This is a genomic window from Streptomyces sp. NPDC050433, assembly GCF_044458565.1.
Lineage (GTDB): Bacteria > Actinomycetota > Actinomycetes > Streptomycetales > Streptomycetaceae > Streptomyces.
In genome coordinates this window covers 57,672-104,241 of the sequence record NZ_JBITIB010000032.1, presented here as the reverse complement: position 1 = coordinate 104,241, position 46,570 = coordinate 57,672, and the positions used below count along the sequence as shown (strand labels likewise).

Genomic DNA, 46,570 nt, shown 5'->3' with positions numbered 1-46,570 from the left:
CAGCCATCTGGCACAACCGCCGCACCAGAACACCGATCACCCGGTCACTGACCGCCTACGACCACTGACCAGCACATCGGACTTACTCATCTAGTGGCAGGTGGGAAGGGGGGCGGGAGGAGGGTGGGTCCGTTCATGGTAGTTTCGTTCAACCGGCTGAGGCGTTGTATGCTCCTCCGGTTGCCCGGCGAGAGTCGGGCCTCCTCCCCGGTGCGGCCGACATCAGTCAATGATCTCGTCGCGCCGGAATTCACCGTAAGTGCATCTGAAGTCTTTGGAGTGACCCGTGGCTGCCAACTGCGACGTCTGCGGCAAGGGGCCGGGCTTCGGCAACAACATTTCGCACTCGCACCGCCGTACGTCCCGTCGCTGGAACCCGAACATCCAGCGCGTGCGTGCCGTGGTCGGTCGGACGCCGAAGCGGCTCAACGTCTGCACCTCGTGCATCAAGGCCGGCAAGGTCTCGCGCTGACGTTCTCGTCGTAGCGCAGCCCCTGCGGTTGCCTTGAAAGCCGGTCCACCTCGGTGGGCCGGCTTTTTTTCGTGCCCAACTGCCGCACCGTGTCCGCGTAGTTGATCTCGCGGGACAGCGGTGACAGTGCCACCAGGTTCAGCGGAAGCGCCAGGCGTGGTCCACGGGGCCGATGCCGCCGCCCAGCGCGAACCCGGTGGCGATCGCGCCCGTCACGTACTCCTTCGCGGCGACGACGGCCTCCAGGACCCCCCGCCCCGTCCCCAGCCCCGCCGCGATCGCCGAGGCGAGCGTGCAGCCGGTCCCGTGCGTGTGCCGGTTGTCGTGGCGCGGTGCGCGCAGCCAGTGCTCCTCGCTGCCGTCCGTCAGCAGATCCACCGCGTCCCCGGGCAGATGCCCGCCCTTGATCAGGACCCAGCGCGGCCCGAAGGTGAGCACGGCGCCCGCGGCGCGGCGCATCCCGCTCTCGTCCCGCACCTCCACACCGGTCAGCTGGGCCACCTCGTCGAGGTTGGGGGTGGCGACGGTCGCCGTCGGCAGCAGCCGCTTCCGTACGGAGTCCAGCGCCGACGCCGCGAGCAGCGCGTCCCCGTGCTTGGAGACCCCCACCGGATCGACCACCACGGGGGCGGTGGTCTCCGCGAGGAGTTCGGCGACAGTCTCCACCAGCGCCGCCGACGAGAGCATGCCGGTCTTGACGGCCTGGACGCCGATGTCGTCGACGACGCTGCGGTACTGGGCGCGTACCGCCTCCACGGGCAACTCCCAAGCGCCCTGCACGCCGCGCGAGTTCTGCGCCGTGACGGCCGTGAGCACGCTCATGCCGTGGACGCCGAACGCCAGCATGGTCTTGAGGTCGGCCTGAATGCCCGCCCCGCCGCCGGAGTCGGACCCGGCGACGGTGAGGACGCGGGCCGGCGCGCGGGCGGGCCCGGAGGACGCGGCGGACTCGGGAGACTCGGCGGACGCAGCGGACTCGGCGGATATCGGCATGCCACCGAATCTAGTGGGCCGCCGAATCCACCGGCCCCTAGGGAGCGTCCCCGAAATGGTCCCAGCCGCCTTTGCTCGTCCACGGCGCCCCGTCGACCGTCACCTGCGGCAGCGCCGAGGGGTTCAGGACCTCGCCGATCACCTTCCACCTGGCGGGCAACTTGGCGTCGGAGGGGAACGTCGCGACGATCGCGTGGTCCTCTCCCCCGGTCAGCACCCACTGCAGCGGATCCACGCCCACCGCCTGCCCGATGTCGTTCATCTGCGACGGGATGTCGATGAGCCCCGACCGCAGATCGATACGGACCTTGCTCGCGTCTGCGATGTGCCCGAGGTCGGCGACAAGGCCGTCGCTCACGTCCGTCATCGCCGTGGCACCGAGGCCCGCCGCCGCGGGCCCAGCGTGGTACGGCGGTTCGGGCCGCCGGTGCGCCTCGACGAAGGCACGGGGTGACCGGAATCCGCGCGACAGCACCGCGTGCCCGGCCGCCGACCAGCCCAACCACCCGGTGTACGCGACGACATCACCCGGCTCCGCGCCCGACCTGGTCACCGGTTCGTGGTTGCGCAGATCGCCGAGCGCGGTGATCGCGAGAGTGATCGTCTCGCCCCGTACGACATCGCCGCCGACCACCGCTGCGCCCGCGACCTGGCACTCGTCGCGGATACCGTCCATCAGCTCGGTGGGCCAGGTGACCGGGAGTTCGGCGGGGACGACCAGGCCGAGCAGCAGCGCCGTCGGCACCGCCCCCATCGCCGCGATGTCGGCGAGATTCTGTGCGGCGGCCTTCCTGCCCACGTCGTACGCGGTCGACCAGTCGCGGCGGAAGTGCCGCCCTTCAAGGAGGACGTCCGTACTCGCCACGACCCTGCGGTCGGGTGCGGCCACCACCGCGGCGTCGTCGCCCGGCCCGAGCCGGACCGCCGGGGTGGTGGTGAGCCGGGAAGTGAGCTCCCTGATGAGTCCGAACTCCCCCAACTCGCCCACGGTGCCCTTCACCCAGTCCCACCTCTCGTCGTGCGGCCGGCAGATCCGGCCAACCTGCTTGTCCGGCCGAGGTTCCGGCCCCCTGCGTCGGCTGCGCGCCCGCGGTCGCGGACCCTCACCGTTTCCGTACCGTCGACGCGTACGTCAACTTCACCGCTCCTTGCGTCACGCCGCCGGTGCCGCCGTACGCGCGGGTCTCCCCGCGGCACTGGGTGACGCGATACCGTGGCGTCCCTTCCCCCCACAAGATCCTCGTGGCCGCCCTGGAGGTTCCGTGGTACAGGCGTACATCCTCATTCAGACCGAGGTGGGCAAGGCGACGGCCGTCGCCGAGACCATCGCGAAGATCCCTGGAGTGATACAGGCCGAGGACGTCACAGGCCCCTACGACGTGATCGTGCGTGCGCAGTCCGACACCGTGGACGACCTCGGCCGCTTGGTGGTCGCCAAAGTCCAGCAAGTGGACGGCATCACCCGCACCCTGACCTGCCCGGTCGTGCACCTGTAGCCCCCGTCTACGCTTGGCCGGTGACCCCTCCGATGCGCAGGCTATCCGGCCCCCGATTCGCCCGCCTGCCCGCCGTCCTCGTACTCGCCGTGGCAGTCGGCTGCTCCTCCACGGACGCCCCGGCATCGGTGCCGGTTCCCAGCCCTCCGGCGGAGGAGGCGGCACTGTGCCGCGCACTGGACAAGGAGCTGCCCAAGACCGTCGCGGGGCACGACCGGAGTGATCCGGAGCCGGGTTCCGCGCTGACCGCCGGATGGGGGGACGCCGCGATCGTACTGCGCTGCGGCGTCCCCCGGCCCGAGCGGATGAGCGATCCCCAGGCGCGGGGCGTGGACGTGGACGGCGTCAACTGGCTGCTGGAGGAAAGGGATTCGGGGCCCCGGTTCACGACGACGTACCGCAAGACGTACGTCGAGGTCACCCTGGACGAGCGGTTCATGCACGACATCGGCCCGCTGTCGGACCTCGGCCCACCGGTCGCCGACACGGTGCCGCCCAGCCTCTGAGCCCCCGAGAGCGCCGTACGGTCGGTCCGCGCCGCACAGACGACCCGGTGCCGTCCCTCAGCGCAGTCCGGTCGGACGGCGCAGTGCCGCCTCGATCAGCCGGTCGATCAGCTCCGCGTAGCCGACGCCGCTCTCCTGCCACATCCGCGGGTACATCGAGATCGGCGTGAAGCCCGGCATGGTGTTGATCTCGTTGATGACGAACCCGTCGTCCTCCGTAAGGAAGAAGTCCGCGCGGACGATGCCCTCGCAGGAGACGGCATCGAACGCCTCGACGGCGAGCCGCTGCACCTCGGCCGTCTGCTCCTCCGTAAGAGGCGCGGGCACCAGCCCGGCGGCGGCGTCGATGTACTTGGCCTCGAAGTCGTAGAACTCGTGCGACGTGACGGGCGGGATCTCGGCCGGCACACTCGCGCGCGGCCCGTCCTCGAACTCCAGCACCCCGCACTCGATCTCCCGGCCGCGCAGCAGCGACTCGACCAGGATCTTCGGGTCGTGGCGCTGCGCCTCCTCGATCGCGTCCTCCAGCCCCTCCAGGGCGTCGACCTTGGTGATGCCCATGGACGACCCGGCGCGTGCGGGCTTCACGAAGATCGGCCAGCCGTGCTCGGCGGCGAAGTCCACGATCTTCTTGCGGGCGCCCGAGGGGTCCCGCTGCCACTCGCGGGGGCGGATCACCTCGTACGGCCCGACGGGCAGCCCGTACGAGAGGAACACCCGCTTCATGTACTCCTTGTCCTGGCCGACGGCCGACGCCAGGACGCCCGCGCCGACGTACGGGACGCCGGAGAGCTCCAACAGCCCCTGGAGGGTGCCGTCCTCGCCGTACGGGCCGTGCAGCACCGGGAAGACCACGTCGACCTCGCCGAGCGCCTTGGGCACGGAGCCCTGCTCGCTGTAGACGACCTCGCGGTTGCCGGGGTCGACGGAGAGGACGACGTCGCCCTCCGTGGACTCGGCCAGCTCCTCGACGCTCGGCAGCCGGCGGTCGGCGATGCCCATGCGGTCGGGTTCGTCGGCGGTGAGCGCCCAGCGTCCGTCCGTGGTGATGCCGATGGGCAGCACGTCGTACTTCGTACGGTCGATGGAGCGCAGTACGGCGCCAGCCGTGACCACCGAGATGGCGTGCTCGGAACTCCGGCCGCCGAAGACGACCGCCACACGCGGCTTGCGGAGCTGCTGCTCAGGGCTCTGGGGGAGGTTCTCGCTGCTCATATCGCGACGAGGTTACCTGTTTGACCCTCGCCGAGTCAGCGGCGTTCGGGCTTGGCGCTGCGCGCCATCAGCTCCTTCACCGCGACGAGCGGGGGCTTCCCTTCGTGGACGATGCTCACGACGGTTTCGGTGATGGGCATGTCGACGTCGTGCCGCCGGGCCAGATCCAGCACCGACTGACAGGACTTGACGCCCTCCGCGGTCTGGGTGCTCGCCGCGATCGTCTGCTCCAGCGTCATGCCGCGCCCGAGGTTGGTCCCGAAGGTGTGGTTGCGCGAGAGCGGCGAGGAACACGTCGCGATCAGATCGCCCATTCCGGCGAGTCCGGAGAACGTGTGCGGGTCGGCGCCCATCGCCAGCCCCAGGCGCGTGGTTTCGGCGAGGCCGCGCGTCATCAGCGAGGCCTTGGTGTTGTCGCCGAGCCCCATGCCGTCGGCGATGCCGACGGCGAGCCCGATGACATTCTTGACGGCGCCGCCGAGTTCGCAGCCGACCACGTCGGTGTTGGTGTACGGGCGGAAGTACGGCGTGTGGCAGGCCGCCTGGAGCCGGTTGGCGACCGCCTCGTCGGTGCACGCCACGACGGCGGCGGCGGGCTGTCTGGCGGCGATCTCCCCGGCGAGGTTGGGGCCGGTGAGCACGGCGACCCGGTCGGCCGGGGCCTTGGCCACCTCTCCGATCACCTCGCTCATGCGCTTCGCGGTGCCCAGTTCGACGCCCTTCATCAGGGAGACGAGAACGGTGTCCGACGGCAGCAGCGAGGCCCACTCGGCGAGATTGCCGCGCAGGGTCTGCGACGGGATGGTGATGACGGTGAACTCGGCGTCCCTGGCGGCCTCCGCCGGGTCGGTCGTGGCCCGTACCGAGGAGGGCAGTTCGACGCCCGGCAGATAGTCCGGGTTGGTGCGGGTGTTGTTGACAGCGTCGACGACCTCGGGGCGGCGGGCCCAGAGAGTCACCTCGCATCCCGCGTCCGCGAGAATCATGGCGAACGCCGTTCCCCACGATCCCGTCCCGAAGACCGCGACGCGCGTCACTTCGACCCCTCTTCCGCGGCCTTGCGCCGCTTCTCTTCCAGAACCTTGCGGTAGTCGTACGGTGTCGTGGGCACCGGCTCGCCGCGTACCTCGGCGAGCAGTTCGGTGATGGCGGCCATGATGACCTCGGTGACCTCACGGAGGAGTTCGGGCGTCGGCTCCTGACCGTAGAAACGGGAGAGGTCGATCGCAGGGCCGGCCTGTACGCGCAGTGTCTTGCGCGGAAAGAGGCGGACCTTGTTCTCCTTCGCGTACGGCGGTATCACCAGATTGGCGCCCCACTGGGCAACGGGAATGACCGGCGCCTCCGTAAGGAGGGCGACGCGTGCCGCACCGGTCTTGCCGGTCATCGGCCACATGTCGGGGTCGCGGGTGAGCGTGCCTTCGGGATAGAAGGCGACGCATTCCCCGCGTTCGATGGCGTTCACGGCGGCCCGGAATGCGTCGAGGGCGTTGGAGCTCTCTCGATAGACGGGAATCTGTCCGGTGCCCCGGAGCATCATGCCGACGAAAGGCAGATCGAAGAGCGCCGCCTTGGCGAGGAGTCGCGGCACCCGGCCGCTGTTGTACTGGAAGTGTCCGTAGGAGAGAGGGTCCAGAGCCGAGTTGTGGTTCACGGCGGTGATGAATCCACCGTGGGCCGGAATGTGTTCCATTCCCCGCCAGTCCCGTTTGAACAGAATGATCAACGGCGGTTTCGCGATGACCGCTGCCAGGCGGTACCAGAAGCCGATTCTGGGGCGGGACACTCGGACACCTTTCTCTGTGGCCTGGCTTGGGCCGGCCCTGGCTGCTGGGGGTCAAGTGTCGCCCCAGGCCTCTGCTCTGTCGAGAACACCGTACGCCCCGCCCCGCGGACCGAACCTGCGGGCTCAGTCAGCCATTCCCGGGGCGCGGTGGGCCCTGTACCGCGTCGTACGGCGCGGTCGGGCCACAATAGAGGGCCGAACGCTCAAGGACGGAGAGCCCGCCACGAACACCGACCCGACCGCCGCCTGGTCCCTGGTCCTCCCGCTCAAGCCGCTGGTGGTGGCCAAGAGCAGGCTCGCCAGTTCGACGGGCGACCCGCTGCGGCGCCAGTTGGCGCTTGCGTTCGCCCAGGACACCGTCGCCGCGGCGCTGGCCTGCCCCGTCGTACGCGACGTGCTGGTCGTCACCGACGATCCGCTGGCCGCAGCCGAACTGACGGCGCTGGGCGCGCGCGCCGTCCCCGACAGCCCGGCGGCCGGACTCAACGCCGCGCTGGCGCACGGTGCGCAGGCGGTCAGGGCGGAGCGGCCACGGGCCGCCGTCGCGGCCCTGGGCGCCGATCTGCCGGCGCTGCGACCCGACGAGCTGGCGCGGGTGCTCACCACCGCCGCTGATTTCCCCCGCGCATTTCTCGCGGACGCCGCCGAAATCGGAACGACTTTGCTGGCCGCGCGACCCGGATCGGAATTGAATCCGGCATTCGGTGGTCCTTCGCGGCACCGGCATTTGTCCACGGGTGCCGCGGAAATTCTTCTGGCCGGTGTGGATTCCGTACGGCGGGATGTCGATACGGGAGAGGATCTGGTGGCCGCCGCGGCCCTGGGGCTCGGCCCGTACACCGCGCGGCGTCACACACCCGCCGGCCTCGTCCCCGGCGCCGTCACGGGCACCCGGGCGGCCGTCGTCCCCGCTCCCGTCCCCGACCCGGTCTGCGGGGCGCGACCGGGATGCTGACCGATACGCTGGCGGGCATGCAGGCGACCGCGTACACCTTCGAATCCGAGACCCGCAGCGGCAGTGTGCTGCTCGACGACGGGACTCCGGTGGACTTCGACGCCGCGGCTTTCGACGCCGGCGGTCTTCGGCTGCTGCGGCCCGGCCAGCGGGTCCGTATCGAACGCGCGGGCGGGGACAGCGGGAACATCACCCTGGTGACGCTCCAGACCTTCTGAGGGCCGTCTGGCGCCGCTGGGACCGTGCCGTACGCGCCGCCGACCGTCACAACGCCGCGGGCCGGGCTCCCCGAGGGGAGCCCGGCCCGGCGCGTGAGTGGCACTACGGCCTTGTGCCGCTTACTACTTCCTCGCGGTCGCCTTCTTGGCGGTACGCGTACGCGAAGCCACCTTTCGGGCGGGCGCCTTCTTGGCGGTCGCCTTCTTGGCCGGCGCGGTCTTCTTCGCCGTGGCCTTCTTGGCCGCGCTCGCCTTCTTCGCGGTGGCCTTCTTGGCCGCCGTGGCCTTCTTCGTGGCCGTCTTCTTGGCGGCCGAGGTCTTCTTGGCCGCCCTCTTGGCCGTGCCCACGGTCTTCCTCGCGGCGCTCTTCTTCGCCGTCGCCTTCTTGGCGGTGGCCTTCTTGGCCGCGGCCTTGGCGGTCGTACGGGTGGAAGAACCGCCCGACAGGCTGCCCTTGGGCGCCTTCTTGACGGCCACGTCGTTCTTAGGAAGCTTCTTCGAGCCGCTCACCAGGTCCTTGAAGCCCTGTCCGGCGCGGAAACGCGGCACCGACGTCTTCTTGACCCGGACCCGCTCACCGGTCTGCGGGTTACGGGCGTAACGGGCCGGGCGGTCGACCTTCTCGAACGAGCCGAAACCGGTGACGGATACCCGCTCACCCGCGACGACGGCGCGGACAACAGCGTCCAGTACCGCGTCGACCGCGTCGGCCGCCTGCTGGCGACCGCCGACCTTGTCCGCAATTGCTTCTACGAGCTGCGCCTTGTTCACGTCTTCCCCTTCGGAGACATTGCCAGAACGAAAGTGTTCAAGCTTTTCCGCACGTTAGGCAGATATATACCGCAAATCAAACACGAAACGGGCTAATCACCCTAGTGCCGCAACGAAGTCGACCCCGCGGAGTTCCGCGGCTTCAGTCGCCTTCCGGGAATCGACCCTCGTCGAGGTCCTTCATCAAGCGGTCCAGACGACGTGCCGCGTCTAAGAGATCGTGTTTGGCCGCGGCCGTGATGACCAGCAGCTTCCGGGTCAGCGCCATCCGTACGCCCTCCGGGACTTGCAGTGCGCGCACTCTTGTGTGCGCTTCCTTGAGTCGGTCCGCAACCACTCCGTAAAGCTCGAGTTGGCTGTCGGGTTCCATGCACCGATTGTGCCATCTGAGGCGAGTTGTCGCCCGGCGGGGTCTCAACAAGGCACTGCGCCCCCTACCCGGAGGCAGAGGGCGCACATGAGGAAAAGCGCTGATCAGACGGCAATTGTGCGGGGTTTGAAGGACGGCCGGGAGTGCTCGTACGCGACGATGTCCGCTTCGTTCTTCAGGGTGAGACCGATGTCGTCGAGGCCGTTGAGGAGGCGCCAGCGGGCGTTCTCGTCCAGCTCGAAATCGGCGGTCACCGTTGCTCCGTCGGGGCCCTCGGCCCGTACCTGACGCGCTTCGAGGTCCACCGTCACCGTCGCGGTCGGGTGCGCCTCGGTCAGTTCCCAGAGGTGGTCGACGACGCGCTGCTCCAGAACGACGGTCAACAGACCGTTCTTGAGGGAGTTGCCGCGGAAGATGTCGGCGAACCGGGAGGAGATGACAGCACGGAAACCGAAGTTCTGCAGCGCCCACACGGCGTGTTCGCGTGACGAGCCCGTGCCGAAGTCCGGTCCGGCGATCAGCACCGAGGCGCCCTGCCGCTCGGGCCGGTTGAGAACGAAGTCCGGGTCCTTGCGCCAGGCCTCGAACAGCCCGTCCTCGAAACCGTCGCGCGTGACCTTCTTCAGCCAGTGCGCCGGGATGATCTGGTCGGTGTCGACGTTGCTGCGGCGCAGCGCAACGGCCCGGCCGGTGTGTGTGGTGAAAGCATCCATGACCGCTCAGGCCTCCACGGGGGTGCGGGTGTCGGACAGGTCGGCGGGCGAGGCCAGCCGGCCCACCACGGCGGTGGCGGCGGCGACCTGGGGCGAGACGAGGTGGGTCCGGCCGCCCTTGCCCTGCCTGCCCTCGAAGTTGCGGTTCGAGGTCGACGCGGAGCGCTCGCCGGGCGCGAGTTGGTCGGGGTTCATGCCCAGACACATCGAACAGCCCGCGTGCCGCCATTCGGCGCCCGCGCCGGTGAAGACCTTGTCCAGGCCCTCGGCGACGGCCTGGAGCGCGACCCGTACGGAGCCGGGGACCACCAGCATCCGTACGCCGTCGGCGACTTTGCGGCCGTCCAGGATCGAGGCGGCCGAGCGCAGGTCCTCGATACGGCCGTTGGTGCACGAACCTACGAAGACGGTGTCCACCTTGATGTCGCGCAGCGCCTGCCCGGCGGTCAACCCCATGTACTCCAGGGCCTTTTCGGCGGCGAGCCGCTCCGAAGCGTCCTCGTACGAAGCGGGGTCGGGGACGTGCGTCGACAGCGGCGCGCCCTGGCCGGGGTTGGTGCCCCAGGTGACGAACGGGGCCAGCTCCGTGGCGTCGATGAAGACCTCGGCGTCGAAGACGGCGTCGTCGTCGGTGCGCAGCGTGCGCCAGTACTCGACCGCGGCGTCCCAGTCGGCCCCCTCGGGGGCGTGGTCGCGGCCCTGGAGGTAGTCGAAGGTGGTCCGGTCCGGGGCGATCATGCCCGCCCTGGCGCCGGCCTCGATCGACATGTTGCAGATGGTCATTCGGGCTTCCATCGAGAGCTTCTCGATGGCCGAGCCGCGGTATTCGAGGATGTAACCCTGGCCGCCGCCGGTGCCGATACGGGCGATGACGGCGAGGATCAGGTCCTTGGCCGTGACGTCGGCGGGCAGTTCGCCCTCGACGGTGATGGCCATGGTGCGGGGGCGGGCCAGCGGCAGTGTCTGGGTGGCCAGGACGTGCTCGACCTGGCTGGTGCCGATACCGAAGGCCAGCGCGCCGAAGGCGCCGTGGGTGGAGGTGTGGCTGTCGCCGCACACGACGGTGGTGCCGGGCTGGGTCAGCCCGAGCTGCGGGCCCACGACGTGGACGACACCCTGCTCGACGTCGCCCAGCGGGTGCAGCCGTACACCGAAGTCCGCGCAGTTCTTGCGCAGCGTCTCCAGCTGGACGCGCGAGACGGGGTCGGCGATCGGCTTGTCGATGTCGAGCGTCGGGGTGTTGTGGTCCTCGGTCGCGATGGTGAGATCGAGTCGTCGCACCTGCCGGCCGTTCTGGCGCAGACCGTCGAAGGCCTGCGGACTCGTCACCTCGTGCAGCAGGTGCAGATCGATGAAGAGAAGGTCGGGCTCGCCCTCGGCGCGCCGGACGACATGGTCGTCCCAGACCTTCTCCGCGAGTGTCCTACCCATCGCTTTCCCTTCGGCCGGCAGCGCCGCCGGCAGTCCTGGAGATATGTGGGGCCCACGCCGGTGTCCCGCGCGCCCACGTCCGCCGCGAACCCGGTTCGCGTACGGGCCCGTCCCTACAGGTTGGCAAGTTCCGCGGAAAATTGAACTTGCGTTTCACAGAGTGAGACGTGAGTATCGTTGCATGGACAACTCTAGCGGCGTCGGCGTTCTCGACAAGGCAGCTCTGGTATTGAGCGCCCTGGAGTCCGGTCCGGCCACCCTCGCGGGGCTGGTCGCTGCGACCGGGCTCGCACGGCCCACGGCCCACCGGCTGGCCGTGGCCCTGGAACACCACCGGATGGTGGCCAGGGACATGCAGGGCCGGTTCATCCTCGGTCCGCGGCTCGCCGAGCTGGCGGCGGCGGCCGGTGAGGACCGGCTGCTCGCGACGGCGGGGCCGGTGCTCACGCATCTGCGCGACGTGACCGGGGAGAGCGCGCAGCTCTACCGGCGCCAGGGCGACATGCGGATCTGTGTGGCCGCCGCCGAGCGCCTGTCCGGTCTGCGGGACACGGTGCCCGTCGGCTCCACGCTCACCATGAAGGCGGGCTCCTCGGCGCAGATCCTGATGGCCTGGGAGGAGCCGGAGCGGCTGCACCGCGGCCTCCAGGGGGCACGGTTCACGGCCACGGCGCTCTCCGGTGTACGGCGGCGGGGCTGGGCGCAGTCGATCGGCGAGCGCGAGCCGGGCGTCGCCTCGGTCTCCGCGCCCGTACGCGGGCCGTCCAACCGGGTCGTGGCGGCGGTCTCGGTGTCCGGCCCGATCGAGCGGCTGAGCCGGCATCCGGGCCGGATGCACGCCCAGGCGATCATCGACGCGGCCGGGCGGCTGTCGGAGGCGCTGCGCCGCACCGGCTGAGCGGCGCCGCAGGGTGTCGCGCGGCGCCGCGCACGTTCCCAACTCCGGGCCCCGTGTGGCGGAGTTGGCGAAGCCGGCAGAGTCTGCGGGGTCGGGCGGGGCCGGCGGGGTCACGCGCCGAGGCGGTCCGCCGCACGGTCGCCGCGACGCCCAACAGGCACCACCTCCGTGGCGGCGCCGAGGCCGAACGCCGGCATGTTGATGTAGATGCTCTCGTACGAGCCGGCCGGGACGACGTACGTCTCGTGCCAGAAGCCCACCTTGCCCTTGCCGGCGCGCAGCCGGCGGTTGAACTCCGCCCACGCGGGGCGGTGCTCACCGTCCTGCGCGGAGGCGTACGCGAGCAGCTTCTCCTTCGAGTCCCAGTACTCGACCACGTACAGCACGCGCGGAAAGCCCAGCAGCGACTGGACTCCGATGAGGCCACTGCCCTTGTCGCGCGACAGCTCCCTCAGCATCCTCGGCATGGCCGTGAACACCGGCCACCAGCTGCGCACGGCGCGGAAGTTGTTGATGCGCATCCCGACGATGAAGACGACGACGTCCCCCTCGGCAGCGGCGGTCATCCGGCCCTCGATCAGCTTCGCACCCATGACGATTTCCCCTGCTTCCGGCCGCGTGAAGGCGGCGGTACGGGCGGCGACCCTCTTTGGAGAGTGCCACTATCCATGATTGGATAGTGGCACTCTCCAAAGGATGGTGCAAGCGGTATGCGGATGGCGGAGCTGAGTGAGCGCAGTGGGATTCCCACCGCCACGATCAAGTACTACCTGCGGGAGGGGCTGATCAGGCCGGGCCACCGGGTCACCGCCACACAGTCCGCGTACGACGACGAGCATCTGCGCCGGCTGCGTCTCGTCCGCGCGCTGACCCAAGTGGGCCGGATGCCGGTCGCCACCGCGCGCGAGGTGCTCACGGCCATCGAGGACGACTCCATCGACCACCACATGCGCCTGGGCGCGGCGATCAGGGCGCTGCCCAGCGACGGGGCGCTGGACGCCGCCTTCGACGCCGACGAACTGGACGAGGAGACACTGTCCGCGCAGCGCCGGGCCGAGGAGCTGTTCGAGGAGTTGGGCTGGACGCACGCGAGCGGGATGGGTGCCTCGGAGGCGGCGTACCGGGTCCTGGTGGGCGCGATCGCCGGGCTGTCCAGGACCGGCTATCCGTGCGAGCTGGCGGACCTGCTCCCGTACGGGCGGCTCGCCGACCAACTCGGCGTCACCGACATCGACATGGTGGAGCGGTACGGGGACCCGTACGAGCAGGTGGAGGCGGCCGTCGCGCTCACCGTGCTGTACGAGCCGGTGCTGCTCAGCCTGCGCCGGCTGGCGGAGGCCGAGGAGTCCAACCGGCGCTACAGTTTGGGGAATTGAGCGCGTGTCACACCGGGAGAGGCGAGGCGTGGGGCGGGGCAAATGAAAAGGCCCTCCGCGATCGCGGAGGGCCTCGTCGTCACGTACCCCCGACCGGATTCGAACCGGCGCTACCGCCTTGAGAGGGCGGCGTGCTAGGCCGCTACACAACGGGGGCTAGCTGGTGGAGCGTTGGAGCTGGGCTACCAGGACTCGAACCTAGAACAACGGAACCAGAAACCGTCGTGTTGCCAATTACACCATAGCCCAAGGGTGATTCGGACTTACGTTCTGCGTACCCCCGACCGGATTCGAACCGGCGCTACCGCCTTGAGAGGGCGGCGTGCTAGGCCGCTACACAACGGGGGCCCTAGCGATCCTGCATCGACATGTCCGGGTGCGACCCGAAGAAATCGGAGAGAAGGATCTGTACCCCCGACCGGATTCGAACCGGCGCTACCGCCTTGAGAGGGCGGCGTGCTAGGCCGCTACACAACGGGGGCGTTGCAGAAGACTCTGCGCTGGGCTACCAGGACTCGAACCTAGACTAACGGAACCAGAAACCGTCGTGCTGCCAATTACACCATAGCCCACCAAAACTCAACCCCCGGAGTGGGGGTTTCTGTTTGGGTTTGCGCTTTCCGGCCAGACCTTCCGGTCTCTGGGGCGGCGCAGGAAGAACATTACCCGATGGGAGACGGCGCTCCAAAACGAGTATCACCGCGCAGCAGGGCGGGCAGGCGGTCCAGATCGTTGATCGTCACGAGCTCGGGGCGGCCACCGAGTCGCCCCCGGTCGAGCCAGACTCCGGCCAGTCCGGCGGCGGTGGCGCCGCCGGCGTCGATGTCCGGTTCGTTCCCTACGTAGGCGACTTCGGAGGGGTCCAGTTCCAGGGCGTCGCAGGCCGCGTGGAAGGCGGCGGCGTCGGGTTTGGAGACACCGAGCTCGGCGGCGCACAGGACCGACTCGAAGTAGTCGCGCACACCGAGGATCCGGAGCTTGCGGTCCTGGTTGTGGATGCTCGAATTGGACAGGACGGCCTGCCGGTAGTCGGGGGCCAGCGAGTCCAGAGCGGCGCGGGCGTCGGGAAAGAGCTTCCAGGCGGATTCGTAGTGCGCGACGTAGCGGCCGAACCAGGCGTCGGCGGCGGGGTCGGTCAGCGCCTCCGTACCGAGGAACTGCCTGACGCGGTCGCGCCGCTGCCCCTCGAAGGTGGTCTCGCCGTCGGCGAACCGAGCCCAGTGGACATCGGTGATCTCGCGCCAGTGCGCCAGCGCCCGCTCGGCGGTGGCGAAGCGGTCGGCGAGCCCCTCGGCCGCGAGATGCAGCCTCATACCGGCGCGGTCGGCGGTGGCGTAGTCGAAGAGGGTGTCGTCGATGTCCCAGACGACGGCTCGGATCGGCATACGACGACGGTACCTGGACCGCGCCGTCGCACCCGTCCCTCGCGCGTACGGCGGCGCTCACCGGGACCCAACTCGCCGGGTTGTCAGTCCTGGAGAAGCGACTCGCCGTCAACCCGTACGGACCGCCTGCGACGAGCAACCGGGACGACAACTGGTCGGCGGCGTTCGCCGGTGGCTTCGTGATCAGCGTCGTCGGCCTCGTGGCGCTCTGACCTCCCGCGTACGGCGAGGGGGGGCGGCCAGGTCGGCCGCCCCCCCTCGTCATACGTCCGCCCGAGCTACGCCGCGAGCTTCGCCAGCGCCGCGTCGACGCGCTTCAGCGTGCGCTCCTTGCCCAGGATCTCCAGCGACTCGAACAGCGGCAGGCCCACCGTGCGGCCCGTGACCGCGACGCGGACCGGGGCCTGGGCCTTGCCCAGTTTGAGGCCGTGCTCCTCGCCGGCCGCCAGGACCGCGTTCTTCAGGGACTCGGCGCTCGACCAGTCCGCGTCCGCCAGCTTCGCGCGGGCCGTGATCAGCAGGGCCACGGGGTCGCCCTTCATCGCCTTCGTCCAGGACGCCTCGTCCTCGACCGGCTCGGCGCGGAACAGGAAGTCGACGTTGGCCGTGATGTCCGAGAGCACCGTCACGCGGGTCTGCGCGTACGGGGCGATCGCCTCGAAGGCCGCCTGATCGAAGTCCTCCGGCGCCCAGTTGGCGTACGGGGCCCGCAGCCAGGGCGCGCAGGCCTCCATGAAGGTCTTCACGTCCAGCTGCCGGATGTGGTCGGCGTTGATCGCCTCGGCCTTCTTCAGGTCGAACCGCGCCGGGTTGGCGTTGACGTCGGTGATCTCGAATGCGCCGACCATCTCGGCGCGGGAGAACACGTCCTGGTCGGCGGAGAAGGACCAGCCCAGCAGGGACAGGTAGTTGAGCAGCCCGTCGGGCAGGAAGCCGCGCTCACGGTAGAGGTTGAGCGAGGCCTGCGGGTCGCGCTTGGAGAGCTTCTTGTTGCCCTCGCCCATCACATACGGCAGGTGCCCGAACTGCGGTACGAAGTGGGCGATACCGAGCCCCATCAGCGCCTGGTAGAGGGCGATCTGACGGGGCGTGGAGGAGAGCAGGTCCTCGCCGCGCAGGACGTGGGTGATCTCCATCAGCGCGTCGTCGACCGGGTTGACGAGGGTGTAGAGCGGCGCACCGTTTGCGCGGACGATGCCGTAGTCGGGCACGTTCTCCGGCGTGAAGGTCAGCTCGCCGCGGACCAGGTCGGTGAAGGTGATCGGCTCGTCGGGAATCCGGAAGCGGACGATGGAGGTGCGGCCCTCGGCCTCGTACACCGCCTTCTGCTCGGCGGTGAGGTCGCGGCAGTGGCCGTCGTACCCGGAGGGCCTGCCCGCGGCGCGCGCGGCGTCGCGGCGGACCTCCAGCTCCTCGGTGGTGCAGTAACAGTGGTACGCGTGGCCGGCGGCGAGCAGCTTGTCGGCGACGTCCCGGTAGATGTCCATCCGCTGCGACTGGCGGTACGGCGCGTGCGGGCCGCCCACCTCGGGCCCCTCGTCCCAGTCGAGGCCGAGCCAGCGCAGCGAGTCGAGCAGCTGCTCGTACGACTCCTCGGAGTCGCGCGCGGCGTCGGTGTCCTCGATGCGCAGGACCAGGGTGCCGCCGTGGTGGCGGGCGAACGCCCAGTTGAAGAGGGCGGTGCGGACCAGGCCCACATGAGGGTTGCCGGTCGGCGAGGGACAGAAACGTACGCGGACGGTCGCGTTAGCCACGCTTGATCACCTTGTTGGTGAGAGTGCCGATGCCTTCGATGGTGACGGCGACCTCGTCGCCGACGCTGAGGGGGCCGACCCCCGCGGGGGTGCCGGTGAGGATGACGTCGCCGGGCAGCAGCGTCATGGCCTCGGTGATGTGCACGACGAGGTCCTCGACGGAGCGGACCATGTCGCTGGTGCTGCCCAGCTGGCGCTGCTCGCCGTTGACGGTGCACTGGACGGCGAGGCCGTCGCTCACGGCCGCCAGATCGATGGAGGTCTCCACCCAGGGGCCGAGCGGGCAGGAGGTGTCGAAACCCTTGGCGCGGGCCCACTGGTTCTCGCTCTTCTGGGCGTCCCGCGCGGTGACGTCGTTCGCGCAGGTGAATCCCAGGATCACGTCCTTGACGCGCTCGCGCGGGACCTCGCGGCACATGCGGCCGATGACCACGGCCAGTTCGGCCTCGTAGTGCACGTCGGAGGAGAACGAGGGGTACTCGACGGCGTCACCGGAGCCGATCACCGAGGTGGTGGGCTTGAAGAAGACGACCGGCTTCTCAGGCACCTCGTTGCCCAACTCCGCGGCGTGCGCCGCGTAGTTGCGGCCGACGCCGATGACCTTGTTGGGAAGTACGGGCGGGAGCAGCCGGACCTTGCTCATGGGGACCTTGGTCCCGGAGAGCTCGAAGTCGGAGTACGGAATGCCCTTGATGATGTCGAGGACGAGGCCGGCGGCCGTACCGCCGGTGCCGTCCTCCTCGACCGCGCCGAAGGCGACATTGCCGTCGATGGAGAATCTGGCGATACGCACGAGTTGCTGTCGCCCCTCACTTTGCTGCTGGCTGACTGACGGGACCTGAAGGCTGAAGACTGACGTCCCAGGCTAGCGCGGTGGGGAGCGGCGGCGGACGCGGTGCGCGACCGCCGCGGGGCGTGCCGAGGGGGTGTCCGGCCTGATCGGCAAGACACCCCCTAAGGTCTGATCCGGACGACAGAACCTACTGCGCGACGGGGGCGTCGATCAGCGTCGTACGGCGCGGGTTGGCCGTGCGGGCCGGCAGGTCGACGGAGTGTTCCGGCTGGGCGGGCGGCAGCAGTTCACCGGCGTCGTCCAGGTCCGCCAGAGTGGTGCGGCGGGGGTTGGCGGTGTTGCGGAACATCATCGTCATCTTCATCGGTTCTTCTCAGACCTTGTCGGGTATGGGTGCTCAGGAGCGCCGCTTGTCGGATATGCCATCCCTGTAAAGCGTCAGGCTAAACACGTGATTCCCTGCGAAAGCCTGGAAGCCCCGACGATCTCCATGTGAGTTTGCTCACGAGCTGCCGGGCAATTCACCCATCACGGACAGTGGTCGAGACCGGTGGAAGTGGACATAGCGCCATCGAACCCTGCATTCCGCTCCTGATCATCAGGACTGGGGCACCCCGCACGCACACGGGACTCGTTCCGGGAAGTCCGTTTCCTCCCTGAACACCGTCTACCGATCGTCACGTATCACTCACAGTGCGTCACGCGTGTCTCGGCACGGCACGCGGCCCTTGTTGGAGGTCCTGCTCTGTGCTGAAATTCCACGCACCGCCGCGGGTTCTTCAGGCCGGCGCGTAAGGGCGCGACGCGGCGCCGAGTGGCATGCGGGGAAGGGGAGCATCGCCGGTCACTCAACGACCACCTTGGAGCGCACTCTGCGCTCCACGACGCCGACACCGTTCCGCCGTTCTGCGGGGGGACGCCTGGTCCAGAGGTTGCGACGCTAGTGCAGGGACGTTTCAAGAGGGATAGCAGCGCTGCGGCGGAGCAGGAGCCCCGCGGCGGGACCGACCGCGGCTCCTCGCCCCAGCACACCCAGAACCCGGGCCCGGGACCGGCCGGCGAGGGTGGCGACCGGGGTGCCAAGCCCGGCACGGCGGCCGGTGGTGACGCCCCGAACCCCGCGGCCAAGTCGGCACCGGCCGAAGCCGGTTCGCGAATAGCACTGCGCAACTGGCGCATCAGCACCCGACTGGTGGCGCTGCTCACCCTGCCGGTGGTCGCGGCCACCACGCTGGGCGGACTGCGTATCAACGAGTCCATGAACGACATGCAGCAGCTGGAGCACATGCAGTTGCTGACGAAGATGACCAAGGAGGCGACCAGCCTCGCCGCCGCGCTCCAGGCGGAGCGCGACGAGTCGGCCGGTCCCCTCACCAACGGCGCGAACCCCAAGGACTTCAAGGTCCAGGACCGCCGCACCAAGACGGACCGCGCCAAGAAGGCCTTCCTCGGGGCCACCGTCGACATCGGGAACACCGACGGCGACCAGGCGCTGGAGTCGATCCGCGCCAACGTCAGCCAGATCGCGACCCAGGTCAACAAGATCCAGGAAATCCGCAAGGACGCGTACGACACGGATGCCACGCACTCCTTGACGGTCGACGCGTACAGCGGTCTCATCGACTCGCTGCTGAGCCTCTCGCAGGACATGGCGCAGGCGACCAGCAACCCGGACATGATCAAGCGGACCCGCGCCCTGGCGGCCTTCTCCTCCGCCAAGGAGTACGCGTCGATCCAGCGCGCGATCATCGCCTCCGCGCTCCCCGCCAGCCCCAAGGAGAAGGGCGATCTCAACGAGAACGACCGGCTCTACGGTCTGGCGGCGGCCACCAAGGGCGACAACGCCCTCGCCTCCTTCGACGCGCTGTACGAGTCGATGGGCGGCAACGCCGAGGAGCTGACGGCGCCGCTCAGCGGCAAGGGCAACCCCGAGATCAACGCGGCCGACGAGTACGCGCAGCGGGTGCTGGGCATCTCCGGCGGTCTGGAGGGGCGGCCGAACCGCTCGTACCTCGACTGGACCGACCAGGCGTCCGCCAAGATCAACGCGATGAACATCATCGAGCAGACGCTGCTCGGTGAGATGGAGAACAAGGCGCGCCAGCTGAAGGAGAAGTCTCAGCAGGACGCGCTCATCAACGGTGCGCTGATCTTCGTCGTCCTCGGTGTCTCGCTGGTCGGCGCCTTCGTCGTCGCCCGGTCCATGATCCGCTCGCTGCGGCGCCTCCAGGAGACGGCCACCAAGGTCGCCCAGGACCGGCTGCCCGAGCTGGTCAAGCAGCTCTCCGAGGCCGACCCGCAGGACGTGGACACCTCCGTGGAGTCCGTCGGTGTGCACTCCAAGGACGAGATCGGCAAGGTCGCCGCGGCCTTCGACGACGTGCACCGCGAGGCCGTCCGGCTGGCCGCCGAGCAGGCGCTGCTGCGGGGCAACGTCAACGCGATGTTCACCAACCTCTCGCGCCGCAGCCAGGGCCTGATCCAGCGTCAGCTGTCGCTGATCTCCGAGCTGGAGTCCCGAGAGGCCGACCCGGACCAGCTGTCCTCGCTGTTCAAGCTGGACCACCTCGCGACCCGTATGCGCCGTAACGGTGAGAACCTGCTCGTCCTCGCCGGTGAGGAGCCGGGACGCCGCTGGACGCGCCCCGTCCCGCTGGTCGACGTGCTCCGTGCCGCGGCGTCCGAGGTGGAGCAGTACGAGCGGATCGAACTGGCCTCGGTGCCCACCACCGAGGTCGCCGGCCGCGTCGTCAACGACCTCGTGCACCTGCTCGCCGAGCTGCTGGAGAACGCGACATCGTTCTCCTCGCCGCAGACCAAGGTCCGTGTCACCGGTCACGCGCTGCCCGACGGGCGGGTGCTCGTCGAGATCCACGACACCGGCATCGGTCTCTCGCCCGAGGACCTGGCGGCGATCAACGAACGGCTCGCCTCGCCGCCCACCGTGGACGTCTCGGTGTCGCGCCGCATGGGTTTGTTCGTGGTCGGCCGGCTCTCCCTGCGGCACGGCATCAGGATCCAGCTGCGCCCCTCCGACTCCGGCGGCACGACCGCGCTGGTCATGCTGCCCGTCGATGTCGCCAACGGCGGCAAGAAGATGCCGCCGCGCCCCGGCGCCGGCGCGCAGAACGGTGCGGGCGGACAGTCGCCCGGCGGTCCCGGCGCCCTCGGTGGCGGCCAGCAGTCCGGTATCGCCGCCGGTCTCGCGGGCGGCGCGGCAGGGGCCGGACGGCTCGCCACGCCGCCGTCACGGGGCCAGGTCGGTGCCGGTACGGGGCCCCGCGCCGCGCTGCCGGCCAGGAACGGTCAGAGCGGCCTGCCGACACGGCCACAGTCAGGGACGCCGCAGGACCCGCAGCGCCAGGGCGCGGGCCAGGGTACGGGGCAGAGTTCGGAGCAGCCGAGCCTGTTCGGCACCAGCCCTCGCGAGCAGGCGTCCTCGGGCCGTACGGGCGCCCAGACGGGTCCCGGCGGCCAGCCGTCGGGTCCGGTGCCGCAGGCCGGTGGGCGGCTCGCCCGCCCCGGTCAGAGCCTGAACAGCGGCCCCGGTGGACGGGGCGCCGGCAACCGCGACAGCGGCGCGTTCCAGCAGCAAGGGGCGACGGGGCCCGCCGGTGGACCTCCGCCGGTCGACCGCGGCCGTCAGCTGCCGCCGCCCGGCGGACCGCGCGCCGAGCTGCCCGGCGGCAACCCGCAGCCGCCGCAGCGCCCGCAGCCCGTCGGCCCCGTGAGCTGGGGCAGCGAGCAGCGGCCCGCGCAGCAGCAGTTCCCGCCGGACGCCCCGCGCGGTCACGAGGAGCCCGAGAGCACCGGTCAGTTCGCCATACCGTCGGCGGGGCAGGGCCAGGGGCCCGGCTCCACCGCCGAGTTTGCGCGTCCCGACTTCGACGGGCCGAGGCCCGATCTGAACAGCGGCGCCGGGGCCACCGGCGGTAGCGGATTCGGTGACACCGGCTCCCACCCCGTCCCCAACTCGGGCGACGTCAATGGCGGTTGGCAGGGCGGCGGCCAGGACCTGGGGTCCACCAGCCAGTTCGCCCGCCCGGACTTCAACGCGCCCCGTCCCCCGATGCCGGCCCCCGCGCCCGGCTCCCCGAACCCGGACCTCTTCGCCCAGAACGGCCCGAACGGACCCGTCGGACCGAACGGCCCCACCAACGGTGCCGACTTCGGCGCACCGCGTCCGTCCGTCGGCTCGCTTCCTCAGCAGCCACAGCCGGAGGCACTGCCCCCGGCCGGGCCGGGCGACGGCCGTACGCCGCTGTTCGACACGCTGGAGACGAACTGGTTCCACGGGCAGCAGAACGGCGGCTCGGGCCGCCCGGCGCAGCCCGAGGTCCCCCAAGTGCCGGAGCAGCAGCAGCCGTTCCAGCCGCAGTCCCCGGAGGGCCTGCGGGACCGGCCGGCAGCCTCTCCTCCGCCGATGCCGCAACGGCAGCCGGCGAACGGCCACGCCGACGGCAACGGCGCCGTCACGTCCTCCTGGCGCACGTCACCCAATGACGAGCTGGTACGCCAGGCCGAGCGGGTCAAGAAGCCCGCCGCGGGCGGAATCACCACCTCAGGTCTGCCCCGCCGGGTCCCACGTGCCAACCTGGTGCCGGGAACCGCGCAGGAGCAGAGCAACCAGACCGGTCCGCAGGTCTCGCGTGCGCCAGATGACGTACGCGGCCGGCTGACCAACCTTCGCCGGGGTATTCAGCAGGGTCGTCAGGCCGGCGGCCGTACCGCCGACAGTTCGACGACCGGCAGTTTCAACCTCGGCCCCTCTCACCAGCAGGAGCGTTAGTTGAGTCCGATGAGCCAGGCGGCGCAGAATCTGAACTGGTTGATCACCAACTTTGTGGACAACACCCCTGGGGTGTCCCACACAGTGGTCGTATCCGCCGACGGACTGCTGCTGGCCATGTCCGAGGGTTTCCCGCGGGACCGTGCCGATCAACTCGCGGCCGTCGCGTCGGGTCTGACCTCCTTGACAGCGGGGGCGTCCCGGATCTTCGAGGGCGGGCCTGTGACCCAGACCGTCGTGGAGATGGACCGCGGTTTCCTCTTCCTCATGTCCGTCTCGGACGGTTCCTCACTGGCGGTGCTCGCACACCCCGACTGCGACATCGGCCTGGTGGGCTACGAGATGGCCCTCCTGGTCGACCGGGCAGGCACGGTGCTGACGCCGGACCTGCGCGCCGAACTCCAGGGGAGTCTGCTGCACTGAGGCTTCCAGGTACCGCCCACAGCGCCACACACCGTCAGGCCGCGAACCGGCCCCACCCCGGCCCAGTCAGACGGCACGAAGAAATCTTGCTGTCACGCCCGGAGGATTCATGACCCCGCCACCCGCCTCTCACGATCCGTACGGCGCCTCAGTCGACGCGTCCTACGGACTTGAGGGCGACCAGCCGTTGGTACGTCCGTACGCCATGACCGGCGGCCGGACCCGCCCGCGGTACCAGCTCGCCATCGAGGCACTGGTCAGCACGACGGCCGATCCGGCGCATCTCGCCGGGCTGCTCCCCGAGCACCAGAGGATCTGCCATCTCTGCCGCGAGGTGAAGTCCGTCGCCGAGGTGTCGGCACTGCTGTCCATGCCGCTCGGTGTGGCGCGCATCCTCGTGGCCGACCTGGCCGAGGCCGGCATGGTGGCCATCCACCAGCCGGGTAACGGAGAGGCCGGCGGCACGCCGGATGTGACACTGCTCGAAAGGGTGCTCAGTGGACTTCGCAAGCTCTAGCGGCGGAGCGGCACGATCGACCACCTCCGCGAAGATCGTGGTGGCGGGCGGATTCGGCGTGGGCAAGACCACGTTCGTCGGCGCCGTCTCGGAGATCAACCCGCTGCGTACCGAAGCCGTCATGACCAGCGCCTCCGCCGGCATCGACGACCTCACCCACACCGGAGACAAGACCACCACCACCGTGGCCATGGACTTCGGCCGCATCACCCTCGACCAGGACCTGATCCTGTACCTGTTCGGCACCCCCGGACAGGACCGCTTCTGGTTCATGTGGGACGACCTCGTACGCGGCGCCATCGGCGCCGTCGTCCTCGTCGACACCCGCCGCCTCGCCGACTGCTTCCCCGCCGTCGACTACTTCGAGAACTCCGGGCTCCCCTTCGTCATCGCCCTCAACGGCTTCGACGGACACCAGCCCTACACCCCCGACGAAGTACGCGAAGCACTCCAGATCGGCCCGGACGCCCCGATCATCACGACCGACGCCCGGCACCGCGCCGACGCCAAGAGCGGACTCATCACCCTCGTCGAACACGCACTGATGGCTCGACTCAAGTAGACGTGTCCGTACGGCAGTTGCCGTATCCGGGAGCAGGCGTGGGCTGTGTCTTTTGACATAGCCCACGCCGGTGTTCATAACGTTTGAGAAGAGAATTCACGCCGCTCGGACACCCGACGCGTTCGGCTGGTATCGCTGCGCTCACATCAACCTCGCCTTTTGGTGGCGTTCGCTCTTTATATCCGTTTCATCTGCGGTATGGACCACTCGGTATGGCTGATTCCGACTGTTTGGAACGGGGCCGCCTCACGTGCTGGAATTCGATGAACTCCCGAGTAGCACGGCCCTGTACGAAAAACGGCACAACGTAGGTGCCGACGCCGAGAGGTTGTTGGTCGAGTGAGGCGTAGCAAGACGAGCTCCGCGGAGCAGGCGGCGCGGGGCAACTTCACCCCGCCGCGGCGTACGGCGGCGCCGCCTGCGGACGCGCCAGGGAAGCCTCCGGCACCCGGCAGCACCAGCCGGCTGTCGCCACGCAACTGGCGGGTGCCCACTCGGCTCAACGCGATCCTCCTGATACCCGTGCTCGTCGGCCTCGTCATGGGCGGCTTCCAGGTCAAGGGCTCCATCGACACGTGGCAGGAGGCGCAGGACGCGGAGCGGACCGCGCTTATCGTCCGGGCCGCTTCCGGGTACGGCCAGGCCCTGCTCAACGAGCGCGACCTCACCGCCCAGCCCCTGCTGACGAACAAGCGTGACGACAAGGTTGTCGTGGACGCCCGGGCGGCCACGGACGCGGCGAAGGCCACGTTCGACCGCGCCGTCGAGTCGATGCCGCAGGACCAGGGCCTGGAGCGGCGGCTGCGCCTGTTCCGCGCCGAGGAGCCGAAGCTGGAGACGATCCGCAAGACTGCGTACACGGCGGGCGTCGAGACGCCCGACAAAACCGGCCGCAACGGCGGCCCGGTGGCGACCGAAGAGGGGTACGTGCTGGTCCAGCACTCCCTCATGGAGTTCTCCAACGAGCTGGGCCTGGGCACCGGCAACATCACCAGCTACGGCCGCACCGTCTACGCCATCCAGCTCTCCAAGGCCGCCTCCTCGCTCCAGCGCTCCATCGGTACGCATCTGCTGGTGCGGCCGAGCGAGAAGCCGGCCGTCAGGTCGGGCCAGTCGATCGCGTTCTCCTCGTACGCCTACCTGGAGGACATCGCGGTCGCCGAGTACGTCTCCGGCGGTACGGACGCGGACACGACCAAGCTCCAGAAGATCATGGCCGAGAAGGCCGCCGAGGGCGCCAAGAAGCTCGCGACGGCGCGGCAGCAGGCCGCGGCGGCGGGCGAGAAGTTCATCGCCCCGCCGGCCCAGGACGGCTCGGTGGTGGACGGCATGGTCGCCGCGATCGCCACCGGTGACAGCCCCTCCCAGCTGGAGGAGCGCGGCGTCACCCCCACGGCGTGGATGGCCGCGACGACCGCCAAGTTCGACGGCTACACGGTCATCGAGAAGGACCTGGTCGACAACGCCGTCAGCGACGCCGCGCAGATCTCCGACAGCGCCAGGAACGACGCGGTCATCAACGGCGCGATCGTGCTGATCGCCCTGCTGGCCGCCTTCGTGCTGGCCGGGATGATGGCGCGGCAGATGAGCCGGTCCATGCGCCAGCTCCGTACGGCCGCGTTCGGCATCGCCGAGCAGCGGCTGCCGATGCTGGTCGACCAGCTGTCCCGTACCGAGCCCGGCCGGGTCGACACCCGCGTCCAGCCCATCCCGATCGACTCCAGGGACGAGATCGGCGAGGTCGCGCGCGCCTTCGACCAGGTGCACCGCGAGGCGGTCAGGCTCGCCGCCGAGCAGGCCATGCTCCGGGGCAACGTCAACGCGATCTTCACCAACCTGTCACGGCGCAACCAGTCGCTGATCGAGGGCCAGCTGACCCTGATCACCGAGCTGGAGAACCACGAGGCCGAGCCCGAGCAGCTGGAGAACCTCTTCAAGCTGGACCACCTCGCCACCCGTATGCGCCGCAACGGCGAGAACCTGCTGGTCCTCGCCGGTGAGGAGCCGGGCCGCCGCTGGAACCAGCCGGTGCCGCTGGTCGACGTGCTGCGCGCCGCGTCCTCCGAGGTGGAGAGTTACGAGCGCATCGAGCTGACCGGCGTGCCGGAGACCGACATCCACGGCCAGGCCGTGACCGACCTCGTGCACCTGCTCGCCGAGCTGCTGGAGAACGCCACCACGTTCTCGTCACCGCAGACCAAGGTGCGGGTGACCGCGACGCGGCTGCCCGACGGCCGCGTCATGATCGAGATCCACGACAAGGGCATCGGCCTCACCGCCGAGGACTTCGCCGACATCAACCACAAGCTGGCCAACCCGCCCACCGTGGACGCCGCGGTGTCCCAGCGCATGGGCCTGTTCGTGGTCGGCCGGCTGGCCGACCGGCACGGCGTACGGGTGCAGCTGCGGCCCTCGGGGGAGCAGGCGGGCACCACGTCGCTGGTCATGCTCCCGGATGCGATCACCCACGGTGGGGGCGGTGAACAGCAGCCGCCGGACGACTTCACGGTCTCGCAGATCATTCCGGAGCAGCAGGCCGCGACGTTCGAGCCGGAGTCGCGGGCGCTCTCGACGCCCATGCTGACGGCGGCCGAACTCGGCTTCGACGACTCCCGATACGACGAAGGGGCTGGGGCCGGTGCCGGTGCCGGGGCGGGGGACGCGCGCAGTCTCGACCCGGTGAACCGTTCCCTCATGCGCGACGAGCGCCGTGCGGCGCTGGGCGGTGGCGACGGCGCCGCCGCGGCCCTGCCCGGCGGCGGGCAGCCGCTCTACGGCGACCAGGTCGACGGGCAGTACCGCGAGGAGGCCGGCGGGCAGTACGCGCCCCAGGAGGCGTCGTACGACCAGAACGGCTACCCCACCCCCGAGGGCGGCGTCGACGGCGGGCAGACGTACGGGGGCGCGGGGTACGACGCGTACGCGACCCCCGACGGCTACCCGCAGCAGCGGGACCCGCTGGGCGGCGCGTACCCGGAAGGGGCGTACGAGGCTCCTCGGCCGGACGGGGCGGGCTACGACAGCCTCTTCACTCCCCAGGTCAACCAGGGTGGCTGGAGTGACCGAAGCGGCTACCAGGGTGGGTTCGCGCCGGATCGGCAGCCCGAATCGGAATCCTCCGACGGCGCTGCCGCGGGCACTCCGGAACGCGTAGAATTCGAACGTCCGGGACCCTCCCCGAGCGCCAGTCACACACTGACCGGAGCGGGGCTGCCGCGCCGTGGCGGCACTCCGCAGCCTCCGAAGCCCCAGTCGTGGCAGACCACCGGTGGGGACGACGGACAGCAGAACGGATACGACAGCGGTCAGACCGATCTCTTCGGCCGGACCTCCCCGTCGGCCGCCCCGCCGGTGCGGCCGGTGCGGGCTTCCGATCAGCAGACACCGACCGCCGAGACACAGCAGACGAACGAGACCGACGAGACGTACGCACCGACAGCCGCGCAGCCGCAGAACGGGCACAGTGACGCGAACGGCCCCGACGAATGGCGTTCGACGAACGACGACCGCTGGCAGCGGGCCGAGAAGCTCCGCGAGCCGAAGGCCGGCGGGATCACCCCGTCGGGGCTCCCCCGGCGCGTTCCCAAGGCCAACCTGATCGAGGGAACCGCGGAGTCGACGCCACAGAACGGCCCTCAGGTCTCGCGGGCGCCGGAGGATGTACGTGGCAGGCTGAGCAACTTGCGGCGCGGCGTCCAGCGGGGCCGCAACGCGGGGGCGGGCAATACGGGGAACGCAGGAAACGCAGGAAACGCGGGAACTACGGGGACGGACACGAACGGACCGGGCCGAGGCCCGGGCAGTACCTACAACCAGGAGCGTTAGTGTGAGCCCGATGAGCCAGGCGGCGCAGAATCTCAACTGGTTGATCACCAATTTCGTGGACCACACCCCCGGGGTGTCCCACACCGTGGTGGTCTCCGCCGACGGACTCCTGCTGGCCATGTCCGAGGGTTTCCCGCGGGACCGCGCCGACCAACTGGCGGCCGTCGCCTCCGGTCTGACCTCGCTGACCGCCGGGGCCTCCAGGATCTTCGAGGGCGGTGCCGTCACCCAGACCGTCGTGGAGATGGACCGCGGGTTCCTCTTCCTGATGTCCATCTCCGACGGCTCCTCGCTGGCCGTCCTCGCGCACCCCGAGGCCGACATCGGCCTGGTGGGCTATGAAATGGCTCTGCTCGTCGACCGGGCGGGGACGGTGCTGACGCCGGACCTGCGCGCCGAACTCCAGGGAAGTCTTCTCAACTAACAGACAGACAGTGCGTTTCGCGCCACCGCACCATAGGGTTCGGTGGCGCGGCTCCACAGAAAAGTTACCGGCGACCGGAGTCGGAGGAGGAAACGGTGGCGACACCCCCAGGCGGACATCCCTACGAGGGTGGCCGACAGGTTCCGGGCGAGCGTGCCCGGAACCACTTCAACTCCCCCTCCACGCCGGGCGGCAACGGCGGTCAGGGCGGGCAGTGGGACGGCGGCGGGCAGCCGTATCATCCTCAGGGCCAGACCTACCAGCAGCCGCAACAGCCGTACGGACAACAGCAGTCGTACGGTCAGGGGCAGCAACAGCCGTACGGACAGCAGCCCTCGTACGGCGGGCAGCCGCCCCGGGTCCAGCCGGTCCAGCCGAGGCGTCACCAGGAGCCGGAGCACGCCGCGCACAACCCGTTGGTACGTCCGTACGCCATGACCGGCGGCCGGACGCGCCCGCGGTACCAGCTCGCCATCGAGGCACTGGTCAGCACGACGGCCGATCCGTCCCGGCTGCAAGGGCAGTTGCCCGAGCACCAGCGGATCTGCCGACTCTGTTTCGAGATCAAATCGGTTGCCGAGATTTCGGCACTGCTCTCCATCCCCCTGGGCGTCGCCCGGATCCTCGTAGCCGACCTGGCGGAGGCCGGACTTGTCGCCATTCACCAACCCGGCGGCGACGAGACCGCCGGGGGCCAACCAGATGTGACACTGCTCGAAAGGGTGCTCAGTGGACTTCGCAAGCTCTAGCGGCGGTGCAGCCCGCTCAACCACCAGCGCGAAGATCGTGGTGGCGGGCGGATTCGGCGTGGGCAAGACCACGTTCGTCGGCGCCGTCTCGGAGATCAACCCGCTGCGTACCGAAGCCGTCATGACCAGCGCCTCCGCCGGCATCGACGACCTCACCCACACCGGAGACAAGACCACCACCACCGTGGCCATGGACTTCGGCCGCATCACCCTCGACCAGGACCTGATCCTGTACCTGTTCGGCACCCCCGGACAGGACCGCTTCTGGTTCATGTGGGACGACCTCGTACGCGGCGCCATCGGCGCCGTCGTCCTCGTCGACACCCGCCGCCTCGCCGACTGCTTCCCCGCCGTCGACTACTTCGAGAACTCCGGGCTCCCCTTCGTCATCGCCCTCAACGGCTTCGACGGACACCAGCCCTACACCCCCGACGAAGTACGCGAAGCACTCCAGATCGGCCCGGACACCCCCATCATCACCACCGACGCCCGGCACCGCGCCGACGCCAAGAGCGGACTCATCACCCTCGTCGAACACGCACTCATGGCACGACTTCGTTGAGCGTCAACGGGCCGCGCGCCCGGACGTGAAAGGCGGCGGCCCCGCACTCCTCGGAGTGCGGGGCCGCCGCCTTCGCGCGCCGTCACGGGCCCCGTTGTCAGCGCGAGAGCCCCGCACGGTGGTCCGTGCGGGGCTCTCGGGACACTCTCGCGGGGCTCTCGCGTCGCTGTACGGCCGCTGGAGCGCCTGAGTTCAGCCTTGCCAGCTGTGCGGGGCCCGGAAGCCCGGCGTGCGCTCCAGGCGGCGCCAGCCGGCCGTGGAGCGGCCACGGTGGGCCGAGGCGGCGTCCGCGGAGGGGCGGGCCGCGGCGCGCGCCATGAGGACGGCGGTGATGGCGGCCAGCTCCTCGGGGCCTGCCTGGCCCTTCTCGACGCGGAGCAGGGAGTCGTCCGCGCGGAGCGGGGAGTTGTCGGCGGAATCGTTCATCGGGCTCGTGTCTCCGTCTTCTCGGCAGGTGGGCGGCGGCGTCGTGCGCGGGCTCACTGCGGGGGGTTGCCGTGTTTGCGGGACGGCAGGTCGGCGTGCTTCGTACGGAGCATCGCGAGGGCCGAGACGAGGACCTCGCGGGTCTCGGCCGGGTCGATGACGTCGTCGACCAGACCGCGCTCCGCGGCGTAGTACGGGTGCATCAGCTCGGCCTTGTACTCCTTCACCATGCGTACGCGCATGGCCTCGGGGTCCTCGGCGTCGGCGATCTGCTTGCGGAAGATGACGTTGGCGGCGCCTTCCGCGCCCATCACCGCGATCTCGTTGGTCGGCCAGGCATAGGTGAGGTCGGCGCCGATGGACTGGGAATCCATGACGATGTAAGCACCCCCGTACGCCTTGCGCAGGATGAGCGAGATCCGCGGCACGGTGGCGTTGCAGTACGCGTAGAGCAGCTTCGCCCCGTGGCGGATGATGCCACCGTGCTCCTGGTCGACGCCGGGCAGGAAGCCGGGTACGTCCAGCAGGGTCACGATCGGAATGTTGAAGGCGTCGCACATCTGCACGAAGCGTGCGGCCTTCTCGGAGGCCTCGATGTCCAGGACGCCCGCGAGGGACTGCGGCTGGTTGGCGACGATGCCGACGACCTGGCCGTCGAGCCGGGACAGCGCGCAGATGATGTTGGTGGCCCAGCGCTCGTGGATCTCCAGGAAGTCGCCGTCGTCGACGAGTTCCTCGATGACCTTGCGCATGTCGTAGGGGCGGTTGCCGTCGGCCGGGACCAGGTCGAGCAGCACGTCGGAGCGGCGATCGGCCGGGTCGTCGGACTCGGCGGCGGGCGGGTTCTCGCGGTTGTTGGAGGGGAGCATCGCCAGCAGGTAGCGGACCTCGGCGATGCACGTCTCCTCGTCGTCGTACGCGAAGTGCGCGACGCCGCTCGTCTCGGCGTGCACGTCCGCGCCGCCGAGTCCGTTCTGGGTGATCTCCTCGCCCGTGACCGCCTTGACGACGTCGGGTCCGGTGATGAACATCTGCGACGTCTCGCGGACCATGAACACGAAGTCGGTGAGGGCCGGGCTGTAGGCGGCGCCGCCGGCGCACGGGCCCAGCATCACGCTGATCTGCGGGATGACACCGGAGGCGCGGGTGTTGCGCTGGAAGATGCCGCCGTAACCGGCGAGGGCGGAGACGCCCTCCTGGATACGGGCGCCCGCGCCGTCGTTCAGCGAGACGAGCGGGGCACCGGCCGAGATGGCCATGTCCATGATCTTGTGGATCTTGGTGGCGTGGGCCTCGCCCAGGGCGCCGCCGAAGATCCGGAAGTCGTGCGCGTACACGAACACCGTGCGGCCCTCGACCGTCCCCCAGCCGGTGATCACCCCGTCCGTGTACGGCTTCTTGGCCTCCAGGCCGAAGCCGGTGGCCCGGTGCCTGCGCAGCTGCTCGACCTCTCTGAACGAGCCCTCGTCGAGCAGCAGCGCGATGCGCTCGCGAGCCGTCAGCTTGCCCTTGGCGTGCTGTGCCTCGGTCGCGCGGTCGCTCGGGCCGCTCAGCGCCTGCCCCCGCAGCGAGTGCAGCTCGGCCACGCGCCCACGGGCGTCGACGGGCTCACTCGGCGTCTGGTCCACAACGGTCATGTACCGACCCTACGAACAACCGAGCGTAAATGCCGCCGTCGACTCCACACAGTCTCCTGCCCGGATTCCTGGTGGGGCTGGACAGAACCGGGGTGGACGCGGGGCGAGTCGACAGTTCGGGGCCCTTGGCGCTTGTGAGATTCCTCCAGATGTCAGTCAGAAGTCGATCGGAGGTCGGCCGGAAGTCGACGGGAGGTCGATGGGAAGTCTGGGGAACCGACGGGGGGCCGGTCGGCCGTTCGGCCGATGGCCGGGGGTGGCGGCGGGTGAGCGGCCGGCGTCAGGTTGTGAAGACTCCCAAACGATTGAGAGCGCTCTCAGTCACAACTCTTGACGCGTCCTGGACACGTGGCGAGAGTGGGGCGCAGACGTAGGCGCGCCCCCACGTACCGCGCCGCGTTCCCCCCACATCTCAGGAGAACATCCGTGATATCGCGCAGAATGTTTCTGACCGGTACGGCCGCCGCGGCCACGGCGCTCACCTACCCCGCCTGGGGAAGCGCTCTCAGCCCCCGCGCCTCGGCCGCCGCCGACACCTGTGAACTCGCCCTGGTGAACAAGTCGTTGCCCGGCTCGGTCAACGCGTACGTCACCGGCCACGAGCAGGGCACCGACCGCTGGGTGCTGCTCCGTGCCGACGGCAGCGTGTACAAGCCGGAGTCGCCCGCCGAGCCCAACACCCCGCTGCCGGTCGACTGTGCCATTCCGCTGGGCGCGGCGGGCGGCGCGGCCGTGAAGCTGACGCTGCCTCAGATGTACGGCGCGCGCGTCTACTTCGTACGCGACGACACGCTGGACTTCTTCCTGAATCCGGGTCCGTCGCTGGTCGAGCCGGCGTTCGCGAGCGAGGACGACCCCAACTACGGGCGTACCTGGTCGTTCGCGGAGTTCACCTTCAACCCACAGCAGTTGTACTCGAACATCAGCTACGTCGACCTGGTGACCGCGCTGCCCATCGGGATCACCCTGGAGGGCGACGCCACGCACGAGGTCGCCCCGCTCCCCGAGGGCGCCCTGCAGAAGATCGCGGACGGTCTTACCGCGCAGGCGGCGGCCGACGGGCAGCCGTGGGACAAGCTGATCACGCGCGGCGCCGACGGCCAGGTCCTGCGGGTGATCGCGCCGCAGAACGCGATGGCGCCGTACTTCGACCGGCCCGGGGAGATGCCCTTCAGGGACGTGTTCAACGGCTACATCGACAAGGTCTGGCAGAAGTACGCCGCCGAGGACCTCAAGATCGATCTCCAGGGCGGGCGCGGCGTGCTGGCCGGCCGGGTCAGCGGCGACACGCTCACCTTCGCCGGCGGCCACACCTTCACCAAGCCGACGTCGAAGGACATCTTCACCTGCAACCACGGCCCCTTCACCAACAACCCGGCCGACTCGGACGACAAGAAGGCCCTCCTCGCCCGGCTGGCGGCGGCGTTCAACCGCTCGACGCTGCTCACCCATCCCGACCAGCCGAACGGTGCCACGGCGGCGGACTACTACAAGGACCCGTCCACCAACCACTGGGCGCGGGTCCTGCACGCGAACACCCCGATCGGGTACGCGTTCCCGTACGACGACGTACGGCCGGACGGTGAGCCGGACGTCTCGGGCGCGGCGCACGACGGCAACCCGGTGCGCTTCACCGTGTCGGTCGGTTCCTGAGCCGCGACGCCGGACCGGCGGTGCCCCGTCATCTCCCTCCTCCGGAGGGGGGTGGCGGGGCACTGTCGTGCGCTCCCGGACGCGTTCGCGCACGAGCAGGGTCACCCGATCGGCGGACGATCGACGAAGATGTTGAACTTTGAACGAGATAGGACTACCGTGAAGGTGCTTGAAAGCTAAACAACCATGTACCGGGAGAAATCATGGCACTCTTCAACCGCAAGTCCGCGACCGACTCCGCCACCGCGACGGCGGTCAGCCCCGAGCTTGCCGAGCTGACCGGTGACTACACCATCGACCCGTCGCACAGCAGCATCGGTTTCACCGTGCGCCACGCGATGGTCACCAATGTCCGCGGCTCCTTCAGCAAGCACGAGGGCACGCTGAGCCTGGACGGATCGAAGCCGGAGAACTCCTCCGCGTCGATCGACGTGGAGATCGAGAGCATCGACACCGGCGCCCCCGACCGCGACGGGCACCTGCGCAGCGCGGACTTCTTCGACGCCGAGAAGTTCCCCAAGATGACCTTCCGCTCCACCGGCGCCGAGCAGGTGGGCGGCGACGACTACCGCATCACCGGTGACCTGACCATCAAGGACGTCACCAAGCCGCTCACCATCGACCTGGAGTTCAACGGCAAGGCGACCGACCCGTACGGCAACGAGCGCGTCGGCTTCGAGGGCAGTGCCACGATCTCGCGCTCGGACTGGGGCCTGTCCTGGAACGCCGCGCTGGAGACCGGCGGCGTGGTCGTCAGCGACAAGGTGAAGCTGGTCTTCGACATCTCGGCGATCAAGAACCAGCCGCAGGCCGCCTGACCGGGCCGCACGTCAGGAGCGCGCGGCGGACGGCGCAGACGTACATGACACCAGGCGTACGTGACACCAGGCGTCACCTGTCAGAAGCCGCCCCCGTCGAAACCGCCGCCGCCTCCGAAGTCCCCTCCCCCACCGAAGCCGCCTCCGTCGAATCCACCGCCGGAGCCGACGTCACCGCCCGAGCCGCCGTCGTAGCCGGTGTAGTCGCCGCCTCCGTAGTCCGCCGCGTAGGCGGGGGTGGTCAGGACGGTGCCGAGCATGGTGCCCACCAGCAGGGCGGGGAGCACGCCGCCGCCGAAGTAGCCGCCGGCCCAGGGGCCGTACGCGGGCCCCGCGTCGTAGTACGGGCGCGGGCCGTACTCGGTCTGCACCATCCGCGTCATGGGGTCGTCGCCGTCCTCAAGGCGCGCCGCGTCGGCCGCGCAGACGGGGATCGACCGGACCGCTCCGGCCGGTGGCGGTGACCAGTCCACGTCCTTCGTGGAAGGACCGTGCCGGGGGTCGAAGAAGCACGGTGAACGGCGCTCCGGGACCGGCGCGCCCTGTCGGCGCGCGGCCAGCGCGGTGAGCGAGAAACGGCCGTCCGCCAGAGCCTCGGTCACCCCGCGCACATCGTCCGGGCGCCGGGCCCCGTCCATGAGGGACTTCGCCTTCTCATACGCGTCCAGCGCGCTCTCGTAGTCCGCGCGCATCGCGTCGTCGGCGCCTTTCTCGCCCGGATGGAAGTCGAGCCGGTCGAGTTCCTCGCCGAAGGCGGTGATGTCCTCGTCCACGACGACCCGGAGCTTGTCGAGGGCCTGCCTGTCGCGCGCCTCCTTACGGAGGCGGTCGCGGCGCAGCACCGCGTACACACCGGCGCCGCCCAGCACCACGATGCCGCCGAGCGTGATCAGCCCGGTCGCCGCGCTTCCGCTGTCGGTGCCGTCGCCGGAGGACGTGTTCCAGCCCGCGGGCGCCTGGCCGCGGGACTCGGCGAGTGCCTGGTCCACGAAGTTGCCGAGTTCCGTCGACGCGGCGACGGGGCCGGTGCCCTTCACACCGTCGGTGATCGCACGGACTGCGTCCGGCGGCAGGACGCGGGCGTCGGCGGCTGCGTCGAACTTGTCACCGAGGCGGACGGCGTACACGCCGGACACCCCGGTCGTGGTCCTGAGCCTGTTCAGCAGGGTGTTGTCCGGATCGAAATCGGCGGTCTGCGGCAGGACGGCGACAAAGACGGGCTTGTCCGCGTCCTTGATCTTCTTCGTCAGCGCGGCGGCGTCCGACCGGGAGAGCTGGTCGGAGGCGCGGGGGTCGACATAGACCGGGCCCTTCTTGAAGGCCTCGGCCACGGCATCGGGGCCGGTGGCTGCCTGCGCGCCCGGCGCCGCGACGACGGCGGCGCCCGTGAAGGCGAGCAGCAACCCGGACAGAGTGGTGATCAGCCTCGTCCTCATATCACGACGGTACCGGAGGGCGACATGATCCGGAGTGGTCGAAATATGACAGCCCGAGAACACCAGGCGCGGCACACGGGCCGCGCGAACCGCGGGGACGGCGACGGCGGTGCAGGGCGGAACGAGTTACGCACCCAGGGTGAGGGGCCCCAGGGTGCGTCACTCATGCGGAGTACTGGGGGAGAGCCGGGGTCCGGTGGGGCCTATCGCGCCTCGCGGGTGAGTCCGATCGTGTCGCGGTACCACTTGGCGCTGTCCTTGAGGGTCCTGGCCTGGGTGTCGTAGTCGACGCGGACAATGCCGAAGCGCTTGTCGTAGCCGTACGCCCACTCGAAGTTGTCCATCAGCGACCAGGCGAAGTAGCCGCGTACGTCGGCGCCCCGCGCACGCGCCTCGGCGACGGCCGCGAGGTGGTCCGCGAGGTACGCGGTCCGGTCCGCGTCCGGGACGGAGCCGTCGGCGGCGACGGTGTCGTCGAAGGCCGCCCCGTTCTCGGTGATGACGGTGGGGACGGCGTAGTCCTCCTGGAGGCCCACGAGGAGGTCGGTGAGCTCGGTCGGCGTGATCTCCCAGTCCATCGCGGTACGGGGCAGGTCACGGGGCACGCCGCGGGTCACGGGCAGCCCGTTCTCGTCCACCGGGGCACCGTTCTCGGTGACGCCGGAGAAGAGCGCGCCCCGGTAGAAATTGACGCCGAGGACGTCCAGCGGATTGGCGATGATCTCCAGGTCGCCGTCCTGGACGGGCAGTTCGGCGCCGCGCAGCGCCAGGTCGGCGACGACGTCCTCGGGGTAGCGGCCGTGCACCAGCGGGTCGAGGTAGAGGCGACGGCCCTGGCCGTCGGCGCGGCGGCAGGCCTCGCTGTCCGCCTCGCTGTCGGTCTCGGGCGTGGCCGTACCGAGGTTGAGGGTGATGCCGAGTTCGAGCGGGTTGGCGCCGGCGGCGTCGCGGATGCGCCGCGAGGCGAGGCCGTGGCCGAGCAGGAGGTGGTGCACGGCGCGGATCGAGTCGCCGAAATCCTTACGGCCGGGGGCGTGGACGCCCGCGTCGTAGCCGAGGACGGCGGAGCACCAGGGCTCGTTCAGCGTGGTCCAGTGCTCGACGCGGTCGCCGAGCGCGTCGTAGGCGATCGCCGCGTAGTCGGCGAAGCGGTACGCCGTGTCACGCGCCGGCCACCCGCCCGCGTCCTCCAACTCCTGCGGCAGGTCCCAGTGGTAGAGCGTGATCCACGGAGTGATGTTCCTGCCGTGCAGCTCGTCGACGAGGCGCTTGTAGAAGTCCAGGCCCTTCGCGTTGCCCGGCCCGCGCCCGCCGGGCTGGATGCGCGGCCAGGCGAGCGAGAAGCGGTACGTGTCGACGCCGAGCCCCGCGATCAGCTCCACGTCCTGCGGCATCCGGTGGTAGTGGTCGCACGCCACGTCGCCGTGCTCACCGCCCTCCACGGCGCCGGGAACCCGGCAGAAGGTGTCCCAGATCGAGAGGGTCCTGCCGTCTTCGGCCGCCGCTCCCTCGATCTGGTAGGCGGAGGTGGCGACGCCCCAACGGAAGTCGGCGGGCAGGCCCTTGATCGCCGTGACGGGACGGCTGAGGTCCTGGACGGGGGTGGGGGTGGCGTTCATAGGTCTCCTGGTTCCTGGGTGAGCGCACGGCACGGGCGGGGCGCGGGCGCGGAGCACGAGGCGGGTGGGGGGGCGAGACGGGCGGGCGGCGGGCGGTGAGGCAGTGGGAGGGGCGCGGGGACGATCAGCCGGAGCGCGCCGCCGACATGTCCCCGGCCGCTTCCGCGTCCCCTGCTTCGGGGCCGGACTCCGGGGCGGGGGGCGAGCGGTGCAGCCAGCACGCCACGGTGCGTTCGGGTGCGTCGTCCGGCGCGGCCAGCACCGGTACGTGCTCGGCGCACGGGTCGAACGCCTTGCCGCAGCGTGGATGGAAGGCACAGCCCGTCGGCATCGCCGTCAGGTGCGGCGGCGAGCCGGGGATGCCGGACAGCTCTCTGCGGGGTCCGTGCAGCGCGGGGAAGGAGTGGAGCAGCCCGTCGCTGTACGGGTGACGGGGGTCGCGGTAGATCTCGGCGGCGCCGGCCTCCTCGACGATCCGGCCGCCGTACATGATCGCGATCCGGTCCGAGAACTCGATCAGCAGCGAGATGTCGTGGGTGATGAAGACGACCGAGAAGCCCAGCTCCTCGCGGAGCGCGACGAGCTTGCGCAGGATCTGACGTTGCATCACCACATCGAGCGCGGTGGTCGGTTCGTCCATGATGACGATCTCGGGCTCCAGCGCGAGCGCCATCGCGATCATCACGCGCTGGCGCATCCCGCCCGAGAGCTGGTGCGGGAACGCGCCGAGCCGGTCGCGGGAGATACCGACCAGGGTCAGCAGCTCCTCCGCCCGCGCCGTGCGCTCGGCCGGTCTCATGTCCGGACGGTGCGCCTTGAGGACGTCGGTGAGCTGACTGTGCACCGTGTGCACGGGGTTGAGGGAGTTCATCGCGCCCTGGAAGACGATCGACAGCTCCTGCCAGCGGAAAGCGCGCAACTCCTGCGGCGTGAGCGCCAGCAGGTCCACCGGGGCGGCGCCGTCCTGCGGCGGCTGGTAGTGCACGTCGCCCCCGGTGATCACGCCGGGCGGGGAGAGCAGCCGGGTCACGGCGTAGGCGAGCGTGGACTTGCCTGAGCCCGACTCGCCGGCGAGGCCCAGGACTTCGCCGCGGTGCAGGGTCAGGTCGATGTCGCGCAGCGCGTGGACGGCGCCGGGGCCGGTGCCGTAATCGACATTGAGGCCGCTGATGGTGAGGACGGGGCGTCCGGTCGTCATGGGCGGGGCTCCTTGTCGGGCGTGCGGTCGTGCGGGGTCACCTTGGCGGGGCCGCTGCCGTTCGCACCGCCGGCCACGACTTCGGACGACGCGGCCCCGTTCGTACCGGTGGCCCCGTCCGTACGGTCCGTACGCGCCACCGGCGTGAAGCCGACCCGCATACGGATCTTCCGCGAGGAGCCGGTCTCGGTGCGCAGCCGCGGGTTCACGAACTCGTCGATGCCGAAGTTGATCAGCGCGAGCGCGGTGCCGAGGAGGGCGATGCAGAGCCCGGCGGGGACGAACCACCACCACGCGCCTTGCGCGAGAGCCTGGTTGGACTGGGCCCAGAACAGGACGGTGCCCCAGTTCCAGTTGGAGATGTCGGCCACGCCGATGAACGCGAGGGTGATCTCCAGCAGGATGGCGAAGATGACGGTGCCGACGAAGCCGGACGCGATCACGGCGGTGAGGTTCGGCATGATCTCGAAGCCGATGATCCGCCACGTCGGTTCGCCGGTCGCTCGCGCCGCCTCGACGTAGTCGCGCTTGCGCAGCGAGAGGGTCTGGGCGCGCAGCACCCGCGCGCCCCAGGCCCACGACGTGAAGGCGATGACGACGGCGATCAGCAGGTCGCCCGTGTCGGAGACGAAGCTGGCGATGATGATGATCAGCGGCAGCGCCGGGATGACAAGGAAGATGTTGGACAGCGCCGAGAGGATCTCGTCCATGACGCCGCCGAGGAACCCGGAGGTGACACCGATCAGCACGGACAGCACCGTCGCGAAGAAGCCTGCGACGAAGCCCACCAGGAGCACGCCCCGTGTGCCGACGAGGATCTGCGACAGCACGTCCTGACCGGTCTGCGTGGTGCCGAACCAGTGGTCGCCCGACGGCGGTTGGAGCAGTTTGTCGCTCATCATGTCGGGGTCGTACGGGGCGATCCACGGGCCGATGATCGCGAGCAGGGTGAAGAACCCCAGGATCGAGAGCCCGACGAGGGTCTTGCCGCCGCGCAGGAAGCGCAGCCTGGCTCGTTTGGAGGGGGTGGACGCCGGAGCCGCGTCGAGTACGGCGACCTCTGTCGCGGGGATGGACATGGCTCAGGCCTCCTTCCGGGTGCGCGGGTCGAGGAACAGATAGACCATGTCCGCGAGCAGATTGGCCGCGAGCACGGACAGCGTGATGATCAGGAAGACGCCCTGCATCAGCGGATAGTCCTTGGCGCCGACGGCCTGGAAGAGCTGATAGCCGATGCCCGGATAGGAGAAGACCATCTCCACCAGTAGCGTGCCGCCGACGATGAAGCCGAGCGAGAGCGCGAAGCCGGAGATGTTGGGGAGGATCGCGTTGCGCGCGGCGTACGAGAACATCACGCGGCGCTCGGAGAGCCCCTTGGCCTGCGCCACCATGACGTAGTCCTCGGACGAGACGGTCACCATCATGTTGCGCATGCCGAGGATCCAGCCGGCGATGGCGCTGAGGATGATCGTGATGCCGGGCAGGAAGCCGTGGTAGAGCGCGCTGGAGATGAACGGCACGTCGAAGGCGGGCACGAGCGAGCTGTCGTAGCCGCCGGCGGCCGGGAAGATCGGCCACTTCACGGCGAACAGGGCGATGGCGATGAGCCCGAGCCAGAAGTACGGGATCGAGGAGATGAACGTCGTGACGGGAAGCAGGCTGTCCATCCAGGAGCCGCGCCGCCAGCCGCTGTAGACCCCGATGCCGGTGCCGAGCAGGAAGCTGATCAGGGTGGTGAGGCCGACGAGCACCAGCGTCCAGGGCAGCGACTGCGAGATGACCTCGCTGACGGGCGTCGGGAAGAAGGTGAAGGAGAGCCCGAGGTCGCCCTGGAACAACTGGCCCCAGTAGTCGGTGTACTGCTGCCAGAGCGAGCGCTCCTTGTCGAGGCCGAAGAGGGCCTTGAGGGAGGCGATCGCGCTGGTGTCGAGCTGGCCCTGGAAGCGGGCGATCAGGGCCTGCACCGGGTCGCCGGGCATCAGCCGCGGGATGAGGAAGTTGATGGTGATCGCCGCCCACGCCGTGATGACGTAGAAGAGGATCCGCTGGAGGACGAACTTCACTTCGCCGCCACCTCCGTCGTGCTCGCGGTGGGCTCGGGGGTGCCGGGAGCGCCGGGAGCGCCGGGGAAGGCCTCGGCGACGGGGCGGTCCTCGTACAGCCAGCACGCCGCCCACTGGCCGTCGTCGAGTGCGAAACGGGGCGGCAGTTCGGTGCGGCAGCGCTCCATCGCCTTGGGGCAGCGGGGGTGGAAGCGGCAGCCCTCCGGCGGGGAGATGAGTGAGGGGGGCTCGCCGCTTCCGGTCTCCTCCTGGTCCTCCTCGTCCGCGATCCGGTCGGGGTCGGGGGCCGAGGCGATCAGCAACTGGGTATAAGGGTGCGCGGGTTGCTGGGTGACGGTCTCGCTGTCGCCGCCCTCCACGATCCGGCCGGCGTACATCACCAGCGTCGTGTCCGCGAAGTACCGCGCGGACGCGATGTCGTGCGTGATGTAGAGGATCGCGAGGTGCAGGCGCTCCTTGAGGTCACGCAGCAGGTTGAGTACGCCGAGCCGGATGGAGACGTCCAGCATCGAGACGGGCTCGTCGGCCAGCAGCACCCGGGGGTCGGCGCCCAGCGCCCGCGCGATGGCGACGCGCTGGCGCTGGCCCCCGGACAGCTCGTGCGGGAATTTGTCCAAGTACTGAAGAGGTGGCAGCAGTTGGACGCGTTCCAGCAGTTCGCACGCCTGGGCCTCGGTGGCCTGCTTACCGTGGATCTTCAGCGAGCGGGTGAGGTGGTAGCGCACCGTGTGCACGGGATTGAGCGAGGCGAACGGGTCCTGGAAGATCAGCTGGACCTGCTTCACATACGCCCGGAAGGACCGGCCGCGACCAGCCTTGACCGGGGTGCCGCCGAGCCGTATCTCACCCGCGGTGAGCGGATACAGCTGTGACAGCAGCCGGGCCACCGTCGACTTGCCCGACCCCGACTCCCCGACCAGCGCCGTGACGCTGCCGCGCCGCAGGCGCAGCGAGACGTCGTCGACGGCGTGGACGGTGCGTTGCCGGCGGCCGACGAGGTCGCCGACGGTCCGTCTGACGGGGAAGTGCTTGGTGACGCCGCGCGCTTCGAGCACGATGTCGCCGGCGGCGCCGTCGCCGGCGCTGTCGCTGTGGCCCTGGCTGTCCTGTGTGGAGCCGTTCTCGGCGGGGTCACGGTCGTGGTTGGTCATCGGCCGGCCTCGTCACTTCGCGGGCTTGAGGTGCAGTACGACGTCCAGCGCGTTGGGCTGGGTCGGCTGCGGCGGGCCGTACGGGTCGGCCTCCGTCGGCCAGCCCACCCAGTTCTTCGTGGAGTACTCCGCACCGATGGGCGCCGCCGCCGTCGGGATCATCGGGACCTCGTCGACCATGATCTTCTGGAGCGTGTTCAGCGCCGTGGTGCGCGCCGAGTCCTCGGTCGCGTTCGCGTACTCCTTGAGCGCCTTCGTCGCCTCGGGGCTGTCGAACCGGCCGAAGTTGCCGAGCGGTGCGCTCTTGCCGATGGGCTGGAGCAGGGCGCCGTCCATGATGTTCGCGTACATGTCGTACGGCGTGGCACCGGAGTTGGTCCAGTGCAGCGTGGCGTCGAAGTTGCCGTTGGAGACGTCGGCGGTCCACGCCTCGGCGGTCTGCGTTTTTACCTTGGCCTCGATTCCCAGGGGCTTGATGTTGTCCTTGATGATGGACAGCCCCGTGATGTAGTCGTTCCAGCCGGAGGGGTCGGTGAAGGTCAGTTTCACGGCCTTGCCGTCCGGGTCCTTCAGGACGTCGCCGTCGAGGGTGTAACCCGCCTCGTCCAGCACCTTCTTGGCCCCGGCGACATCGGGCTTGATCGTGGCGCCCTTGTACTCGGGGGCGAGGAAGGACTCACCGGCGGGCAGCGGGATGCCGGTCGGGTTGGTGATCTCCGGGTAGAGCGTGGCCTGCGCCTGGATGTGAATTGCCTTGCGGTCGATCACCATCGCCATCGCCTTGCGGAGCGCGGGGTCACCGAGCGCGCCCTTCGTGGTGTTGAACCACAGGCCGTGGATGCCGAGCCCGGAGGGGAACCAGAGCTTGTTGTTCTTGGGGTCCTTGGCGACGTACAACTGCTTGTAGTTCGGCATGAACACGAACGACCACTCGGCCTTGCCGTTGGCGAGTGCGGTGGTCTGCGCGCTGTTGTCGTTGTACGAGGTGAAGCGGAGCTCCTTCACCTGCGTCTTGCCCTTCCAGTAGGAGGACGTGGTGTCGAGCGTGGTGGTCTGCGGCGTGAACGTCTTGAGCTTGTACGGCCCCGAGCCCAGCGGCTCCCGGTTGGGCCACGTCGCCGGGTCCTTGACCTTCTCCCAGATGTGCTTCGGCACGACGAACGTGCGCTCGATCTTGCTCTGGTTGACGAACTGCGAGTCCTTGAAGGTGAGGACGACCTTGTCGCCCTCCACGGCTATGCCGTCGTAGGCGATGCCGTAGCCGTTGAGCGCCGGGTACTTCTTGATCATCTCGAACGTGAAGGCCACGTCCTCGGCAGTGAGCTTCTTGCCGTCCGACCACTTGGCCCGGTCGTCGAGGGTGAAGGTGAGCTTCGTGAAGTTCGACTCCCACGTCCATTCGGTCGCCAGCCATGGCGTCCCCTTCTTCTCGGGGCGGACGTCGTTCGGCATGACCAGGGGCTCGTAGATCATGTATCGGTAGCCGAGCGAGGCACCGGCGGAGGTGCCGAGGAACGGGTTGCTGTTGTTGGTCTGCGGGCCGTTCGGCATACCGATGGTGAGGACGCCGGAGGCGCCGCCTGATGACCGGTTGGCATCCGAGTTGGCCGAGGAACATCCGGCGGCGAGCGCGGCCACGACGGTGGCGGCGGCCAGCGCCCGGAGCTTGCGGTGTGCGGACATGGCGACTCCAGGAAGGGAATGGCAGCTCTGAGGGACGGCGGGCCCGTGGGACTGGGACCTGGACCGGGTGTGGTGCGTGTGCGTTACCAGGTGCTGCGTGCGGGTGTACGGGTGTGCTGGTGTACCCGGATTACGGCTGTGCGGCCTTGCGGCGGTGCTGTTCTGACGGTGAACCAGGTGATGCGTACGGAAACCTGTGTTACGCGGACACGGAGCCGGCGGGCGCGACGGCGTGCTTCGGGGACGTGGCGACGGGGGGCGTCACTGAGTTCGCCGCCGACCGCGATGCCGACAGCGGTGCCGACTGACGTACGACCAACTCCGTTGGAAGGACGACCGGTTCGTCCGAGGCGGTCGTCCCTCCCAAGCGCCCGAGCAGCATCCGCGCCGCCGTCTCCCCCATCCGCCTCGTGGGCTGGCGGACGGTCGTCAGGGGCGGTTCGGTGTGCTGGGCCATCGGGATGTCGTCGAACCCGACCACGGCGATGTCGTCCGGCACCGACCGTCCCGCCGCGCGCAACGCCCGCAGCGCCCCCGCTGCGCTGATGTCGTTGTGCGCGAAGACGGAGTCGAACGGGGTACCGGCGGCGAGGAGTTGCTCGACGGCGAGGCGCCCGGACAGCTCCGTGAAGTCCCCCAGCACGACCAGGTCGGTCGGGAGGATCTCCCGGAAGCCGCCGAGCCGGTCACGTACGCAACCGAACTGCGCCGGCCCTGTGATGACCAGGGGTCTGCTGCGTCCGTCGGCGAGCAGATGGCGGGCGGCGGACGCACCTCCTTCGTGATTGGTGGTCACGACGGAGGGAAAGTCGTCGGGATGACTGCCGCGGTCGTCGATGAGTACGACCGGCAGACCCTTGCGGCTCAGGGCGATGATCTTGTCGAGCGTGTTCTCGGGTTCGACGACGAGCAATCCGTCGAAGGCCCGCGCGGAGACCTGGGTGGTGAAGCGCTCGACCGAGTCCGCGCCGCGGTTGAAGGTGAAGAGCAGCAGGCCGTAGCCGGCGGCCTCCACCGTGTCGACGACACCCTGGAGGACTTCGCCCATCCACGGCCAGGTCAGTGAGGGCACCAGCATCCCGACCGTACGGCTGCTGCCGCGGGCCAGTCCGACGGCGCCCGAACTGGGTACGTATCCAAGAGATGCGATGACTTCACGGACGCGTGCGGCCGTGCCGCCGTCGACCTCGCCCTTGGTGTTGATGACCCGAGACACGGTCGTCTTGCTGACACCGGCCGCGCGGGCGACATCGGCAATGGTGACACGCATCGGAGGGCCTCCGAATCGTTGGCTGGAACCGGTTCCGGTACCGGTACCGGAACCGGTTCCAATGTGAGCGGTGAGTTAACCGGTCCAGACCAACGTCGTCAAGACTTCACGCCGAAATTGCTTGAGGGGTAACTCCTGGGGGCCGAGGGGCGGTTATGCGTTCAGGTTCTGAAAGTGGCTTCCGTGCCAGGTGGCCGGGTGACGGGTGGCCAGGTGACCGAGTGGCCCGGCGACCAGGTGCCCGTGTCTGCGCGTGTCTCCGCGTGCCTACTCGGCCGGTTCGACTCCGGCCCGCAGCAGTCCGTAGGTGTACGCGTCCTCCAGGGCCTGCCACGACGCGGCGATCACGTTCTCGCCGACGCCTACGGTCGACCACTCCCCCGCCCCGTCCCCCGTGGTGATCAGCACCCGCGTCGTGGACTCCGTACCGTGCTTGCCCTCCAGGATGCGGACCTTGTAGTCGACCAGCTCCAGCTTCGCCAACTGCGGGTAGATGCGCTCCAGTCCGACCCGCATGGCCCGGTCCAGCGCGTTGACGGGGCCGTTGCCCTCCGCCGTGGCGACGATGCGCTCACCCTTGGCCCAGAGCTTCACGGTCGCCTCGTTCGCGTGCGAGCCGTCCGGGCGGTCCTCGACGATCGCGCGCCACGACTCCGTACGGAAGTAGCGCCGCGCCCTGCCCTCGGCCTCCTCGCGCAGCAGCAGCTCGAAGGAGGCGTCGGCCGCCTCGTACGTGTAGCCCTTGAGTTCGCGCTCCTTGACCCGGCCGACGACGCGGCCCACCAGATCGCGGTCGTCGCCGAGGTCGATGCCCAGTTCCTTGCCCTTGAGCTCGATCGAGGCGCGCCCCGCCATGTCGGAGACGAGCATCCGCATGGTGTTGCCGACCTGTGCGGGGTCGATGTGCTGGTAGAGGTCGGGGTCGACCTTGATCGCGGAGGCGTGCAGTCCGGCCTTGTGCGCGAAGGCGGAGACGCCGACGTACGGCTGGTGGGTGGAGGGGGTCAGATTGACCACCTCGGCGATGGCGTGCGAGATCCGGGTCATCTCGGCGAGTGCGCCCGCAGGCAGTACCCGCTTGCCGTACTTCAGCTCCAGGGCGGCGACGACGGGGAAGAGGTTCGCGTTGCCGACGCGCTCGCCGTAGCCGTTCGCGGTGCACTGCACGTGCGTGGCGCCCGCGTCCACGGCGGCGAGGGTGTTGGCGACGGCGCAGCCGGTGTCGTCCTGGGCGTGGATGCCGAGCCGGGCGCCGGTGTCGGCGAGCACCGTGGCGACCACGGCCTGGATCTGGGCGGGCAGCATGCCGCCGTTGGTGTCGCAGAGGATGACGACGTCCGCGCCGGCCTCGGCGGCGGACCTGACGACGGCCTTGGCGTATTCGGGGTTGGCGCGGTACCCGTCGAAGAAGTGCTCGCAGTCGACGAAGACGCGCCTGCCCTGTTGACGCAGGTGGGAGACGGTGTCGGCGACCATCGCCAGGTTCTCTTCGAGGGTCGTACGGAGCGCCAGCTCGACATGCCGGTCGTGTGACTTCGCGACGAGTGTGATCACCGGTGCGCCGGATTCGAGCAGCGCCCTGACCTGCGGGTCGTCGGCGGCCTGGGCACCGGGACGGCGCGTGGCGCCGAAGGCGACGAGCTTGGCGTGCTTGAAGTCGATCTCGGTGCGGGCACGGGCGAAGAACTCGGTGTCCCGCGGGTTGGCGCCCGGCCAGCCGCCCTCGACGAACCCCACCCCGAAGTCGTCCAGGTGCCGCGCGATGGTCAGCTTGTCGGCGACCGTCAGATTGATGCCTTCGCGCTGGGCTCCGTCGCGCAGCGTGGTGTCGAAGACATGGAAACTGTCGTCGGTGACCGATGAATCTGTGGTCATGACTCTGTGACTCCTGTCGAGTGATGGAGGGTCTGGCTCCACTGCCACCGTCTTCGCGAGCGTCCCGTTCCGGCCGGGGTGGGGCCGGAAAACGAAAAAACCCCTCGCGGGTGCGAGAGGTCTGCGCGCGGGTCTGGGGCACGATGGCCGCTCCGTACGGGATCGTACGTAGCGGTCACTGCGGACCGGCGCGCCTGCTGCCCATAATCATGGCGAACGAGAACACGAAAGAAGTGTGGCACGTTTGCTCTCCGGTGGAAGCCCCGTCTCACGATGCGAGCGGTGCGGGTGGTGCCCGACCGGCTCAGAGCAGCGAGTCCTCGATGAACTCGCGAACATGTGCCAGGACTTGGGCCCGGCCGGTGCCCGGTATGCCGACCACCACATGCACGCCGAAGCCGTCGAGCAGCGCGCGCAGCCTGGCGGCGAACCGGTCCGGGTCGACGGCCCGCAGCTCACCGCGCGAGATTCCCTCGGCGAGCAGCGCCACCAGGTCCCGGTGCCAGGCCCGCTCGATCGCCGCCTGCCGGGCGCGGGAGTCGTCGTCGGCGTCCTGCGAGCGGTTGCGGACGTCCAGCCACAGCGTCCAGTGCGGATCGCGGTGGCCGGAGGGGACGTAGAGGTCCACGTACGCGTTCAGCCGCTCCCGCACCGTCACCTGCCGGGACAGCAGCCCCCTGCGCTCGGAGCCGAGCCGCGACTCGCTCCACTCCAGGGTCTGGAGCAGCAGCTCGTCCTTCGTACGGAAGTAGTAGAGG

The 46,570-nt window shown here is 69.6% G+C and carries 43 protein-coding genes, 5 tRNA genes and 1 pseudogene (1 of these 49 running past the window's edge); 18 read left to right on the top strand and 31 right to left on the bottom strand.

The window, feature by feature from the left end:
- Positions 1-286: 286 nt before the first annotated feature.
- Positions 287-472, top strand: coding sequence for a 50S ribosomal protein L28 (gene rpmB, locus ACIBLA_RS31195; protein WP_003957616.1), 186 nt, complete (start codon positions 287-289; stop codon positions 470-472).
- Between the two features lie 138 nt (positions 473-610).
- Here the strand turns inward: rpmB and thiD are convergent, their stop codons facing one another.
- The gene (gene thiD, locus ACIBLA_RS31190) at positions 611-1,465 is read right to left on the bottom strand and encodes a bifunctional hydroxymethylpyrimidine kinase/phosphomethylpyrimidine kinase (RefSeq protein WP_399200547.1); all 855 of its coding nucleotides are present in this window, start codon (positions 1,463-1,465) and stop codon (positions 611-613) included.
- Positions 1,466-1,502: 37 nt separating this feature from the next.
- A complete protein-coding gene (locus ACIBLA_RS31185; protein WP_363242509.1) occupies positions 1,503-2,465 on the bottom strand; it encodes a thiamine-phosphate kinase in 963 nt (320 codons plus the stop codon).
- Positions 2,466-2,727: 262 nt separating this feature from the next.
- On the opposite strand from ACIBLA_RS31185, the gene ACIBLA_RS31180 reads away from it, so the two are divergent.
- Positions 2,728-2,961, top strand: a complete 234-nt coding sequence (locus tag ACIBLA_RS31180) for an Lrp/AsnC ligand binding domain-containing protein (protein ID WP_363242510.1) — start codon at positions 2,728-2,730, stop codon at positions 2,959-2,961.
- Between the two features lie 32 nt (positions 2,962-2,993).
- Positions 2,994-3,467, top strand: coding sequence for a DUF3515 domain-containing protein (locus tag ACIBLA_RS31175; RefSeq protein WP_363242511.1), 474 nt, complete (start codon positions 2,994-2,996; stop codon positions 3,465-3,467).
- Between the two features lie 57 nt (positions 3,468-3,524).
- On the opposite strand, the gene ACIBLA_RS31170 is transcribed toward ACIBLA_RS31175, so the two are convergent.
- The 3 genes from ACIBLA_RS31170 to ACIBLA_RS31160 are packed head-to-tail and all read right to left on the bottom strand — an operon-like array spanning position 3,525 to position 6,468.
- Positions 3,525-4,682: a D-alanine--D-alanine ligase family protein gene (locus ACIBLA_RS31170; RefSeq protein ID WP_363242512.1), complete on the bottom strand. Its 1,158-nt coding sequence runs from the start codon at positions 4,680-4,682 to the stop codon at positions 3,525-3,527.
- Positions 4,683-4,717: 35 nt separating this feature from the next.
- Positions 4,718-5,719 (bottom strand): NAD(P)H-dependent glycerol-3-phosphate dehydrogenase, encoded by a 1,002-nt coding sequence (locus ACIBLA_RS31165; RefSeq protein WP_363242513.1) that lies wholly within the window; start codon positions 5,717-5,719, stop codon positions 4,718-4,720.
- Positions 5,716-6,468: a lysophospholipid acyltransferase family protein gene (locus tag ACIBLA_RS31160; RefSeq protein ID WP_363242514.1), complete on the bottom strand. Its 753-nt coding sequence runs from the start codon at positions 6,466-6,468 to the stop codon at positions 5,716-5,718. The genes ACIBLA_RS31165 and ACIBLA_RS31160 overlap by 4 nt, the downstream gene beginning before the upstream one ends.
- A 187-nt stretch (positions 6,469-6,655) precedes the next feature.
- On the opposite strand from ACIBLA_RS31160, the gene cofC reads away from it, so the two are divergent.
- The gene (cofC, locus tag ACIBLA_RS31155; RefSeq protein ID WP_399200553.1) at positions 6,656-7,423 is read left to right on the top strand and encodes a 2-phospho-L-lactate guanylyltransferase; all 768 of its coding nucleotides are present in this window, start codon (positions 6,656-6,658) and stop codon (positions 7,421-7,423) included.
- 17 nt (positions 7,424-7,440) lie between these two features.
- Positions 7,441-7,641: a hypothetical protein gene (locus tag ACIBLA_RS31150; RefSeq protein WP_363242571.1), complete on the top strand. Its 201-nt coding sequence runs from the start codon at positions 7,441-7,443 to the stop codon at positions 7,639-7,641.
- A gap of 123 nt (positions 7,642-7,764) precedes the next feature.
- On the opposite strand, the gene ACIBLA_RS31145 is transcribed toward ACIBLA_RS31150, so the two are convergent.
- The 4 genes from ACIBLA_RS31145 to leuC all read right to left on the bottom strand — a co-directional run bounded on the left by ACIBLA_RS31145 (position 7,765) and on the right by leuC (position 10,926).
- Positions 7,765-8,412, bottom strand: a complete 648-nt coding sequence (locus tag ACIBLA_RS31145; protein WP_363242515.1) for an HU family DNA-binding protein — start codon at positions 8,410-8,412, stop codon at positions 7,765-7,767.
- A gap of 142 nt (positions 8,413-8,554) precedes the next feature.
- Complete coding sequence (locus ACIBLA_RS31140; RefSeq protein WP_399200545.1) at positions 8,555-8,782, bottom strand: hypothetical protein; 228 nt, start codon at positions 8,780-8,782, stop codon at positions 8,555-8,557.
- Between the two features lie 104 nt (positions 8,783-8,886).
- Positions 8,887-9,495: a 3-isopropylmalate dehydratase small subunit gene (gene leuD, locus ACIBLA_RS31135; RefSeq protein ID WP_363242517.1), complete on the bottom strand. Its 609-nt coding sequence runs from the start codon at positions 9,493-9,495 to the stop codon at positions 8,887-8,889.
- 6 nt (positions 9,496-9,501) lie between these two features.
- Positions 9,502-10,926: a 3-isopropylmalate dehydratase large subunit gene (gene leuC, locus ACIBLA_RS31130; protein ID WP_363242518.1), complete on the bottom strand. Its 1,425-nt coding sequence runs from the start codon at positions 10,924-10,926 to the stop codon at positions 9,502-9,504.
- A gap of 181 nt (positions 10,927-11,107) precedes the next feature.
- Here leuC and ndgR point away from each other — a divergent pair, with 181 nt between their 5' ends.
- The gene (ndgR, locus tag ACIBLA_RS31125; RefSeq protein WP_329381031.1) at positions 11,108-11,824 is read left to right on the top strand and encodes an IclR family transcriptional regulator NdgR; all 717 of its coding nucleotides are present in this window, start codon (positions 11,108-11,110) and stop codon (positions 11,822-11,824) included.
- Positions 11,825-11,934: 110 nt separating this feature from the next.
- On the opposite strand, the gene ACIBLA_RS31120 is transcribed toward ndgR, so the two are convergent.
- Positions 11,935-12,417 (bottom strand): DUF4188 domain-containing protein, encoded by a 483-nt coding sequence (locus ACIBLA_RS31120; protein ID WP_363242520.1) that lies wholly within the window; start codon positions 12,415-12,417, stop codon positions 11,935-11,937.
- Between the two features lie 117 nt (positions 12,418-12,534).
- On the opposite strand from ACIBLA_RS31120, the gene ACIBLA_RS31115 reads away from it, so the two are divergent.
- A complete protein-coding gene (locus ACIBLA_RS31115) occupies positions 12,535-13,200 on the top strand; it encodes a MerR family transcriptional regulator (protein ID WP_363242521.1) in 666 nt (221 codons plus the stop codon).
- A gap of 84 nt (positions 13,201-13,284) precedes the next feature.
- Here ACIBLA_RS31115 and ACIBLA_RS31110 read toward each other — a convergent pair.
- From ACIBLA_RS31110 to ACIBLA_RS31085, 6 genes are all read right to left on the bottom strand, one after another.
- Positions 13,285-13,357 (bottom strand) — tRNA-Glu (locus ACIBLA_RS31110).
- Between the two features lie 20 nt (positions 13,358-13,377).
- Positions 13,378-13,449, bottom strand: a tRNA-Gln gene (locus tag ACIBLA_RS31105).
- Positions 13,450-13,475: 26 nt separating this feature from the next.
- Positions 13,476-13,548 (bottom strand) — tRNA-Glu (locus ACIBLA_RS31100).
- A gap of 61 nt (positions 13,549-13,609) precedes the next feature.
- Positions 13,610-13,682 (bottom strand) — tRNA-Glu (locus ACIBLA_RS31095).
- An 18-nt stretch (positions 13,683-13,700) separates the two neighbouring features.
- Positions 13,701-13,772: transfer RNA gene (locus tag ACIBLA_RS31090), tRNA-Gln, on the bottom strand.
- Positions 13,773-13,862: 90 nt separating this feature from the next.
- Positions 13,863-14,585, bottom strand: coding sequence for an HAD family hydrolase (locus ACIBLA_RS31085; protein WP_399200543.1), 723 nt, complete (start codon positions 14,583-14,585; stop codon positions 13,863-13,865).
- An 80-nt stretch (positions 14,586-14,665) separates the two neighbouring features.
- On the opposite strand from ACIBLA_RS31085, the gene ACIBLA_RS31080 reads away from it, so the two are divergent.
- Positions 14,666-14,797: a hypothetical protein gene (locus ACIBLA_RS31080; protein WP_363242523.1), complete on the top strand. Its 132-nt coding sequence runs from the start codon at positions 14,666-14,668 to the stop codon at positions 14,795-14,797.
- Positions 14,798-14,863: 66 nt separating this feature from the next.
- On the opposite strand, the gene gltX is transcribed toward ACIBLA_RS31080, so the two are convergent.
- The 3 genes from gltX to ACIBLA_RS31065 form a co-directional block, all read right to left on the bottom strand.
- Entirely contained in the window at positions 14,864-16,339 is a 1,476-nt protein-coding gene (gene gltX / locus ACIBLA_RS31075; protein WP_363242524.1) for a glutamate--tRNA ligase, read from the bottom strand.
- Complete coding sequence (locus tag ACIBLA_RS31070; RefSeq protein WP_363242525.1) at positions 16,332-17,132, bottom strand: fumarylacetoacetate hydrolase family protein; 801 nt, start codon at positions 17,130-17,132, stop codon at positions 16,332-16,334. Before ACIBLA_RS31070 ends, gltX begins: the two co-directional genes overlap by 8 nt.
- 187 nt (positions 17,133-17,319) lie before the next feature.
- Positions 17,320-17,496: a hypothetical protein gene (locus tag ACIBLA_RS31065; RefSeq protein ID WP_363242526.1), complete on the bottom strand. Its 177-nt coding sequence runs from the start codon at positions 17,494-17,496 to the stop codon at positions 17,320-17,322.
- Positions 17,497-18,075: 579 nt separating this feature from the next.
- On the opposite strand from ACIBLA_RS31065, the gene ACIBLA_RS31060 reads away from it, so the two are divergent.
- From ACIBLA_RS31060 to ACIBLA_RS31025, 8 genes are all read left to right on the top strand, one after another.
- On the top strand, positions 18,076-21,921 hold the full coding sequence (locus tag ACIBLA_RS31060; protein WP_399200542.1) for a nitrate- and nitrite sensing domain-containing protein: 3,846 nt from the start codon (positions 18,076-18,078) through the stop codon (positions 21,919-21,921).
- Between the two features lie 9 nt (positions 21,922-21,930).
- On the top strand, positions 21,931-22,344 hold the full coding sequence (locus tag ACIBLA_RS31055) for a roadblock/LC7 domain-containing protein (protein WP_023538416.1): 414 nt from the start codon (positions 21,931-21,933) through the stop codon (positions 22,342-22,344).
- A gap of 109 nt (positions 22,345-22,453) precedes the next feature.
- Positions 22,454-22,861: a DUF742 domain-containing protein gene (locus ACIBLA_RS31050; RefSeq protein ID WP_023538417.1), complete on the top strand. Its 408-nt coding sequence runs from the start codon at positions 22,454-22,456 to the stop codon at positions 22,859-22,861.
- Entirely contained in the window at positions 22,842-23,423 is a 582-nt protein-coding gene (locus ACIBLA_RS31045; RefSeq protein ID WP_031229387.1) for an ATP/GTP-binding protein, read from the top strand. The genes ACIBLA_RS31050 and ACIBLA_RS31045 overlap by 20 nt, the downstream gene beginning before the upstream one ends.
- Before the next feature lie 339 nt (positions 23,424-23,762).
- Entirely contained in the window at positions 23,763-27,248 is a 3,486-nt protein-coding gene (locus ACIBLA_RS31040; RefSeq protein ID WP_399200540.1) for a nitrate- and nitrite sensing domain-containing protein, read from the top strand.
- Between the two features lie 10 nt (positions 27,249-27,258).
- Positions 27,259-27,672, top strand: coding sequence for a roadblock/LC7 domain-containing protein (locus ACIBLA_RS31035; RefSeq protein ID WP_078079450.1), 414 nt, complete (start codon positions 27,259-27,261; stop codon positions 27,670-27,672).
- A 95-nt stretch (positions 27,673-27,767) separates the two neighbouring features.
- Positions 27,768-28,421, top strand: a complete 654-nt coding sequence (locus tag ACIBLA_RS31030; RefSeq protein WP_363242529.1) for a DUF742 domain-containing protein — start codon at positions 27,768-27,770, stop codon at positions 28,419-28,421.
- A complete protein-coding gene (locus ACIBLA_RS31025; protein ID WP_031229389.1) occupies positions 28,402-28,983 on the top strand; it encodes an ATP/GTP-binding protein in 582 nt (193 codons plus the stop codon). Before ACIBLA_RS31030 ends, ACIBLA_RS31025 begins: the two co-directional genes overlap by 20 nt.
- Before the next feature lie 192 nt (positions 28,984-29,175).
- Here ACIBLA_RS31025 and ACIBLA_RS31020 read toward each other — a convergent pair whose 3' ends face one another.
- The gene (locus ACIBLA_RS31020; protein WP_363242530.1) at positions 29,176-29,409 is read right to left on the bottom strand and encodes an acyl-CoA carboxylase subunit epsilon; all 234 of its coding nucleotides are present in this window, start codon (positions 29,407-29,409) and stop codon (positions 29,176-29,178) included.
- 53 nt (positions 29,410-29,462) lie between these two features.
- A complete protein-coding gene (locus tag ACIBLA_RS31015; protein WP_363242531.1) occupies positions 29,463-31,046 on the bottom strand; it encodes an acyl-CoA carboxylase subunit beta in 1,584 nt (527 codons plus the stop codon).
- Positions 31,047-31,487: 441 nt separating this feature from the next.
- On the opposite strand from ACIBLA_RS31015, the gene ACIBLA_RS31010 reads away from it, so the two are divergent.
- Both ACIBLA_RS31010 and ACIBLA_RS31005 read left to right on the top strand, forming a co-directional pair.
- Positions 31,488-32,699: a glycoside hydrolase family 64 protein gene (locus tag ACIBLA_RS31010; protein WP_363242572.1), complete on the top strand. Its 1,212-nt coding sequence runs from the start codon at positions 31,488-31,490 to the stop codon at positions 32,697-32,699.
- 203 nt (positions 32,700-32,902) lie between these two features.
- Positions 32,903-33,517 carry a YceI family protein gene (locus ACIBLA_RS31005; protein WP_363242532.1) on the top strand — a complete coding sequence of 205 codons (615 nt, stop codon included), beginning with the start codon at positions 32,903-32,905 and terminating at the stop codon, positions 33,515-33,517.
- Positions 33,518-33,597: 80 nt separating this feature from the next.
- Here ACIBLA_RS31005 and ACIBLA_RS31000 read toward each other — a convergent pair whose 3' ends face one another.
- The 10 genes and pseudogenes from ACIBLA_RS31000 to ACIBLA_RS30955 form a co-directional block, all read right to left on the bottom strand.
- Entirely contained in the window at positions 33,598-34,953 is a 1,356-nt protein-coding gene (locus ACIBLA_RS31000; RefSeq protein ID WP_399200538.1) for a hypothetical protein, read from the bottom strand.
- Positions 34,954-35,156: 203 nt separating this feature from the next.
- Positions 35,157-36,572: a GH1 family beta-glucosidase gene (locus tag ACIBLA_RS30995; protein WP_399200537.1), complete on the bottom strand. Its 1,416-nt coding sequence runs from the start codon at positions 36,570-36,572 to the stop codon at positions 35,157-35,159.
- Positions 36,573-36,696: 124 nt separating this feature from the next.
- Positions 36,697-37,770, bottom strand: a complete 1,074-nt coding sequence (locus ACIBLA_RS30990) for an ABC transporter ATP-binding protein (RefSeq protein ID WP_363242535.1) — start codon at positions 37,768-37,770, stop codon at positions 36,697-36,699.
- On the bottom strand, positions 37,767-38,849 hold the full coding sequence (locus ACIBLA_RS30985) for an ABC transporter permease (RefSeq protein ID WP_399200536.1): 1,083 nt from the start codon (positions 38,847-38,849) through the stop codon (positions 37,767-37,769). The genes ACIBLA_RS30990 and ACIBLA_RS30985 overlap by 4 nt, the downstream gene beginning before the upstream one ends.
- 3 nt (positions 38,850-38,852) lie before the next feature.
- Positions 38,853-39,833 carry an ABC transporter permease gene (locus tag ACIBLA_RS30980; protein WP_363242537.1) on the bottom strand — a complete coding sequence of 327 codons (981 nt, stop codon included), beginning with the start codon at positions 39,831-39,833 and terminating at the stop codon, positions 38,853-38,855.
- Complete coding sequence (locus ACIBLA_RS30975; protein WP_399200535.1) at positions 39,830-40,984, bottom strand: ABC transporter ATP-binding protein; 1,155 nt, start codon at positions 40,982-40,984, stop codon at positions 39,830-39,832. Before ACIBLA_RS30975 ends, ACIBLA_RS30980 begins: the two co-directional genes overlap by 4 nt.
- 12 nt (positions 40,985-40,996) lie before the next feature.
- Positions 40,997-42,667 (bottom strand): ABC transporter substrate-binding protein, encoded by a 1,671-nt coding sequence (locus tag ACIBLA_RS30970; protein WP_363242539.1) that lies wholly within the window; start codon positions 42,665-42,667, stop codon positions 40,997-40,999.
- Positions 42,668-42,962: 295 nt separating this feature from the next.
- Positions 42,963-43,937 (bottom strand): annotated as a pseudogene (locus tag ACIBLA_RS30965) (LacI family DNA-binding transcriptional regulator); the annotation flags it as partial.
- Between the two features lie 267 nt (positions 43,938-44,204).
- Positions 44,205-45,812 carry a citramalate synthase gene (cimA, locus tag ACIBLA_RS30960; protein WP_363242540.1) on the bottom strand — a complete coding sequence of 536 codons (1,608 nt, stop codon included), beginning with the start codon at positions 45,810-45,812 and terminating at the stop codon, positions 44,205-44,207.
- A 304-nt stretch (positions 45,813-46,116) separates the two neighbouring features.
- On the bottom strand, positions 46,117-46,570 hold the 3' portion of the coding sequence (locus tag ACIBLA_RS30955; protein WP_363242541.1) for a TetR/AcrR family transcriptional regulator. 146 nt of this gene lie beyond the right edge of the window; 454 of the gene's 600 nt are visible here — the last part of the coding sequence; the start codon falls outside the window, past its right edge; it ends in the stop codon at positions 46,117-46,119.

Bases quoted from the DNA above. Each gene is read 5' to 3' on its own strand.
- ACIBLA_RS30985 (WP_399200536.1), bottom strand. From the start codon at position 38,849: ATGTCCATCCCCGCGACAGAGGTCGCCGTACTCGACGCGGCTCCGGCG.
- ACIBLA_RS30995 (WP_399200537.1), bottom strand. From the start codon at position 36,572: ATGAACGCCACCCCCACCCCCGTCCAGGACCTCAGCCGTCCCGTCACG.
- cimA (WP_363242540.1), bottom strand. From the start codon at position 45,812: ATGACCACAGATTCATCGGTCACCGACGACAGTTTCCATGTCTTCGAC.
- leuD (WP_363242517.1), bottom strand. From the start codon at position 9,495: ATGGATGCTTTCACCACACACACCGGCCGGGCCGTTGCGCTGCGCCGC.
- ACIBLA_RS31140 (WP_399200545.1), bottom strand. From the start codon at position 8,782: ATGGAACCCGACAGCCAACTCGAGCTTTACGGAGTGGTTGCGGACCGA.
- ACIBLA_RS31050 (WP_023538417.1), top strand. From the start codon at position 22,454: ATGACCCCGCCACCCGCCTCTCACGATCCGTACGGCGCCTCAGTCGAC.
- ACIBLA_RS31055 (WP_023538416.1), top strand. From the start codon at position 21,931: ATGAGCCAGGCGGCGCAGAATCTGAACTGGTTGATCACCAACTTTGTG.
- ACIBLA_RS30970 (WP_363242539.1), bottom strand. From the start codon at position 42,667: ATGTCCGCACACCGCAAGCTCCGGGCGCTGGCCGCCGCCACCGTCGTG.
- ACIBLA_RS31115 (WP_363242521.1), top strand. From the start codon at position 12,535: ATGCGGATGGCGGAGCTGAGTGAGCGCAGTGGGATTCCCACCGCCACG.
- ACIBLA_RS31120 (WP_363242520.1), bottom strand. From the start codon at position 12,417: ATGGGTGCGAAGCTGATCGAGGGCCGGATGACCGCCGCTGCCGAGGGG.
- ACIBLA_RS31020 (WP_363242530.1), bottom strand. From the start codon at position 29,409: ATGAACGATTCCGCCGACAACTCCCCGCTCCGCGCGGACGACTCCCTG.
- ACIBLA_RS31085 (WP_399200543.1), bottom strand. From the start codon at position 14,585: ATGCCGATCCGAGCCGTCGTCTGGGACATCGACGACACCCTCTTCGAC.
- ACIBLA_RS31000 (WP_399200538.1), bottom strand. From the start codon at position 34,953: ATGAGGACGAGGCTGATCACCACTCTGTCCGGGTTGCTGCTCGCCTTC.
- ACIBLA_RS30975 (WP_399200535.1), bottom strand. From the start codon at position 40,984: ATGACCAACCACGACCGTGACCCCGCCGAGAACGGCTCCACACAGGAC.
- ACIBLA_RS31170 (WP_363242512.1), bottom strand. From the start codon at position 4,682: ATGAGCAGCGAGAACCTCCCCCAGAGCCCTGAGCAGCAGCTCCGCAAG.
- ACIBLA_RS31065 (WP_363242526.1), bottom strand. From the start codon at position 17,496: ATGAAGATGACGATGATGTTCCGCAACACCGCCAACCCCCGCCGCACC.
- ACIBLA_RS31175 (WP_363242511.1), top strand. From the start codon at position 2,994: ATGCGCAGGCTATCCGGCCCCCGATTCGCCCGCCTGCCCGCCGTCCTC.
- leuC (WP_363242518.1), bottom strand. From the start codon at position 10,926: ATGGGTAGGACACTCGCGGAGAAGGTCTGGGACGACCATGTCGTCCGG.
- ACIBLA_RS30990 (WP_363242535.1), bottom strand. From the start codon at position 37,770: ATGACGACCGGACGCCCCGTCCTCACCATCAGCGGCCTCAATGTCGAT.
- ndgR (WP_329381031.1), top strand. From the start codon at position 11,108: ATGGACAACTCTAGCGGCGTCGGCGTTCTCGACAAGGCAGCTCTGGTA.
- thiD (WP_399200547.1), bottom strand. From the start codon at position 1,465: ATGCCGATATCCGCCGAGTCCGCTGCGTCCGCCGAGTCTCCCGAGTCC.
- ACIBLA_RS31015 (WP_363242531.1), bottom strand. From the start codon at position 31,046: ATGACCGTTGTGGACCAGACGCCGAGTGAGCCCGTCGACGCCCGTGGG.
- ACIBLA_RS31005 (WP_363242532.1), top strand. From the start codon at position 32,903: ATGGCACTCTTCAACCGCAAGTCCGCGACCGACTCCGCCACCGCGACG.
- ACIBLA_RS31150 (WP_363242571.1), top strand. From the start codon at position 7,441: ATGCAGGCGACCGCGTACACCTTCGAATCCGAGACCCGCAGCGGCAGT.
- ACIBLA_RS31035 (WP_078079450.1), top strand. From the start codon at position 27,259: ATGAGCCAGGCGGCGCAGAATCTCAACTGGTTGATCACCAATTTCGTG.
- ACIBLA_RS31010 (WP_363242572.1), top strand. From the start codon at position 31,488: ATGTTTCTGACCGGTACGGCCGCCGCGGCCACGGCGCTCACCTACCCC.